Genomic DNA, 53,723 nt, shown 5'->3' on the forward strand with positions numbered 1-53,723 from the left:
CGCACCATCGCCGAAGTCGGCGTCGACGCCCTGCTGATGCGGCTGCCCGATGTGGAGCTCAGCGTCGACGAGGAGGAGCTGTCCTTCACCGAGTCCATCGCGTCACGCCATCTCGTGGCGCTGCCCGTCCACTTCACGCCCCGGCCGCAGCAGGACGTGACGCAACGGCCCAGTCATGACAACGACGCGCCCCGGCAGCGGGACTGGCACATCGGCGGGGCCCGGCCGATGACGGTGACGGTCGCCGAGCCGGAGCCGGCCACGCCGCGCGTCGCGCCGCCCGTACCGGTGCCGCCGCCCCCGCCGGTGACCGGAACCGCCCCGCCGGGGAGCGCGTGGCAGCGCGTCCTGCGCTGGTGGCGCGGCTACTGACCGGCCGCCCACTCTTCCGGCGAGGTCCAGGCGGCGAGGCTCCGGCCGCTGGTGAACCGGTGCTCCAGGCCCGTGATCGGGTCAGTGAACTCCAGTGTCCGTGCGAGGAGTTGCAGCGGGCGCCGGAAGTCACCGGCCGGGACCGGGCCGGTCACCACGGGGTACAGCGGATCGCCGAGGATCGGCACCCCGAGAGCGTTCATGTGGACGCGCAGCTGGTGGGTCTGCCCGGTGCGGGGCACCAGCCGGTACCGGCCCAGACCGTCGGCGCGGTGGGCGGTGAGTTCGACGCGGGTCACCGCGTTCGGTTCGCCCGCGACCTCCTCGGCGGTGAGCACCCCGCGTTCCTTCACGATCCTGCTGCGCACGGTCCGGGGCACTTCCAGTGCCGGGTCGTACGGGGCGACGGCCTCGTACTCCTTGTGCACCCGCCGGTCGCGGAAGAGCGTCTGGTAGGCGCCGCGTTCCGCGGGCCGCACCGTGAACAGCACCAGGCCCGCGGTGAGCCGGTCGAGGCGGTGCGCGGCGCCCAGCTCCGGGACGCCCAGCTCACGGCGGAGCCGGGCGAGCGCGGTCTGGGCGACATGGCTGCCGCGCGGGGTGGTGGCCAGGAAGTGGGGCTTGTCGGCGACGACGATGTGCTCGTCCCGGTGGACGACCTCCAGCGGGAACGGCACCGGCACCTCGTCGGGCAGCTCCCGGTGGAACCAGAGGAACATCCCGGGCACGTACGGCGTCCCGGCCGGTACGGGACGCCCGTCCGCACCGACGATCAGCCCCGCGGCGAACATCCCGTCGACCATGCCGGGACCGGCCGTCAGCCGCTGCACCAGGTGCTCCCTCACGGTGGCCCACTCCTCCCCGGCGGGCAGCCGCACCCGCACGGGGTCCACCCCGTCACGCTGCGGCAGCGGAGAGGGCGGCACCGACCGTCTGCGTCTCACACCGGCCAAGCCTACGGCCGCCCGGCGACCACTTGGCCGCGGCCCGGGCACGGCCGCGGTCACCGGGCCGGGGCGCCGCTGCTGCCCGTGCCCGTGCAGCGGCGCACGGTCCACTGGGGCCCGGGGGGAGGATCTGGATACGGCGCGGACGGCCGGCGTGCGCAGCGGTGCCTCGGCAGGGAGGCCCGTGGGCGTGCGGACCCGTGCGCCGGTGGGCCCGGTCTGCACCGGCGGCGGGTTTCGGTGCGCCTGGCTGTCGGAGCGGCGCCCAGCGGGTCTCGGCCCGCTACCCGAGCGCCGGTCTTCCGCCGGGCAGGATCGGGGGGCAGCGCCCGTGCCGCCGGACCCTCGACGGGTCCGGCCGCGGCGGCCGTGCCGGGGGCCCGCGGGGGCGGTTCGACGCCCGGACACGGTCCCCGGCCCGAGGCGGGGTGCATGAAGGCCCGGGTCCGCCAGTGCCCGGGGCCCACCGTCACTCAGCCGCCCGGCTCCTCGGGGTGTACCGCCCGGGTCAGTTCCGCCTCGATCTCGAGGAGCGGCCGGCCCTCGGCCCGGGCGTAGTCGGTCACCGCGACGCGGACGTCGCGGGCGAGGTCGCGCCACGCCCGCCAGGCCGTCTCCCAGGTCGCGCGCTGGTGTGCGCTCCACCGGGCGCGAGTGCGCGGGTCGTAGGCCTCCCGCAGTTGCCGTACCCGGTCGTGTGCCTCGTCCGCCGCGCGCTGCTTGGCCACGAGTTCGTCGAAGGTGTGTGCCACGCGCCCGGATCCTGGGCCAGCGGCCCGCCCCCGCCCGGTCGCCACGCCGCCCGGAGCCGGGCGGCGCGGCGCGGTTCACCCGGCCGGAGGGTCAGGCGGAGGCCCGGGCGCTTTCCTGCTCCGCCTCGATCCGTGCGTTCCAGTCCCGCTTGGAGGCCTGCCAGCCGTCCTCGTTGTGACCGAGCCGCCAGTACCCGGAGATCGAGAGGTCCTCGCGCGCGATCCCCCGCTCCACCCGCAGCAGCCCGCGCAGCTCCTTCACGAAGTGCGCCTCACCGTGCACGAAGGCGTGCACCCGGCCCTCGGGGAAGTCGAGGCCGCGCACCGCCTCCACCAGAGCCTCGCCGACCCGGCGGCCGCCGCGGTGCAGCCACCGCACCTCCACCTCGGAGTCGATCTTCTGCTCCTCCTGCGGACCGGAGACCTCCACGAAGGCGTAGGCCCTGGCCCCGCGCGGCAGCGCCTCCAGGGAGCGGGCGATCGCGGGCAGCGCGCTCTCGTCACCGGCGAGGAGATGCCAGTCGGCGGCCGGATCCGGGGCGTAGGCTCCGCCCGGGCCGAGGAACCGTACGAGCTCGCCCGGCCGGACGGCCGTCGCCCAGGGGCCGGCCAGTCCCGTGTCCCCGTGGACGACGAAGTCCAGGGTGATCTCCCGGTGCTCGGCGTCCCACTGGCGCACGGTGTAGGTGCGGGTCACCGGCCACTGGTCGCGCGGGAACTCCTCGCGGATGCGCTCGAGGTCGAAGGGCTCCGGGTAGGTCACCCCCGCGGGCGGGAAGAGCAGCTTGACGTAGTGATCGGTGCAGGTGTCCGCCACGAGGCCGGCGAGGCCCTCACCGCCGAGCACCACGCGCTGCATGTGCGGGGTCAGCCGCTCGGTGCGGATCACCTCGGCGGTGTGCGGGGTGCGCGCCGCGCGTACCGGTCGCTCTGCCATGAGGTGCCTCCCAGCTTTCACGGTTAGGGTTACCTAAGTTAGCACCTTGATCCGGTCGATGGGCCGTCCCGCGGCGTCGGCCCTCAGGACGACAGCGTCGTCAGGAGCCGCTCCAGCGAGCCGCCCAGCCCCCAGCGGGCGGCCAGCGACTCCACTCCGGCCGGGTCGCGCGGCGTGCGCGGCAGCGTCGTGCCGACGTCCGGCAGCGGGACGTCGTCCGCGACCCGGACGACCTTGGGAGCGACCGCGAGATACGGCCGCGCCGCGTCCAGGCGCCCCCGCTGCGTCGGTGTGAGCTTGGCCCGCGGGTCGTCCACGGCCGCCAGGATCCCGGCCAGGTCGCCGAAATGGGCCAGCAGTTTGGCCGCCGTCTTCTCCCCGACGCCCGGCACGCCCGGCAGTCCGTCGCTCGGATCACCGCGCAGCAGCGCCAGGTCCGCGTACCCCTTGCCGTCCACCCCATACTTCTCGCGCAGCGTCGCCTCGTCGGTGACCTGGAGGGTGCCCACGCCCTTCAGCGGATACAGCACCCGCACCCCGCGCGCGTCGTCCACCAGCTGGTACAGATCACGGTCGCCGGTGACGATGTCGACCGGCCCGGCGGCCCGGGCGGTGAACGTGCCGATCACGTCGTCCGCCTCGTACCCCGCGACGCCCACCCGCGCGATGCCGACCGCGTCGAGCACCGCCTCGATGACCGGCACCTGCGGCGACAGCGTGTCGGGCACCTCTTCCTCGTCCGGGCCCTGTGCGCGCTCCTCGGCGACCCGGTGCGCCTTGTAGGAGGGGATCAGCTCCACCCGCCACTGCGGACGCCAGTCGGCGTCCATGCAGGCCACCAGGTGGTCGGGATGGTGGTCCCTCACCAGGCGGTCGATGAAGTCGAGCAGCCCGCGCACGGCGTTCACCGGCGAGCCGTCCGGAGCCCGGACGGACTCCGGGACGCCGAAGAAGGCGCGGAAGTACAGGGAAGCGGTGTCGAGAAGCATCAGTCGTCCGGTCACGTCCCGCATCATGCCGCACGGCACCGACACTGCCCGGCAGAAGACGTCCTGCCGCGTAGTGCGCAACGGGTTGCGTCCTGCGCTCCATGTGTGAGGCGGCGCACGGAAGCGTTTGTCCCGGACCAAAGCGGGGAGGCGCGGGCCCGGAGCGATGTCGGTGACAGATTCAACTGTTGTGGGCCGCATGAGCCGCCCGCCGGACATCGCTCCTGTCCTTTGCCGTCGAGACAAGAGGTACGCGTGTCATCCAGGCTTGAGGCCGAGCATCTGTTCAAGGTGTTCGGCAGACGACCGGACCAGGCGGTCGAACGACTGCGCCAGAAGAAGGCCGACCGGGAGGAGTTGCGCGCCGACGGCGTCACCGCGGCCGTCATCGACGCCTCGTTCACGGTGGAGCCGGGCGAGATCTTCGTCGTCATGGGCCTGTCCGGCTCGGGCAAGTCCACCCTGCTGCGGATGCTGAACGGTCTGCTGGAGCCGACCGCCGGGCACGTGCGCTTCGACGGTCAGGACCTGACCGCGCTGCCGGACCGGGAACTGCGCCAGGTCCGCTCCAGGAAGATCAGCATGGTCTTCCAGCACTTCGCGCTGTTCCCGCACCGCAGTGTCCGCGACAACGCTGCCTACGGTCTTGAAGTGCAGGGCGTGCCCCGCGCCGAGCGCGAACGCCGCGCCGACGAGGCGCTCGCCCTGTGTGGCCTGGCCGGCTGGGAGAAGTCGTGGCCCGACGAGCTGTCCGGCGGCATGCAGCAGCGCGTGGGCCTGGCCCGCGCCCTCGCCACCGACGCCGACCTGCTGCTGATGGACGAGTCCTTCAGCGCCCTCGACCCGCTGATCCGCCGCGACATGCAGGACCAGCTGATCGAACTGCAGAAGAAGCTGAAGAAGACGATCGTCTTCATCACCCACGACCTCAACGAGGCCATGCGCCTGGGCGACCGGATCGCGGTGATGCGTGACGGCCGCATCGTGCAGATCGGCACCGCGCAGGACATCCTGATCCGCCCCGCCAACGACTACGTCGCCTCCTTCACCCAGGACGTCGACCGCTCCCGCGTGCTCACCGCCGGGGCCGTGATGGAGCGCGAGGTGCGGGGGGACGAGGCCGACTGCGGCTGCGAGACCGCCGCGCCCGACACACCGTTCACCGACCTGTGCGCGATCAGCGCGCGCGTCCCCCACCCCGTGGCGGTGCTCGACGGGGACAACGCGCTCGTCGGCGTCGTGCCCCGGCAGCGCCTCGTCGGATTCCTCGGCGACGAGGAGTCCGACCCGGGCGTCTGCGACACCCCGCGGGACAAGGGCGGCGAGAAGGTGATGGCCCGTGCCTAGGATTCCGCTCGGCGACTGGGTCAACAGCACCGTCGACTGGCTGCTCGACAACGTCACCTGGCTGTTCGACTTCTTCAAGGCCGTCTTCACCGGCGCCTACGACGGGGTCAACGCCGTCCTCCAGGCGCCCGAACCGCTGATCCTCTGCGGCATCTTCGCGCTGATCGCCTTCTGGCTGCGCGGCACCTTCGCCGGTGTCCTCACCTTCGTGGGCTTCGCCTTCCTCGACTCCATGGAGCTGTGGGAGGACTCGATGGTGACGCTGGCCCTGGTCGTCGTCGCCACCGTCATCGCCCTGGTCATCTCGGTGCCGGTGGGCATCTGGGCCGCCCGCTCCGACCGGGTCAGCGCCTTCGTCCGGCCGATCCTCGACTTCATGCAGACGCTGCCGGCGATGATCTACCTCATCCCGGCGATCCTGTTCTTCGGGACCGGCCCCGCCCCGGGCATCGTCGCCACCCTGATCTTCGCACTCGCCCCGGGCGTGCGCATGACCGAGCTGGGCATCCGCCAGGTCGACAAGGAACTGGTCGAGGCCGCCGAGGCGTTCGGCACCACACCCCGCAACACCCTGATGCGCGTCCAGCTCCCGCTGGCACTGCCCACGGTGATGGCGGGCGTCAACCAGGTCATCATGCTCGGCCTGTCCATGGCGGCCATCGCCGGCATGGTCGGCACCGGCGGCCTCGGCGGCGCCGTCATCGAGGCCATCGGCCAGCTGAACATCGGCCTGGGCGCCGAGTCCGGTCTCGCCATCGTCATCCTGGCGATCTACCTGGACCGCATGACCAGCGCCCTGGGCACCCACGTCTCCCCGCTCGGCCGGCGCGCCGCGGCCAAGGCCCGGGCCGCGCAGGGACTGAAGATCTGGTCCTACCGGCCCCGTCCGCAGGTCGCCGTGATCGGCATCGTCGTCCTCGCCCTGGTCGCCGGCGGCATGGGCCTGTTCGGCGGCGGCGCCGGCTCCGCCGGGACCACCGCCGACGACAAGAACGTCGGCGACGGCAAGAAGATCAGCATCGGCTACATCCCCTGGGACGAGGGCGTCGCGTCCACCTTCCTGTGGAAGGAGATCCTCGAGCAGCGCGGCTTCGAGGTCGAGGCCAAGCAGCTCGACGCCGGGCCGCTCTACACCGCGCTCGCCCAGGGTGACGTCGACTTCCAGACCGATGCCTGGCTGCCCACCACGCACGCGGAGTACTGGAAGAAGTACGGCAAGCAGCTCGAAGACCTCGGCACCTGGTACGAGGAGACGACGCTGGAGCTGTCCGTCCCGGCGTACATGGAGGACATCGACTCGCTGGAGGACCTGAAGGGCAAGGCCTCCGCCTTCGGCGGGAAGATCACCGGCATCGAGTCCAGCGCCGGCATGATGGGCCTGCTGAAGAGCAAGGTCCTGGGCGACTACGGCCTGGACAAGGAGTACAAGGTCGTCGACAGCTCCACCCCGGCGATGCTGGCCGAGCTCAAGCGCGCCTACAGCAAGAAGGAACCGGTCGTCGTCACGCTCTGGTCGCCGCACTGGGCGTACAGCGACTACGACCTGAAGAAGCTGAAGGACCCCAAGGGCTCCTGGGGCGAGGGCGACGCCGTGCACCTGGTGTCCCGCAAGGGCTTCGCCGGTGAGAACCCGGTCGTCGGCCAGTGGCTGAAGGACTTCTCGATGACCGAGAAGGAACTCACCGGCCTGGAGGCCGAGATCAACAAGGCCGGCAAGGGCCGGCAGCAGGACGCGGTCCGCGCCTGGCTCAAGGAGAACCCCGGCGTCGTCGACAAGCTGGCTCCGGTCGGCTCCGGCTCCGGCGACACCCCCGCCGAGGCGAAGCGGACCCTGGACGTGGCGTGGTTCCCCTGGGAGGAGGACGTCGCCATCACCTACCTGTGGAAGAACGTCCTGGAACGGCGCGGCTACAAGCTGAACCTGAAGCAGATGGAGGTCGGCCCGGTCTACACCGGCCTCGCCTCCGGGGACCTCGACCTCAACTTCGACGCCTGGCTCCCGCACTCGCAGAAGAACTTCTACGAGCCGAACAAGGACAGGCTCACCGACCTCGGCACGTGGTACGAACCGGTCTCCCTGGAGATCTCCGTCCCCTCCTACGTCAAGGACGTCAAGTCCCTGGCGGACCTCAAGGGGAAGTCCGACCTGTTCGACGGACGGATCGTCGGCATCGAACCGGGCACCGGCCAGATGGACATCCTGAAGAACAAGGTCCTGCCGGCCTACGGCCTGGACAAGGAGTACGAGGTCGTCGACGGCTCCTCGCCGGCGATGCTGGCCGAGCTCAAGCGGGCCTACGCCAAGAAGGAGCCCGTCGCGGTCACCCTCTGGTCGCCGCACTGGTCGTACAGCGAGTACGAGCTGACCAAGCTCGAGGACCCGAAGCGCGCCTGGGGCGAGAGCAACACCATCCACACCATCGCGAGCAAGAAGTTCCCCGAGCAGTACCCCCTGCTCACGCAGTGGATCAAGGGCTTCACGATGAGCGAGGACGAGCTCGGCACCCTGGAGAAGGAGATCAAGGACCGAGGCCAGGGCAAGGAGGAGGAAGCCGTCGCAGCCTGGCTCGAGGAGCACCCGGACATCGTGGGGCGGATGACCCCGCAGTAGGCGACCGCGCCGCGGGAAACCGTTCCCGCGGCCGCCCGCCGTCCCGGCCGCGCCGTCAGGGGCGGGCCCGGACCCGCACCTGACGGCGCGGCCGGGCCCGCCCCTCCGGCATGTCCGGACCCTGCCGCACCCACGGTAGGAATCCGGCCAACCGCGGAGAGTGATGTCCTCCCCGAACCTTTCGGACCCTCCTGGTGACCTTCCGCCGGGCCCGGGTGACAATGGCGGGAACACCGCCTTTTTCGTCCACGCGGGGGACCGAGGGGGCCGCCGGGTGGCTGGCGCGAACTGTGAGGTCGGCACCGGCCGCGCGGGACGGCGACGCGACAGGCGCCTGAAACGGTTTGCCGAACATGCGTAGGGTGCAGACAACTCAACGGCAGGAGTGCGCCGCGACGGTGGCGCACGGGGTGCGGGACGATCGGCGAGGAGGGAGCCGGAGCGATGGGCGACCACAAAGAACAGCCTCTGCGGGTGGGCGCGGCCGTACGGCGCCGCCGCCGCACCCTTGAGCTCACCCTCGCCGTCGTGGCCGAGCGCAGCGGCCTGTCGGTCCCGTTCCTGAGCCAGATCGAGAACGAGCGGGCCCGTCCCAGCCAGAGCTCCCTGGAGAAGGTCGCCGACGCCCTGCGCACCACCGCGGTGGAACTCCTCGCCGCCGCCGACCCGGCCTGCAGCGTGGACGTCGTCCGCGCCGAGGGCGCCGCCCCGTGGGTGGAGCCCCGGGTGCGTTCCCTGGTGCGCGGTCACCATCAGATGCACGCCTCGGAGTTCACCGGCGACCACGACGCGGGCCGTGAACTGCAGTACCGCAACGACCAGTTGATGTACGTGGCCGACGGCGCCGTCGAGATCGAGGCGGAGGGCCGCGCCTACCGCCTCGGCCGGGGCGACACCCTGTACCTGACCGGAGGCGTCCGGCACCGCTGGCGGGCCACGGTCCCGGAGACCCGGCTGCTGGTCGTCGCGGTCGCCGAGGACATCGAGGCGCTGCGGGACAAGCCGCAGCGGTGAGCCGTCCCCGGGTCGTCTCCCTGGTCCCCTCGCTCACGGAGGCGGTGGCGCACTCCGCCCCCGGCTGCCTGGTCGGCGCCACCGACTGGTGCACACACCCGGCCGGACTGGACGTCGTACGCGTCGGCGGCACGAAGAACCCGCAGGTGGACCGGATCGCCGCCCTCGCCCCCGACCTGGTGATCGCCAACGAGGAGGAGAACCGCGAGCCCGACCTGGCGGCCCTGCGGGCGGCCGGCCTCGACGTGCTGGTGACGGAGGTGCGGACGCTGCCGGGGGCCTTCGGCGAGCTGGACCGGGTGCTCACCGCGTGCGGGGTCACGGCACGCCCCCGGTGGCTCGACGAGGCCGAGACCGCCTGGGACGCCCTGCCCCCGCCCCGCACGCACCTGACGGCGGTCGTGCCGATCTGGCGGCGCCCCTGGATGGTGCTGGGCCGGGACACCTTCGCCGGTGACCTGCTCGCCCGGCTGGGCGTCCGCCACGTCCACGCCACCCACCCCGAGCGCTACCCGCGCATCCCGCTCGACGAACTGCGCGCCGTACGGCCGGACCTCGTCGTGCTCCCGGACGAGCCGTACCGCTTCACCGCCGACGACGGCCCCGAGGCCTTCCCCCAACTGCGCTGCGCGCTGGTCGGCGGCCGGCACCTCACCTGGTACGGACCGTCGCTGGCCGAGGCGCCGACCGCACTGGCCAAGGCCCTGAAAGCGGCGCACAGCCCATAAGCTGGTCTTATGAGCGGCACGCAGGACCACACCGACGATCGCCACCGGAGCGCCGGGTCCCTGGCCCACCGGGTACCGGACCTCGGGGGTCTGGAGCTGCTGCTGGCGGTGGCGCGGCTGGGCAGCCTGGGCGGCGCGGCGCGGGAGCTGGGCATCACCCAGCCCGCGGCGAGCAGCCGCGTGCGGTCCATGGAACGGCAGCTCGGGGTGGCCCTGGTCGACCGCTCGCCGAGAGGATCACGGCTGACCGGAGCGGGGACGCTGGTCACCGACTGGGCGCGGCGGATCGTCGAGGCGGCGGAGGCGTTCGACGCGGGCGCGCAGGCGCTGCGGGACCGCCGGGACTCACGGCTGCGGGTGGCCGCCAGCATGACGATCGCCGAGTACCTGCTGCCGGGGTGGCTGCTCGCGCTGCGCGCGGAGCGGCCGGACACGGCGGTGTCGCTGCTCGCGGGGAACTCGGCGGCGGTCGCGGAGCGGCTGGTGTCGGGGGAGGCGGACATCGGGTTCGTGGAAGGGCTGACCGTGCCGGCGGGGCTGGACTCCGCGGTGATCGCCCACGACCGCCTGATCGTGGTCACGGCGCCGTCGCACGCGTGGGCCCGCAGGCGGCGGCCGCTGGCCGCGGAGGAACTCGCGGCGACCCCGCTGATCCTGCGGGAGGAGGGGTCGGGGACGCGGCAGGTGCTGGACGCGGCGCTGGGCCGGCTGGCGCGACCGTTGCTCGAGGTGTCCTCGACGACCGCGGTGAAGGCGGCGGTGGTGGGCGGGGCGGGTCCGGCGGTGCTGAGTGAGCTGGCGGTGGGGGAGGAGCTGGCGATGCGGCGGCTGGTGCGGATTCCGGTGGACGGGGCGGCGCTGGCCCGCGATCTGCGCGCGGTGTGGCGGGCAGGACACCTGCCCGCAGGACCGGCACGGGATCTGTTGTCGCTGACGCGGGGGTGAGGGCGCTCACGGGATGACCTCGCGTCCACCCCTCACCGGCCGGGGGAGGCACGACCGCCTGCCCCGGCGAGGACGGGGGAGGCGGCGGCCGGCCGCGGTCACGGCGTCGCCGCGGCGATCAGGGCTCGCACCACGCGGAGGTCCTCGGCCATCTCGGGGTGCCATTGGACGCCCAGGGTCCAGGGACCGGTGGCGAGCTCGACGGCCTCGATCGTGCCGTCCTCCGCGTGGGCCGAGGGAACCAGGTTCCGGCCCAGGCGGTCGACCGCCTGGTGGTGGTAGGCCGGTACGTCGGTCTGCTCCGGGACGGCTTCGGCGTAGCGCGTGCCCGGGACCGGCTTGACCGGATGCCGGCCGAAGGCGCCCGGAACCCCCGCGTGCCCCTCGATGTGCTGGACGAGCGTGCCGCCGAGGGCCACGTTCAGCACCTGCATGCCCCGGCAGATGCCCAGCAGCGGGACGCCCCGCTCCAGCGCGGCCGCGATCAGGGCCAGTTCCCAGGCGTCCCGCGCCCGGTCGGGCGGCCCGGTGCGCGGATCGGGCGCGGCGCCGTAGTGCACGGGTTCCACGTCAGGGCCGCCCGCGACCACCAGGCCGTCGAGCCGCGCCACCGTGTCCGCCGCCCGCTCCGGCACGTCCGGCGGCAGCATCGCGGCCAGTCCGCCCGCCCGCTGCACCAGCCGCGGATAGCCGGTCGGCAGCAGCGCGGCGTCGAGCTGCCATCCTCCCCAGCGCACACCGGGCTCCGCGTACGTGCTGATGCCGATGAGTGGTCCGGCCGCCATGCGGGTCACCTTTCCTCGATCCGATCCCGGGACAACTCCGCCTCGGCGGCCGCCAGCGCCGCGAACTCCTCCTCCGGCGCCTTCGCCACCAGGTGCCTGCGGCTGTACAGGCCGAAGTACGCCAGCGCCACGATGTACACCGCCAGCGCGATGAAGGCGGCCGTCACATCCACCAGGAACGTCGCCACCAGCGCCGCGCACGCCAGCACCAGGGCCACCGACGAGGTCAGCACACCGCCCGGCGTCCGGTACGGCCGCGGCAGCTCCGGCTCCCGGCGGCGCAGCACGATGTGGGACAGCGACATCAGCGCGTACGAGATCGTCGCGCCGAAGACGGCGATGTTCAGCATGCGGGCCCCGTTGCCCGTCCCGGCGGCCAGCGCGAAGCCGATCGCACCCGGTACCAGCAGACCGAGGTACGGCGCCCGGCGGCTGCTGGTGAGGGAGAGGAACCTCGGCAGGTAGCCCGCGCGGGACAGCGCGAACAGCTGGCGCGAACCGGCGTAGATCAGCGAGAAGAACGACGCGACCAGCCCCGCGAGGCCCGCGTAGTTCACGATCCGGCTCAGCACCGTCGCCTCGCCGTCCGGCTGGAGCGCCTCCACCAGCGGATTGCCAGCGTCCTGGACGGCCGCCGAGCCCCGCGCCCCGGCCGCCGCGACGAAGGTCACCACGGCCAGCACCACCAGGATGCCCATCGACCAGCGGATCGCCTTCGGCAGCGTACGGGCCGGTTCCCTGGTCTCCTCGGCGGCCAGCGGCACGCCCTCCACGCCCAGGAAGAACCACATGCCGAACGGGAACGCCGCCCAGATGCCCAGCAGTCCCATCGGCAGCCACGAACTCGCCCCGAACGCCGAGGAGTCCACCGGGATGTCGTCGAGGGACGAGGCGTCGAACCCGGGCAGCGCGGCCAGCGCGAAGACCACCAGCGCCGCCACCGCGATGCCCGTGACGACGAAGCTGAACCGCAGCGCCTCGCCCACGCCCCACAGGTGGATGCCGGTGAAGACGACGAAGCACGCCAGGTACACCGGCCAGCCGGACTCCAGGCCGAACAGCCCCAGCGACTCGACGTAGTCGCCGATGAAGATGGAGATCGCGGCGGGGGCGAGGACGTACTCGATGAGGATCGCGGTCCCGGTGAGGAACCCGCCCCACGGGCCGAGCGCCCGGCGGGCGAAGCCGTAGCCGCCGCCCGCCGTGGGCAGGACGGACGACAGCTCGGCGAGGGCGAAGACCATGCAGGCGTACATGGCGCCCATCAGCACCATGGCGATCGCCAGGCCGCCGAAACCGCCCTCGGCCAGGCCGAAGTTCCAGCCCGAGTAGTCGCCGGACACGACGTAGGCGACGCCGAGGCCGGTCAGCAGCAGCCAGCCGGCGCTGCCGCGGCGCAGCCTCCTGCGCTCGAGGTAGTCGTCCGCCTCACCGGCGGTCTCACGGGACGATGACGGAAGGCTCACGGTGCGGCTCCCCAGGGGCGACGGCGAGGAAGGCGGGCCAATGGAACACATCCAGACGCGGGTCAATGGAGCACATCCAGACCTTTGTGGGCCCATACCTTCGTGGCGCGACCACCGTGAGCGCAACCCCCCTGCGTCAAGCCGGGGTGGACCCTCCGCGTCGGGTCACGCCCTCACCCCAGGAACCCCCGCAGCAGCGCGGCCGTCCCCGCGCAGTGCTCGCGCATCACCTCGCGCGCCGCGTCCGCGTCCCCCTCCAGCACCGCCTCCACCAGCGCCGCGTGCTGCCGCTGGGAGTGCTCCAGGTTGCGCACCAGCAGCGGGATGCAGTCCAGCAGGTTGTTGACCGTGGCCCGGACGGCCGCGTACTGCGCGGTCAGCGTCGGTGAGCCGCTCAGCTCCGCCAGCGTGAGGTGGAACAGCGTGTCGAGGCGCCGGTAGTCGGCCGGCGGAGCCTCCTGCGTGCCGGCCAGTGCCTCGCGCAGCCGCTCCGCCCGCCCGTCCGCCGGCCCGTGCGCCGCGCACAGGCCCGCCGCGCCCACCTCCAGCACCTCCCGGAAGCGCAGCACGTCCTCGATGTCCACCCCGGCGGTCCGCCGCCTCAGCTCCTCCCCGCCCGTGTCCGTGGGGCGGGGCAGCACGAACGTGCCGCCGTACCGGCCGCGCCGCGACTCCACCAGGCCCTGCTCCTGGAGCACCTTCAGCACCTCACGCAGCGTCACCCGGCTGATCCCCAGCCGCTCCGCCAGCTCACGCTCGGCCGGCAGCCGCTCCCCGCCCGCCACCAGGCCCAGCCGCACCACCTGGAGGATCTGCTCCAGCGCCTCCTCGAAACCGTTGCCCGCGCGGACCTGCCGCAACACCGGCGCCAACCGGTCCCCGACCGCGCCGACCGCATCCCTGGACATCCCGCCGCGCCCCCTTCCCAAGCAATGGTCCCCAGCAATACCTTATGGCTCCCGGCTCGACCGCAGAAGCCCGAGGAGGCCCTCCGTGGCAGACCGCACAGCCCCGCTCGCCGTCGAGGAGCTGCGCGCCCTCGTCGCCGCCGGTGAGATCGACACCGTCGTGCTGGCCTTCCCCGACATGCAGGGGCGGCTCCAGGGCAAGCGCTTCGCCGCGCGCTTCTTCCTCGACGAGGTGCTCCGGCACGGCAGCGAGGGCTGCACCTACCTGCTCGCCGTCGACGCCGAGATGAACACCGTCGACGGCTACGCCATGTCCTCCTGGGAGAGCGGCTACGGCGACTTCGCCATGTACCCCGACCTCGACACCCTGCGCCGGGTGCCCTGGCACGAGGGCACCGCCCTGGTCGTCGCCGACCTCGCCTGGGCCGACGGCTCCCCGGTCGCCGCCGCCCCCCGGCAGATACTGCGCCGCCAGCTGGACCGTCTCGCCGCCCTCGGCCACACCGCCCAGGTCGGCACCGAGCTGGAGTTCATCGTCTTCAAGGACACCTACGAACAGGCCTGGGACGCCGGCTACCGCGGGCTGACCCCCGCCAACCGGTACAACGTCGACTACTCGGTGCTCGGCACCGGCCGCGTCGAGCCCCTGCTGCGCCGCATCCGCAGTGAGATGGCCGCCGCCGGACTCGCCGTCGAGTCCGCCAAGGGCGAGTGCAACCCCGGCCAGCACGAGATCGTCTTCCGCTACGACGAGGCCCTGGTCACCTGCGACCAGCACGCCGTCTACAAGACCGGCGCCAAGGAGATCGCCGCCCAGGAGGGCGTCTCGATCACCTTCATGGCCAAGTACGACGAGCGCGAGGGCAACTCCTGCCACATCCACCTCTCCCTCGCCGACGCCGCGGGCGACAGCGCCATGCCGGGCTCCGCCGAGGAACCGGACTCCATGTCCGCGGTGATGCGCCACTTCCTCGCCGGACAGCTCGCCGCGCTCCGCGAGTTCTCCCTTCTCTACGCCCCGCACATCAACTCCTACAAACGCTTCCAGCCCGGCTCCTTCGCCCCCACCGCCGTCGCCTGGGGCCGCGACAACCGCACCTGCGCCCTGCGCGTGGTGGGCCACGGCCGCTCCCTGCGCTTCGAGAACCGGCTGCCCGGCGGCGACGTCAACCCGCACCTCGCCGTGGCCGGCATGGTCGCCGCCGGCCTGTACGGCATCGAGCAGGAACTGGAACTGCCCGAACCCTGCGCGGGCAACGCCTACACGGCCGGCTTCGAGCACGTCCCCACCACCCTGCGCGAGGCCGCCGAACTGTGGGAGACCAGCGCGATCGCGAAGGCGGCCTTCGGCGAGGAGGTCGTCGCGCACTACCGCAACATGGCGCGCGTCGAGACGGACGCCTTCGACGCCGCGGTCACCGACTGGGAGCTGCGCCGCTCCTTCGAACGCATGTGAGGCCCTCCGTGACCGACCATCCCACCGAGCTCCAGGTGAGCAACCCCGCGACCGAGGAGGTGTTCGCCACCGTCCCGGCCACCGGCCCCGCCGGCGTCGACGCCGCCGTCGTACGCGCCGCCCGCGCGCAGACCGCCTGGGCCGCCCTCGCACCCGGCGACCGGGCCCGCCTGCTGCGCCGGTTCGCCGCCACCGTCGACGAGCACCTCGAGGAGCTGGCCCGCCTGGAGGTCCGCGAGGCCGGCCACACCCTCGGCAACGCCCGCTGGGAGGCGGGCAACGTCCGCGACCTGCTCGACTACGCGGCCGGGGGAGTGGAACGCCTGACCGGCCGCCAGATCCCCGTCCCGGGCGGGGTGGACGTCACCTTCCTCGAACCCCTCGGCGTCGTCGGCGTCATCGCCCCCTGGAACTTCCCGATGCCCATCGCGGCCTGGGGCACCGCACCCGCCCTCGCCGCGGGCAACGCGGTGCTCCTCAAACCCGCCGAGACCACCCCCCTCACCGCCCTGCGCCTGGCCGAACTCGCCCTGACGGCCGGCCTGCCCGAGGGCCTCTTCCAGGTGCTCCCCGGCCACGGTCCCGTCACCGGGAACGCCCTCGTCGAACACCCCGGCGTCGCCAAGATCGTGTTCACCGGGTCGACGGCCGTCGGCAAACGGGTGTGGACCAGGGGCGCGGACCGCCTCAAGCGCGTCACCCTCGAACTCGGCGGCAAGAGCCCCAACATCGTCTTCGCCGACGCCGACCTGGAGGCCGCCGCGGCCGCCACCCCCATGTCCTTCCTCGACAACGCCGGACAGGACTGCTGCGCCCGCACCCGCATCCTCGTCGAGCGCTCCGTCCACGACCGGTTCCTGGACCTGCTCGCGCCCGCGATCGAGGCGGTCCGGGTGGGCGACCCGGCCGACGAGACCGTGGACATGGGCCCGCTGATCTCCCGCGCCCAGCTGGACCGCGTCCGCTCCTACGGCACCGACGCCCTCGACGGCATCCGCGGCAAGGCCCCCGAAGGCCCCGGCCACTGGTTCCCGCCGACCGTCCTCACCGGCGTCGCCCCCCACGCCCGCGTCGCCGTCGAGGAGGTCTTCGGTCCCGTCGCCGTCGTCCTCCCCTTCGACGACGAGGCCGGCGCCGTACGCCTGGCCAACGCCACCGAGTACGGCCTCTCCGGCTCCCTGTGGACCCGCGACGTCGGCCGTGCCCTGCGCGTCAGCCGAGCGGTCCGCGCCGGGAACCTGTCCGTCAACTCCCACTCCAGCGTCCGCTACTGCACCCCCTTCGGAGGCTTCAAGCAGTCCGGTGTCGGCCGCGAGCTCGGCCCGGACGCGCTGACCGCCTTCACCGAGACCAAGAACGTCTTCATCAGCACGGAGGCCTGAGCGCACATGAGCGAAGAGAACATCTGCCGCCGCCTGACCGGCCGCACCGCCGTGGTCACCGGAGCCGGCAGCGGCATCGGTCTCGCCACGGCCCGCCGGCTCGCCTCCGAGGGCGCCCACCTCGTCTGCGGCGACGTGGACGAGGCCCGCGGGAAGGCCGCCGCGGAGGAGACCGGCGGCATCTTCGTCGACGTCGACGTCACCGACCCCGAGCAGGTCGAGGGCCTCTTCCGGACGGCGTACGACACCTACGGCAGCGTCGACATCGCCTTCAACAACGCCGGCATCTCCCCGCCCGACGACGACTCCATCCTGGAGACCGGCCTCGACGCCTGGAAGCGCGTCCAGGAGGTCAACCTCACCTCCGTCTACCTGTGCTGCAAGGCCGCCATCCCCTACATGCGGCGCCAGGGCAAGGGCTCCATCATCAACACCGCCTCCTTCGTGGCCCGGATGGGCGCGGCCACCTCGCAGATCTCGTACACCGCCTCCAAGGGCGGCGTCCTCGCCATGTCCCGCGAACTCGGCGTGCAGTTTGCCCGCGAGGGCATCCGCGTCAACGCCCTGTGCCCCGGACCGGTCAACACCCCGCTGCTGCGCGAGCTGTTCGCCAAGGACCCCGAGCGCGCGGCCCGCCGCCTCGTCCACATCCCGGTCGGCCGGTTCGCCGAGGCCGAGGAGATCGCCGCCGCCGTCGCCTTCCTGGCCAGCGACGACTCCTCCTTCGTCAACGCCACCGACTTCCTGGTGGACGGCGGAATCTCGGGGGCGTACGTCACGCCCCTCCAGTGAGAGCCCTACAGTGCCGGGATGAGCATGACGCCCCCGCCCGGCTGGTACCGCGATCCGCACGCCCCGCACCTGGAGCGCTGGTGGGACGGCACGGCCTGGACGGAGCACCGGCGTACGCCCGGGGCTCCCGCCGCGCCGCCGGCCCCGTCCGCGGGTGACACGGCCGGTACCGGCCGTGCGAAGGCGGTCGCCCTGACCACCGCGGCGGCCGTGCTCGTCGCCGCGATCGTCACCGGCGCGGTGGTCCTCGGCGGCGACGACGGCGACCCGGAGACGCGCACCGGCCCGGCCACCGGCACCCCGACCGGCCGGCCCTCCCCGTCACCGTCCACGCCGGAGCCGCCCACCGACGACCCGACCGTCGTCGAGGACGAACTCAACGGCGTCACCTTCCCGCTCCTCGACGGCTGGGTCCGGCCCCGGCACGTCGCCGACGAGGACGTCGTCATGACCACCGACGGCACCTACGACTGCCCCGGCGAGGGCTCCGTCTGCCGCCACGGCCTCGTCATCTCCCGCACCGTCACCGAACGGGACACGGCCTCGCCGGAGGCACTCGCGAAGGAGGACATCTCCGAGGCGGCCGACGCCGCCTTCCACGAGGACAGCCTCGGCCAGCGCCCGTACGGAGGACTGGAGTCCCACGAGGTCGTGAAGTCCGGCCCGGTCGCGGTGGCGGGCCGCGCCGGATACCTGGTGCGCTGGCGCGTCACCACCGCCGAGGGCCCCGGCGGCTACGTGCAGTCGATGGTGTTCCCCTCCAGCGCCGGCACCGAGGCACCGGTCCTCGTCCGGTACGCCTTCGACGCGGGGGAGGACGGCCCGCCCCTGGCCGACATGGACCGCATCACCAAGGGCATCCGCCCGGTCACCGACCGGACCACCGGGGGAGGGGTCGGCAGCAGCCTCGGCCCGCCGGGCTGAACCGTCACAGGAACGTGTGCCCCTCACCCCGGTAGGTCGGCACCGTCGCCGTCACCGCGTCACCCTCCACCAGGTGGAGCGCGTCGAACCGCTCGCACAGCTCCCCCGCCTTGGCGTGCCGGAACCACACCCGGTCCCCGATCAGCAGATCGTCCGCGGGAGAGCCCAGCAGCGGGGTCTGCACCTCGCCGGCCCCCTCCTGCGGGTCGTACCGCAGCCCTTCGGGCAGATACGGCACCGGCAGCCGGTCGGCGCCGGGAGCGCCGGACGCCGGATAGCCCCCGCCGAGCACCGTCACCACGCCGACGCCCGGCCGCCGCACGACGGGCAGCGCGAAGAGCGCCGCCGGACGCCCGCTGAACGACGTGTAGTTGTCGAACAATCGCGGCACGTACAGCCCCGAACCGGCCGCGATCTCCGTGACCGCGTCCTCCGCGGCGGTGTGCTGCACACTGCCCGTGCCGCCGCCGTTGACGAACTGCAGGTCCGGTACGACCTCCCGCACCGCCCGCACCACCGCCGCACGCCGCTCGGTGAGCTCCCGGCGCGCGGCGGACTGCATCAGCCGCACCGCGCGGGACCGCAGCGGCCGCCCGGCCACCGCGTCGCCCACCCCGGCCACATGACCCTCGTACGCCATGATCCCCACCACCCTGAACCCGGGCCGCCGGGACACCGCGCGCGCGAGCTCGGCGACCTCGGCGGGGGAGTGCAGCGGGGAACGCCGGGCGCCGACCCGCACCCGCCCGCCGAACAGCCTGAGCGCCGTGTCCAGTTCCAGGCACACCCGCACGACCTCGTCGCCACCCGAGCGGGAGGCGTCGATCAGGTCCAGCTGCGCCGGATCGTCGACCATGACCGTCACGGCGGCGGCGAGCTTGGGATCGGCGGCCAGCTCCGCGTAGCCGGCCCGGTCGGCGGACGGATAGGCGAGGAGGACGTCGTCGAAACCGGAGCGGGCCAGCCACAGGGACTCGGCGAGCGTGAACGACATGACGCCCGCGAAACCGTCCCGGGCCAGCACCCGTTCCAGCAGCGCACGGCAGCGTACGGACTTGCTGGCGACCCGGACCGGTTTGCCCCCGGCCCTGCGGACCAGGTCGTCCGCGTTGGCGTCGAAGGCGTCCAGGTCCACGATCGCGTAAGGGGCTTCGAGCGGGGCGGTGGCCCTGTCGTAACGGGCCCGGTCAGCGGCGCGCGCAGTCATGACCGCAGCCTGCCAGACAGGATTACCGCAGGGTAGGGGGACGTTCCGGGCAGATGCCGCGGGCCTGCGGACTGGTTCCCGTCCGACGCGGATCACGCCGTAGAGTGACGCGCACGCACGGCGGATCGGGGCCGGCCCGGCAGTCCGGGCGGGATGACGCGCCGTCCGTGCGGGTATCTGTGCCCGGGGCGAGTCCGTGCCGGGCCCCTGGCAGCGACAACGCCGGCCCGCGCAGGCAGGAACGGCCCGGGCACGAGGAAACGGGGGGTGCATGAGCACGGAAGCGCGCCGCGCCTCCCTTCCCCCGCGCCCCTCCGTCCCCCCGCGCCCCTCCGTCCCGCCGGCCCCGCAGGGCAGGACCTCCGGCGGCCCGGGAGCCTTCGACACCCGCCGGCCGGGCCACGACGCCGGCACACCCACCGAGGTACCGGCGCACACCCCCCTGGGCGGCGCCGCCGCCCCGGGCGAGCGGGCCCGCACCGGGCCGACGCCCCCGCCGTCCGCCGGCACCGAACCGGCCGGACGTGACGGCGCCACCCCCGCGACCGCTCCCCGCCGGGCCCCGAGAGGGCCCGAAAACACCCGCGCCATGGGAAGCCCGTCGGCCGCCACCGGCCCCGACGGGCGTGGTGCGGCCGCCGGTCCCCCCGGGAGGCCGCCGCGCGGCACGGGACACGGCGGCACCGAGCCGTCGCGGCCGTCGGCAGGCGGCACCTGGCCGGGTGCGCCCGGCGGTACGGGTGGTGCGGCCGACGCCTCCGCCGGCGATGCGTCAGGTACCGCTCCCCAGGGGCGCCGTGGGGGCGTGAGCGCGGCCCCCGCGGACGGTGATGGCCGTACCGGTGATGCGGCCGCCGGTCGCCGGGGAGCCGCCTCCGACGTGTCCCGGGCGGGCGCGCGGGGCTTCGGGGCCGGTGCGCCGGACCCCGGAGGGCCTCCGCCGCCGCGTGCCTCCGCCCGGTTCCCCGACGCCCCGCCGACCGTGGGCCAAGGCCTGCGCTCCCCGGACGCCCCGCCGACCGTGGGCCAAGACCTGCGCTCCCCGGACGCCCCGCCCGCCGTGCCGCCGCAACCCGCCCACCGGCCCGCCGCACGAGGGGCCGCCGCTCCCGCGGAGACCGCGTCCGAGACGACCACCCGCCTGCGTCCCGTCCCCGCTCACCCCACGGACCGGCAGGGCCCGACGCCGCCCGGCCCCCGCACGGACCACGGCGGGCATCGCCGTGCCGGAACGGCCGCCGGTACCGGCGAGCCCCGCCCCGGCGGCGCCCCCGATCCCGCGCTGTCCTGGAGCGCGCCCATGGCGCCGGGGGGTGTACCCGGGCCAGGACGGACCACCGTCGTGTCGTTCGGGGAGCCGGAGGGATACGACGACAACGCGCGGCCACGGCCGCTCGGACGTCGCAGCCGGTCGCAGATCGTGGCCGCGGCGGCCTGCCTCGTCCTCGGCACGGGGCTCATCGGCGGTGCCGTCACCGGCAGTTGGCTCGCGGACGGCTCCGAGGGGCCCGCCGCCCGGCACGGCTTCACCGCCGCCGGCGCCCTGTGGCACAACGTGCCCGTCGACCAGCTGTTCCCGCCCACCCTCCAGGGCAAGGGCGCGGGCCCCGGCAACGCCGACCGCTCCTGGACGCGCATCGCCGTGGCCCCCGACAGCGGCTGCAAGGGCGCCTTCGACCCCCTGCTGCGCAAGGTCCTCGACCCCGTCGGCTGCGCACGCCTGCTGCGCGCCACCTACACCGATGCCACCCAGAGCCATGTCACCACCGTCGGCCTGCTGTTCACGGATGCCGACGCCGCCGCCATGAGCGCCCTCGCCCGCCGCTTCGACACCGAACGCCTGGACCGCCGTACCGACCTGATGCCCCTGCCGTACGCGGCCGAGGGCACCGCCGCCGAGGGCTTCGGCCCCGGACAGCGCGCCTCCTGGGCGATCTCCGTCCTCACCGACGCCCCCGTCGTCGTCTACGCCGTCACCGGCTGGGCCGACGGCCGTACCGTCGACCCCCCGCAACCCGCCCGGGACGCCATGGAGTCCGGCACCGGCACCGGCCCCGCCCGGGCAGGCCTGGGCCACGAGGCACAGGGGCTCGCCGACCGCATCGAGCGGGCCCTGCGCAAAAAGGCGGGCACCGCGACGGAGCAGCCGTCATGAGCCCTCTCACCGGCAGACGCCCCGCGGCGGCCCTCGGCGCCCTCCTCGCCGCGGCGCTCGTCCTCCTGCCCGCCACCCCCGCGCACGCCGACGGCATCCGCGTCCGGCAGTGGAGCCTGGAGGCCATGCACACCGAGGAGGCGTGGCAGACCACCAAGGGGGCGGGCGTCACCGTCGCCGTCCTGGACACCGGCGTCGAGGCCGACCATCCCGACCTCGACGGCAACGTGCTCCCCGGCAAGGACCTCGTCGGCTTCGGAGCGCGTGAGGGCGACCGCGCCTGGGCCCGCCACGGCACCGCCATGGCCGGCATCATCGCCGGTCACGGCCACGGCCCCGGCAACGCCGAGGGCGTCATGGGCATCGCGCCCGAGGCGAAGATCCTCCCCGTCCGGGTGATCCTGGAGGACGGCGACCCCTCCCGCGCCAAGGCCCGCAGTACCCGCGGCAACGCCCTCGCCGAGGGCATCCGCTGGGCCGCCGACAACGGCGCCGACATCATCAACCTCTCCCTCGGCGACGACTCCGCCTCCGCCCACCCCGAACCCGGCGAGGACGAGGCCATCCAGTACGCCCTGCGCAAGGGCGTGGTCGTGGTCGCCTCCGCCGGGAACGGCGGCGAGAAGGGCGACCGCGTCTCCTACCCGGCCGCCTACCCCGGCGTCATCGCCGTGACCGCCGTCGACCGCTACGGCACCCGCGCCCCGTTCTCCACCCGCCGCTGGTACGCGACGGTCAGTGCCCCCGGCGTCGACGTGATCATCGCCGACCCCGACCACAAGTACTACGAGGGCTGGGGCACCAGTGCCGCCGCCGCGTTCGTCTCCGGCGCCGTCGCCCTGGTCGAGGCGGCCCACCCGGGCCTGACCCCGGCCCAGATCAAGCGGCTCCTGGAGGACACCGCCCGCAACGCCCCCGACGGCGGCCGCGACGACTCCCGGGGCTTCGGCTTCGTCGACCCGGCCGCCGCGATCAGGGCCGCGGCCCGTCTGGAGCCGGACGGCCTGAGATCGGCCGCCTACGGCGAGAAGTACTTCGGGCCCGGCCCGGACACCGGCGAGCCCGACGACGGCACCGCCGACTGGGCCGCCCCCCTCGCAGGCGGAGCCGGCGGCGTCCTGCTGGTCGCCACGGTCGTCCTGTGGCGCGGCCGCCGAGCGGAGCAACGGGAGTCGTAGCGGCCGGGAGGCCCGGTCGGCGGGGGGTCGGGACGATGCCGGGGGGTGCGCGGCGCGCGGGCGCTGCCGCCTACCGCGTCAGGACCGCCCGTACCGCTTCCTCCACTCGGGCCACACCCCGCTCCTTCGTCGCGTTGCCGTCGGACAGCGCCGCCACCAGGTATGCGCGCCCGCCGGCCGTGACGCGGCCGACGCTGTTCACGACCCACAGGCCCGTCGCGCGGCAGCCAGCCGTTCTTCACGCCCCACCCGGTGCCGTCGTCCGCCACCGACGGCACGCCCCACGCCTGCTCCGGGACGACCCGCCCCATCAGGTCCCGCACATACGCCCGTGAGGCCCCGCCCAGCACCGAGTCCGCGCCGAACACCTGCCGCTGCAGCGCCATCCGGTCCACGGCCGTGGTGCGGGTCAGGCCCCACAGCGGGCCGGCCGCCGACACCCGCGCCCCGTCCGCCACCGCTGTCTCCCTCCACCGGACCCGACGCCCAGGACCGACCCCGCAGCCGCGTCCGAGCCCGTCACGGCTGCCCGATAGGCTCGGTGTCCGTGGCGAACAAGAACATCCCCGACTCCCCGTTCCGCGACGACGACGGCAGCGCCGACCCCCGGCTGAGCGCCGCCCTCGCCGCCTGGGCCGAGGACGGCAACGCCGTCGGCCCCGTCCTCGAGGCGCTCAAGGGCGCGCGGCTCCTCGTGCCCGTCGTCGCCGTGCTCGGCGAGGTCGAGGAGGACGGGAACGGGCTGCGGCGCGAGAAGACCAGCGACATGGCCGTACCCACCCTCAAGGCGGGCGGCCGCACCGCACTGCCCGCCTTCACGTCCACCGAGTCGCTCGCCCGCTGGGACCCGGCGGCCCGCCCCGTCGCCGTACCGCTGCACCAGGCCCTGCAGGCCGCCGCGCACGAGAAGGCGGATACCCTCCTCCTGGACATGTCCGGCCCGGTGACCTTTGAACTGACCGGCCCCGCGCTGCTCGCCCTCGCCGAGGGCCGCACCAGCACCGATCCGCTCGCCGACCCGGCCGTCGTCGAAGCCGTACGGACCGCCGTGGCCGCGGAACCCGCGGTGCTGCGCGCCCACCTCGGTCCGGGGCAGGCCGACGGCACGCTCGCCCTGGTCCTCGACCCGGCCGCCCCCGTCGCCGAGGCGGCCCGAGCCGTCGCCCGGCGGCTCGCCGCCGACGAAACACTGAGGGCCCGCCTGGTGCGCGGCCTCGACCTGGCAGTCCTGCCGGCCGAGGCGACGCCGCCGGGCGAGCCCTTGTACGTACGTCCCTGAGACGCCCCCCGGACGCCCTGGGCGTGCTAGCCGTAGACCGCGCCCGTGTACTTCTCGCCCGGCCCCTTGCCCGGCTCGTCCGCCACCAGCGAGGCCTCGCGGAAGGCCAGCTGGAGCGACTTCAGGCCGTCACGCAGGGGGGCCGCGTGGAAGGAGCTGATCTCGGTCGCCGAGGCGTCCAGCAGGCCGGCGAGCGCGTGCACCAGCTTGCGCGCCTCGTCCAGGTCCTTGTACTTGTCGCCCTCCTCGGTCAGACCGAGCTTCACGGCGGCGGCGCTCATCAGGTTGACGGCGACCGTCACGATCACCTCGACCGCCGGGACCTCGGCGATGTCGCGGGCCATGGCGTCGAAGTCGGGGTTGCCGGAGGTCTCGGGGCTGTCCGAGGGGGAGGTGTCACTCATGCCCCACACGATAGGCGCAGACGCGTGCCCCCTTGACAGCAGGAGGCACGGGACACGTGGTTAGCGCACGCCTTCCGGAACTGCTAACCTTGTGTAACGACCGGTCGGACCCGTATGCCTCGCGGCTCGCGAGTCCGGCCCACAAGTGGAGGCTCCGAACTCCCACCTGTCGCCCCCGGGGCGGCGGGTCACCGGTCAGGCGGTCCCGCCCCCGAGGCGGGGGTCCGCCCGATGACGCGCCCCGCGGTCCCCGTGGCGGTGTTCCGGTAGTTCCAGGAGCCCCGCCCGTGATCGTCCGGGGCGTTTTGCTTGCTCCGGCGCGGTCAGGTCCCAACGAACACAGACGTTACGCGGCTGTCCGCCAGACCGTCGCGTGGTGCTACCGAGGAGGATCCATCAGCGCCGAGCCCCGCATCAACGACCGGATTCGCGTTCCCGAGGTGCGACTTGTCGGTCCCAGCGGCGAGCAGGTCGGGATTGTTCCGCTTGCCAAGGCCCTGGAGCTTGCGCAGGAGTACGACCTCGACCTCGTCGAGGTCGCGGCGAACGCCCGTCCGCCCGTGTGCAAGCTCATGGACTACGGGAAGTTCAAGTACGAGTCGGCCATGAAGGCCCGTGAGGCGCGCAAGAACCAGGCGCACACGGTCATCAAGGAGATGAAGCTCCGGCCGAAGATCGACCCGCACGACTACGACACCAAGAAGGGTCACGTCGTCCGGTTCCTCAAGCAGGGCGACAAGGTCAAGATCACGATCATGTTCCGTGGTCGCGAGCAGTCCCGGCCGGAGCTCGGCTACCGACTGCTGCAGCGCCTCGCGGAGGACGTGGCCGACCTCGGGTTCGTGGAGTCGAACCCGAAGCAGGACGGCCGCAACATGATCATGGTCCTCGGTCCGCACAAGAAGAAGACCGAGGCGATGGCCGAGGCCCGCCAGGCGCAGGAAGCCCGCAAGGCGGACGCGAAGGCCAACCCCGGCAAGTCGCAGAACGCCGCGGAGACCGAGGCGGAGACCGAGGCCGCCCCGGCGGCCGAGGAGCCTGCCGACGCGTGACTCCCCGGGGCGCGAGCCCCAGGAAGCAACCGATACAAGTACGACGCTCCACCCGTGCCCGGTTTTCGTGACCGGGCACCGGAGCGCCACCGACGAGGAGAGAACGGCGCTATGCCGAAGAACAAGTCGCACAGCGGTGCCAGCAAGCGCTTCAAGATCACCGGCTCCGGCAAGGTGCTCCGCGAGCGCGCCGGCAAGCGCCACCTGCTCGAGCACAAGTCGTCCCGCGTGACGCGTCGCCTCACCGGCAACGCCGAGATGGCCCCGGGCGACGCCGCGAAGATCAAGAAGCTTCTCGGCAAGTGAGGTCGGGCGTTCAGCGCCTGATCCACCGACACCGGGACCCAATCGTTTCCGGGCCGTGTGGCGACCACCACGGCCCCGCTACAAGGAGTTAAACAAGTGGCACGCGTCAAGCGGGCAGTCAACGCCCACAAGAAGCGCCGGGCGATCCTCGAGCAGGCCTCCGGCTACCGCGGTCAGCGTTCGCGCCTGTACCGCAAGGCCAAGGAGCAGGTCACCCACTCGCTGGTCTACAACTACAACGACCGCAAGAAGCGCAAGGGTGACTTCCGCCAGCTGTGGATCCAGCGCATCAACGCCGCTGCCCGCGCCAACGGCATCACGTACAACCGCTTCATCCAGGGTCTGAAGGCCGCGAACGTCGAGGTCGACCGCAAGATCCTGGCCGAGCTGGCCGTCAACGACGCGACCGCCTTCGCGGCGCTCGTCGAGGTCGCGCAGAAGGCGCTGCCGGCGGACGTGAACGCGCCCAAGGCGGCGTGAGCACGGCGTTGGCTTGAAGCCGACGTGAGTTTTTATCAGGACCCGCAGGCTCTGGGGCTTGCGGGTCCTGTTGTTGCCGTCCGTCGGCCAGATGTTCGGCCGCGGGCCCGTTGTGGCTGGTCGCGCAGTTCCCCGCGCCCCTGGGGAGCCGCACGTGCCGCGTGTCGAGAGCGCTCCCGAAGGTGAAGAAGATGGCCCCCGTCAGCCCCGAGCCGATCTCCCCCCGGTCCCCCCGCGTCGCCGCCGCCCGGCGGCTCGCCAGGCGGAACTTCCGGGGCAAGGAGCGGCTGTTCCTCGCCGAGGGGCCGCAGGCCGTGCGGGAGGCCGCCGCGCACCGGGGCGCGGACGGCGCCCCGCTCGTCGAACTGTTCGCCACCGTCGAGGCGGCCGAGCGCTACGCCGACATCATCGGCGCGGCCCGCGATGCCGGGGCCCGGGTGCACCTCGCCTCCGAGGACGTCATCGCCGACATCTCCACCACCGTCACCCCGCAGGGACTCGTCGGAGTGTGCCGCTTCCTGGACACGCCGTTCCAGGAGATCCTCGCCGCCCGGCCCCGCCTCGTCGCCGTCCTCGCACACGTGCGCGACCCCGGCAACGCCGGCACCGTGCTGCGCTGCGCCGACGCCGCGGGAGCCGAGGCCGTCGTCCTCACCGACGCCTCAGTGGACCTGTACAACCCCAAAGCGGTGCGCGCCTCCGTCGGCTCCCTCTTCCATCTGCCCGTCGCCGTCGGCGTCCCCGTCGAACAGGCCGTGACCGGCCTGCGGGACGCGGGGGTACGGCTGCTGGCGGCCGACGGAGCCGGAGACCGGGACCTCGACGACGAGCTCGACAAGGGCACCATGGGCGGCCCGACCGCCTGGGTCTTCGGCAACGAGGCCTGGGGCCTGCCCGAGGAGACCCGCGCCCTCACCGACGCCGTCGTACGCGTCCCCATCCACGGAAAAGCCGAAAGTCTGAACCTCGCCACCGCCGCCGCCGTATGTCTCTACGCGTCGGCACGTGCACAGCGCGCCGTCGGAGGGTGCCGCTCCGTCACCGACAGCTAGTAGGCTGACCAGCTCGGGGACCCTCCCCCAAGCTCTCGGCCGGTCCCGAGCACGGGGCGCCCCGAGGAAGTTCCGAGAGGTGGGGTACGGGGATGAGCGTCGGCACGAGCAGCGCACCGGGAGCACAGCGGGTCGCGCGCCCGCCCGCGCCCCGGCCCGGTGACCTCGCCGAACTCGGCATCGACCCCGACCAGCTGCCCGACGGACTCGTCGTCGCCGACGAGCACGGCCGGGTGATCTGCTTCAACGCGACCGCCGCCCGCATCACGGCCGTCCCCGCGGAACAGGCCCTCGGACAGCCCTTGGAGACCGCGCTGCCGTTAGAGGACCTGGAGGGCCGCCGCTGGTGGCAGCTCACCGACCCCTACGGCGGCCTCGCCATCCGGGTGCGCCAGCCCGAACGCAACCTCCTGCTCCCCGGCGGCCGAGAGGTCCTCGTCTCCGCCCGTTACGTCCGCACCCGGCCCACCGGCCCCGTCCGCCGCGTCGTCGTCACCCTGCGCGACACCGAGGCCCGGCGCCGCACCGAGCGCAGCCACGCCGAGCTGATCGCCACCGTCGCCCACGAACTGCGCTCCCCGCTCACCTCCGTCAAGGGCTTCACCGCCACCCTGCTCGCCAAGTGGGAGCGGTTCACCGACGACCAGAAGCGGCTGATGCTGGAGACCGTCGACGCCGACGCCGACCGCGTCACCCGGCTCATCGCCGAGCTGCTCGACATATCCCGCATCGACTCCGGGCGCCTGGAGGTGCGCCGCCAGCCCGTCGACATCGGCGCCGCCGTCGGACGCCACATCCAGGCCCACGTGGCCGCCGGCCGGCCGGCCGACCGGTTCCTGCTGCGGGTGCAGCACCCGCTGCCCGACCTGTGGGCCGACCCCGACAAGGTCGACCAGGTGCTGAGCAACCTGCTGGAAAACGCGGTGCGCCACGGCGAGGGAACTGTCACCATCGACATCACGCCCTCGGCGTCCCCCCGCGAACGGGAGGAGGCCGGCACGTCGGTCACGGTGAGCGACGAGGGGCCCGGCATTCCGGAGGAGTCCATGAACCGCGTCTTCACCCGCTTCTGGCGGGGCAGCAAGCGCGGCGGTACGGGCCTCGGGCTGTACATCGTCAAGGGGATCGTCGAAGCGCACGGCGGCACCATCACGGTCGGACGCGCCCCCGGCGGCGGCGCCCAGTTCCGATTTACGCTGCCCGTGGCGGCACCGGCGTACCTCACCTGAGACGTCGGACGGCCCCCACGGGCGCATTCGCATTCCCTCACCCCGTTAGACTCGGCCTTTGGCGCCTTTGCGTCCCGAGGACGAAAGACCGGACGAACCACACGCGGGATTCGTCCACGAGTCGATGACGGGGACCATCAGCCTGGGGGCACCTCCCAGCGACAGCTGGGGGACAACGGAAGCACGGGAAGAGATGTCGGCACCGAATAAGTCGTACGACCCAGTCGAGGTCGAGGCGTTGAAACCGGAAGAGATCGAGCGCATGCGGGACGAGGCGCTCGCCGCCTTCGCCGCCGCGGGCTCCCTCGACGCGCTCCAGGAGGCCAAGGTCGCCCACACCGGCGGCACCTCCCCGCTGGCGCTGGCCAACCGCGAGATCGGCGCGCTGCCGCCGCACGCGAAGGCCGACGCCGGCAAGCGCGTCGGCCAGGCGCGCGGTGCCGTCAACAGGGGACTCGCCGCCCGCCAGGCCGAGCTCGAGGCCGAGCGCGACGCGCGCGTCCTGGTCGAGGAGGCCGTGGATGTCAGCCTGCCCCACGACCGCGTACCGGCCGGCGCCCGGCACCCGCTCACCACGCTCTCCGAGCGCATCGAGGACGTCTTCGTGGCCATGGGCTACGAGGTCGCCGAGGGCCCCGAGGTCGAGACCGAGTGGTTCAACTTCGACGCCCTGAACATCGGCCCGGACCACCCGGCCCGCGGCGAGGCCGACACCTTCTTCGTCGAGGGACCGCAGGGCGGCACCGAGTCCGGCGTCGTGCTGCGCACCCACACCTCGCCCGTGCAGGTCCGCTCCCTCCTCGACCGTGAGCTGCCGGTCTACGTGATCTGCCCCGGCCGCGTGTACCGCACCGACGAGCTGGACGCCACGCACACCCCCGTCTTCCACCAGGTCGAGCTGCTCGCCGTGGACGAGGGCCTGACCATGGCGGACCTCAAGGGCACCCTGGACCACATGGTCCAGTCGCTGTTCGGCGCCGAGATGAAGACCCGGCTGCGGCCGAACTTCTTCCCCTTCACCGAGCCGAGCGCCGAGATGGACATGCTCTGCTACGTCTGCAAGGGCGCGTCCGTCGGCAACCCCGACCGGCCCTGCCGCACCTGCTCCAGCGAGGGCTGGATCGAGCTCGGCGGCTGCGGCATGGTCAACCCGCGGGTGCTCACCGCCTGCGGCGTCGACCCCGAGAAGTACAGCGGCTTCGCCTTCGGGTTCGGCATCGAGCGGATGCTGATGTTCCGCCACAACGTCGAGGACATGCGAGACATGGTCGAGGGTGACGTCCGGTTCACCCGGCCGTTCGGGATGGAGATCTGATGCGGATCCCGCTTTCTTGGCTGCGGGAGTACGTCGACCTGCCGGCGACGGAGACCGGCCGTGACGTACAGGCCAAGCTCATTTCGGCCGGACTCGAGGTCGAGACCGTCGAGCACCTCGGCGCCGACCTCAAGGGTCCCCTCGTCGTCGGCCAGGTGCTGACCATCGAGGAGCTGGAGGGCTTCAAGAAGCCGATCCGCTTCTGCACCGTCGACGTCGGGCAGGCCAACGGCACCGGTGAGCCCCAGGAGATCGTCTGCGGCGCCCGCAACTTCGCCGTCGGCGACAAGGTCGTCGTGGTCCTCCCCGGTGCCACGCTTCCCGGCGGCTTCTCGATCAGCGCCCGCAAGACGTACGGCAAGACGTCCCACGGCATGATCTGCTCCAGCGACGAGCTGGGCATGGGCGACGACGGCACCCACGGCATCATCGTGCTGCCGCCGGAGACCGAGGTCGGCAAGGACGCCGTCGAACTGCTCGAACTGGTCGACGAGGTCCTGGACATCGCCGTCACCGCCAACCGCGGCGACTGCCTGTCCATCCGCGGCGTCGCCCGCGAGACCGCCATCGCCTACGGCCTGCCGCTGCGCGACCCGGCCCTCCTCGACGTGCCGGGGCCGAACGCCTTCGGCTACCCGGTGAAGGTGTCCGACCCGGCCGGCTGCGACCGCTTCACCGCCCGCACGGTGACCGGCCTCAGCCCCGAGGCGCGCTCCCCGATCTGGCTGAAGCGGCGGCTGCAGAAGGTCGGCATGCGCCCGATCTCCCTCGCCGTCGACGTCACCAACTACGTGATGATGGAGCTCGGCCAGCCGCTGCACGCCTACGACCGGAACCTGGTCCAGGGCACCATCGGCGTACGCCGCGCCGAGGAGGGCGAGAAGATCGTCACCCTCGACGGCGTCGAGCGGACGCTGCACGCCGAGGACCTCGTCATCACCGACGACCGCGGCCCCATCGGTCTCGCCGGCGTGATGGGCGGGGCGGACACGGAGATCGCGGACCACGACGACCTCGAGAAGTCGACCGGCGACGTGGTCATCGAGGCCGCCCACTTCGACCAGGTGTCCATCGCGCGCACCGCCCGCCGCCACAAGCTGTCCTCCGAGGCGTCCCGCCGCTTCGAGCGCGGCGTGGACCCGCAGGCCGCCGCCGCTGCCGCCCAGCGCACCGTCGACCTGCTGGTGCTGCTCGCCGGCGGCACCGCCGAGGCGGGCGTCACCGAGGTCGTCGCCCCGGGCGCGCCGCGCACCATCACCACCGCGGCCGACCACCCCGACAGGGTCGCGGGGGTGACCTACGGCCGGGAGACCGTCGTACGCCGCCTCCAGGAGGTCGGCTGCGATGTGTACGGGCAGGACGATCTGGTCGTCACCGTCCCGTCCTGGCGGCCCGACCTCACCGACGCCAACGACCTGGCCGAGGAGGTCATCCGGCTGGAGGGCTACGAGAACCTGCCCTCCACGCTGCCCAGGCCGCCCGCCGGCCGTGGCCTGACCGACCGCCAGCGGCTGCACCGCCGCGTCGGCCGCGCGCTCGCCGGGGCCGGTTACGTCGAGGCGCCTAACTACCCGTTCGTCAGCGAGCAGGTCTTCGACCAGCTCAGCCTGGAGGCCGACGACCCGGCCCGCCGTGTCGTCAAGCTCGTCAACCCGCTCAGCGACGAGGAGCCCGCGCTGCGGACCACGCTGCTGCCGGGTCTGCTCGGAGCGCTGCGCCGCAACGACGGCCGGGGCTCGCACGACCTCGCGCTGTTCGAGACCGGCCTCGTCTTCCAGCCGGGCGACGAGCGGAGGACCGCCGCGAACCTGTCCGTCGACCGCCGTCCCAGCGAGGACGACATCGCCGCGCTGAACGCCGCGCTGCCCGACCAGCCCCGGCATGTCGCCGTCGTACTGGCCGGCGCCCGCGAGCAGGCCGGCTGGTGGGGCAGGGGCCGGCCGGCCGACTGGGCCGACGCGGTCGAGGCCGCCCGGACCGTCGCCCGCGAGGCCGGTGCCGAACTGGGCATCCGCAAGGGCCAGTACGGGCCCTGGCACCCGGGCCGCTGCGCCGAGCTGACCGTCACCGTCGACGGCACCGAGCGCGTCATCGGCCACGCCGGTGAGCTGCATCCCCGCGTGGTGAAGACCCTGGGCCTGCCCGCGCGCAGCTGCGCGATGGAGCTGGACCTGGACACCCTGGAGCGGGTCGGCGCGGGCACCCCGCAGGCACCGGGCATCTCCACCTTCCCGGTCGCCACGCAGGACGTCGCGCTGGTCGTCGACGCGTTCGTGCCCGCCGCGGACGTCGAGGCAGCCCTGCGCGAGGGCGCCGGCCCGCTGCTGGAGTCCCTCCGCCTGTTCGACGTGTACGAGAACGCCGAGCAGCTGGGCGAAGGCCGCAAGTCGCTGGCGTACGCGCTGCGCTTCCGCGCGAGTGACCGCACGCTGACCGTCGACGAGGCGTCGGCGGCCCGCGAGGCGGCGGTGGCGGTCGCGGCCGACCGCACCGGAGCGGTCCTGCGGGGCTGATTCCCGCCAGGTCATCGGCTGTGGGGGGCGTGCGCGTGGGCGCACGCCCCCCACAACTATGTGAGCCCACCGGTCACCTCACTCGTTCGAGTGACTATCTCAGGTGATGCGTCGGGATCAGGCCATGTGGTCGACAGAATCGGACCGGCCTCTCGGGGCCGGTCTGCGCTGTCCGGGCCTATATGGGGGGCCATTCGGCATGATCCGCTTCAAGCCCGGGGCTTCCCGCTGGGCGCCACCCCGGTTCCTCTCACGGGCGTTCACCCTGTCGGTGCCCGTGGCCTGGGGAGCCACCGCGGTCGCCTACCGGATGACCTGCCCCCTCGCCCGGGACGACGCCCTCGGCGCCCGTCTGGTGAGCAGCGCCGTGCTGTGCACGGTCGTCACCGGCCTCGTGATGCACGCCCGCGGCGGACTGCTGCGCGAACTGCGGCGGACCCGCTCGGCAGCGGAGGCCGCCCAGAGCGTGCTGCTGCGGCCGCCGCCGCCGCGGGTCGACGGGCTGGCCGTCGCCGCGGTCCACCTGTCCGCCGACCGGGAGGCCCGGCTCGGTGGCGACCTGTACGAGGTGATCGCCACCGAGCACGGTGTACGGGCGGTCATCGGTGACGTCCGGGGGCACGGGACCGGTGCCGTACGGACCGCGGCCGCCGTCCTCGGCAGCTTTCGCGAGGCGGCCCACGACGAGGCCGGACTGGACGGTGTGCTGCGCCGGCTGGAGCGGGCGATGGCCCGGCACCTGCGGGAGCGGGCCACCGTGGAGTCCGATCCGGCGGCGGCGGAGGAGTTCGTCACCGTCCTGCTGATGGAGATCCTGCCGGACGGCGAGGTGCGTGCGCTGAACTGCGGACATCCCTGGCCGTACCGCCTGACCGGGGCCCGCGCCGAACTGCTCGCCCCCACTGATCCGCTGCCACCGCTCGGCCCGTTCCCGCTGCCCGCCGAACTGACCGCCGCGGCCTGCGGACACCTGCTGCCCGGCGAGGCGCTCGTCCTGCACACGGACGGAGTGGAAGAGGCCCGCGACAGCGAGGGCCGCTTCTTCCCGCTCCAGGACGTCCTCACCGACGTCGCGCACACCCGTCCCGCACCCCAGTCGGTCCTGCGCACGGTGCTCACCGCCCTGCTCCGGCACTCGGCCGACCCGCCGAAGGACGACGTGGCCCTGCTGGTCCTCAGGAACGAGCGCCACATCCGCCGCCCCGCCCCGGACCTCCCCGAGAAGGCGCGCCTGCGCGGCCGGTGAGGGACCGCGGAGCCCCGGGGGCCGGCGGGCCGTCCGCCCCGCCACGGAGTGTCGGGCAGGCAGCCGGGCGGACGGCGAGGATACGGACCGCCGCACTGTACGAGGGGGAGCCGGCGGTCCGGCCGGCCTCTTTCGAGGCAATCCAGTCAACCGGCCGGACACACTCCGCGACAGCGCGCGCACACCGCGGATACGGGCGCTCGCTTCACACCCCGTGTGAACGGCCGGCCACTAGTCTGTCCGCACCGAGCCAACGGGGGCCCGCATGCAGCCCAACACCCTGCTCGACGCGATCCTGGACGAGGCCGGCATCTCCCACGCCGGCCTGGCCGCCCACGTCAACCAGGCCGGACGGACGCGCGGCCTGTCCCTGAGGTACGAGCACACCGCCGTCGCGCGGTGGCTGAAGGGCCAACGGCCCCGGGGCCAGGTGCCCGACCTGATCTGCGAGGTGCTCTCCGCCCGGCTGCGACGCCCGGTCACCCTCGACGACGTCGGCCTGGGCGTCCCCGGCGGACCGGCGGCCCCGCAGCACGGCTCGCTCTCCGGGTTCGTCGAGCGGGCCACCGCGCTGTGGCGCTCCGACCAGCAGCGCCGTCCGCACCTGCGCGACGCGCCCGCCGTCACCGGAACGCCCGCCGTGATGCCCGTGTGGGAGTGGGAGAACCCGCCCGAGGACGTCGACGTCTCCCGTGGCGGCCGGCACCGGGTCACCCCGGCCGATCTCGACCTGCTGCGCGCCGCCCGCGCCCACTACGAGCAGCTGTACCGCAAGGCGGGCGGCGTGGCGACCCGCGCCCGGATCGTGGGGTTCCTCAACAATGAGGCCGCCCCGCTGCTGCGCGGCGGCTACACCGACGCCACCGGCCGCCGGCTGCACCGGGCCACCGGCGGCCTGGTCGCGATCGCCGGCATCTGCGCGTACGACTCCGACGCGCACGGCCTCGCCCAGCGCTACTTCCACCAGGCGCTCCGGCTGGCGAAGGCCAGCGGGGACCGGGGGCTCGGCGCCTACGTCATCGCACTGCTCGTCAACCAGTCGCTGTTCATGCGGGAGCACCGCCAGGCCGTCGCCTTCGCCGAGGCCGCGCTGCGTGCCGCAGGCACCCGCATCACCCCGGCCCTCGCCTCCGACCTGCACGCGATGCAGGCCAAGGCGTACGCACACCTGGGGGACGGCACGAGCGCGCTGGCCTGCATCCGGCGGGCGGAGCGGTCCGCCGGACGCATCCGGCCCGGAGACGAACCCGACGAGACCGGCTACGTCCAGCCCGGCCTGGTCAACGTCCAGGTGGCGGAGGCGCTGTTGAGCCTCGGTGAGCTGTCGGCGGCCGGGGAGCACGCCGCGGCCGCCGTGGACACCCCCTCGCACGACCGGGGCCGGGTGCACCGGCTGGCCATGCTGAGCACCGTCGAGCTGCGCCAGGGCAATGCCGACAGGGCGGTGGCGATCGCGGTGCGGATGGCGGAACAGGCCCGGGGGATGGAGTCGCAGCGGTTGCGCGACAGGCTCCGCTCGGTGCGCGAGTACCTCGTGCGCAGCGGTTGCGCCGGCACCGCCGAGGCGGCCGAGCTCATCGACGGGGCCCTGCGCGTGCCGCTCTGACCCTCCGGCCGGTCCGGGTACCGGCTTGGGAGAGCGGTGACCGGGGCGGAGGACCGATGCTGCGATATTGCCACTCACTCGTCGGAAGGTGGCAGAACCGTGCAATGGACGAAACAGAACGAACAGTCTGTGTACGCAAACCGCTGGTTCAGCGTCAATCTCGCGGATGTCGAACTCCCGGACGGCCGGCACCTCGACCACTTCCTCCTACGGCTGCGCCCCGTCGCCGTCGCCACGGTGGTGAACCGGGCCAACGAGGTCCTGCTGCTGTGGCGGCACCGCTTCATCACCGACAGCTGGGGCTGGGAACTCGCGGCCGGAGTGGTCGAGGACGGCGAGGACGTCGCCGGGGCCGCGGCGCGGGAACTGGTGGAGGAGACCGGCTGGCGGCCGGGCCCGCTGCACCACCTCATGAGCGTGGAGCCGTCCAACGGCCTCACCGACGCCCGGCACCACGTCTACTGGGCCGACGAGGGCGAGTACGTCGGCCACCCGGTGGACGACTTCGAGTCGGACCGCCGCGCATGGGTGTCCCTCAAACTCGTCCCCGACATGGTCGCCCGGGGAGAGGTCCCGGCCGCCACCATGGCCGCCGCGTTACTCCTGCTCCACCACCTCAGGCTCGGCCAGGACGGCCGGCCCTGACGCGCGGGGGCCCGGCACCGCGAGCCGTCGCGGTGCCGGGCCCCTCGGCGCTATCCCCGGCCTCAGTCGTAGCTGTAGAAGCCCGAGCCGCTCTTACGGCCCAGCCGGCCCGCGTCGACCATGCGCTGGAGCAGCGGGGGAGCGGCGTACAGCGGCTCCTTGTACTCCTCGTACATCGAGTACGCGACCGACGCCACCGTGTCCAGACCGATCAGGTCGGACAGCTTCAGCGGGCCCATCGGGTGGGCGCAGCCCATCTCCATGCCGTTGTCGATGTCCTCACGGCTGGCGATGCCCGACTCGAACATCCGGATCGCGGAGAGCAGGTAGGGGATCAGCAGCGCGTTCACCACGAAGCCGGAGCGGTCCTGGGCGCGGATCGCGTGCTTGCCCAGCACCTTCTCGGTGAAGACCTGGGCGCGGCTCAGCGTGCCCTCGGACGTGGTGAGCGCCGGGATCAGCTCGACCAGCTTCTGCACCGGGGCCGGGTTGAAGAAGTGGATGCCGATGACGTGGTCCGGCCGCGAGGTGGCGACCGCCAGCTTCACCAGCGGGATGGAGGAGGTGTTGGAGGCCAGGATCGCGTCAGGCCGGGTCACGACCTGGTCCAGCACCTGGAAGATCTCGGTCTTGACCTGCTCGTTCTCGACCACGGCCTCGATCACGAGGTCACGGTCGGCGAACTCGCCGAGGTCGGTGGTGAAGCTCAGCCGGGCCTGGGTGGCCTCGAGCTCCTCCGCGCTGATCTTGCCGCGTTCGGCCGCCTTCGACAGGGAGCTGAACAGCCGGGTACGGCCGATCTCCAGGGCTTCGCCGGTGGTCTCGGCGACCTTCACGTCCAGTCCGGCGCGGGCGCACACCTCGGCGATACCCGCGCCCATCTGACCGCAGCCCACCACTCCGACGCGTTCGATGTCGGTCACATCGTCCCTTTCGCTTCTGCTTACGGCTGTGGCAGGGTGCCGGGTCCCGGGTCCTGCTCCGTTCGTGCACGTTACTCCGAAGTATCGATGATCGATCGCGCGGGTGGTGCATCCTGGGCGGGGGACCGTGCCTGACCAGCAGGTCCGACGACGCATGAGGGGGCACGATGGGGCGGGTGTCACGCAGGGGCTTCGCGGCGCTGGCGCTGACCGGAGTGGCGGCCGTGCCCCGGGCGTCCGCCGCACCGCGGCGGACACCGGGTGCGGCCGGGGGCGGGGGCGCGACGGCCGGTGAGATGCGCGGCATGTGGGTGGCCACCGTGACCAACCGGGACTGGCCGTCCCGGCCTGGCCTGAGCGCCGCCCGGCAGCGCGCCGAACTGACCGCCCACCTCGACGCGGCCGTGCGCGCCCGGCTCAACACGGTGATCTTCCAGGTGCGGCCCACGGCCGACGCCCTGTGGCCCTCGCCCCACGAGCCCTGGTCGCAGTACCTCACCGGCACCCAGGGCCAGGACCCCGGCTGGGACCCGCTCGGCACGGCGGTCGAGGAGGCCCACGCCCGCGGGCTTCGGCTGCACGCCTGGTTCAACCCCTACCGCGTGGCCATGCACGCCGACCCAGCCCGGCTGGCCGCCTCGCACCCGGCCCGCCGCAACCCCGGCTGGGTGGTCGCGTACGGCGGCAGGCTCTACTACGACCCGGGGCTCCCCGAGGTCCGCGCGTTCGTGCGGGAGGCCATGCTCGACGCGGTGCGCCGTTATCCCGTCGACGCGGTCCACTTCGACGACTACTTCTACCCGTACCCGGTGGCCGGCCAGACCTTCGACGACGACCGCGCCTACGACACCCACGGCGGCGCCTTCCCGGACCGCGCGGCCTGGCGGCGGGACAACGTGGACCGGCTGGTGCGGGAGACGGCCGCCGGGATCAGGACGATCCGGCCCGGCACCCGCTTCGGCATCAGCCCGTTCGGCGTGTGGCGCAACGCGGAGACGGACGAGCGGGGCTCCGGCACCCGCGCGGGTGTGCAGACGTACGACGACCTGCACGCGGACACGCGCACCTGGGCCCGCGAGAACTGGATCGACTACATCTGCCCCCAGCTGTACTGGCACATCGGCTTCGCCCCCGCCGACTACGCCGAGCTGATCCGCTGGTGGTCCGGCGTCGTCGAGGGCTCCGGGACCCGGCTGTACGCGGGGGAGGCGCTCTACAAAGCGGGCGACCCCGCGCAGCCCGCGGCCTGGCAGGACCCGGCCGAGCTGTCCCGCCACCTCACGCTGGCGCGCGAGCACCCGCAGGTGGGCGGGCACGTCTTCTTCGCCGCGCGTGAGGTGACGGCCGACCGGAACGGGGCGATGGCACGGGTGGTCGCCGACCACTACCACAAGCCGGCGAACCCCCCGCGCTGATCTACCGCTGCCGTGTCGTGGTCCGGTGCCGGATCTCGGTGTCGGGGCCGGGTGAGCACACGCCTTCGTGTCCGTCCTCGAAGCGGACGCGGTAGGGCGGGGTGCCCCCCTCGCCCATCACTTCGACGATCTCACCGACCTTGTCGTGCTGGCCGACCACCCTGCCGTGCTGGACAAGCTGGTCACCCGTGGTTGCGCGCATCGGGGCCTCCTCTCAACCGCGTGCCCGCTGGGTGACGGCGATGCAGACCAGCACCGCCGCGGCCGTCAGCGGGGCGGCCACCGTCAGGTGCTCGTTCAGCAACAGCACCGACCACACCAGTGTGAGCAGCGGCTGGGCGAGCTGCAACTGGCTGGCCTTGGGGATGCCGATGGCGGCCATGCCGCGGTACCAGACGATCAGCCCGAGGAACTGCGAACCCGCCGCCACCCACAGCAGACCGGTCACGCTGTGCGCGGTCAGCCGCACCGGTTCGGCGCTCAGCGCGAACGCCGCGGCGGGCAGGGTGAGCGGCAGGCACATGACCAGCGCCCAGCCGATCACCTGCCAGCCCGGCATCACCCGGGCCAGCCTGCCGCCCTCGGTGTATCCGGCCGCGCACACCAGCAGCGCCGCGAACAGGTACAGGTCGGCCGTGGTCAGCGCGCCGCCGCTCTGCTGCACGGTGAAGGCCAGCACGGCGACCGCTCCGGCGAGGGCCGCCGTCCAGAAGGTGCGCGAGGGACGGGAGCCGACCCGCAGGGCGGACAGCAGGGCCGTGGTCAGGGGGAGCAGTCCCACCACGACGGCCGCGTGCGCGGTCGTGGAGGTCCGCAGCGCCAGGGTCGTCAGCAGCGGGAAGCCGAGCACCACCCCGCCGCCCACCACGGCCAGTCCCGTCCAGTGCCGGCGCTCCGGCAGGGGAACGCGCAGCGCGAGCAGACAGCCGCCCGCGATCAGCGCCGCGAGCACACTGCGCACGGCCACCAGCGACCACGGCCCGAAGCCTTCGAGACCCCAGGCCGTGGCCGGGAAGGTGAGGGAGAAGGCGACGACGCCGAGGGCGGCCTGCAGGGTGCCGACTCCGCGGCCGTCCTGGACGGGCACTGCTATCGACGGCGGTGCGGTAGCGCTACTCTGTGCTCTCATGCATGAGCGTAGCAGCGTCGGTGAACTGGCGGAACGGCTGCGGAGGGAGCTCGACCGCTACTCTCCGGGCGGAAAGCTCCCTTCCAGTCGAGCCCTGGTGGAGCAGTACCGGGTGAGCCCCGTGACCGTCTCCCGGGCGCTGGCGGTGCTCGCCGCCGAGGGCCTGGTGGTCACCCGGCCCGGCTCCGGCGCCTTCCGCGCCCAGCACCGCGCACCGGCCGCCCCCACGGGCGACACGTCCTGGCAGGAGGTCGCCCTCAGCGCCGACGGCGCCGCCGACCTCGTGCCCCGCTCGGTGGACGCCTCCGGTGTGCTGGTCTCGCTGGCCGCGCCGCCGCCCGGGGTGATCGAGTTCAACGGCGGCTACCTCCACCCCTCCCTGCAGCCGGAACGGGCCATGGCGGCGGCACTGTCCCGCGCCGGACGCCGGCCGGGCGCCTGGGGACGGCCGCCCATGGAAGGGCTGGCGGAGCTGCGCGAGTGGTTCGCCCGGAGCATCGGCGGACCGGTCACGGCGGCCGGGGTGCTGGTCACGGCGGGCGGACAGTCCGCGCTGACCACCGCCCTGCGCGCGCTCGCCCCGCCCGGCGCCCCCGTGCTCGTCGAGTCGCCCACCTACCCCGGCATGCTCGCCATCGCCCGCGCCGCCGGCCTGCGCCCGGTCCCCGTCCCGGTGGACGCGGACGGCGTACGGCCCACTCTGCTCGCCGACGCGTTCCGGGCGACCGGCGCCCGGGTCTTCGTCTGTCAGCCGCTGTTCCAGAACCCCACCGGCGCGGTGCTCGCCCCCGAGCGGCGCGGCGAGGTGCTGCGCATCGCCCGCGAGGCGGGCGCGTTCGTCGTCGAGGACGACTTCGTCCGGCGGCTGGTGCACGAGGATGCGGGGCCACTGCCCCGGCCGCTCGCCGCCGACGATCCCGACGGGGTGGTGGTGCACGTCTGCTCGCTCACCAAGGCCACCTCGCCCAGCTTCCGGGTGAGCGCCCTGGCCGCGCACGGCCCGGTGCTGGAGCGGCTGCGGGCGATCCAGGTCGTCGACACCTTCTTCGTGCCCCGCCCGCTCCAGGAGGCGACGCTGGAGCTCGTCGGCTCGCCCGCCTGGCCGCGCCACCTGCGCGCGGTCTCCGCCGAACTGCGGGCCCGCCGCGACGCCATGACCACCGCGCTCCGCCTGCGGCTGCCCGGACTCGTCCTGCCGCACGTCCCGTCCGGCGGCTACCACCTGTGGCTGCGGCTGCCCGAGGGCACCGCGGAACCCGCCCTGACCGCCGCCGCCCTGCGGGCGGGCGTCGCCGTCACACCGGGCCGCCCCTACTTCGCTGCCGAACCCCCGGCCGGACACCTCCGCCTGAGCTTCGCCGCGGTGGCCGGCGCGGGTGAGATCGCGGAAGGGGTGCGGCGCCTGCGCACCGCCTGCGACGACCTGCCGGGATAAGGGTTCGACGATGTCCGCCCCGCCTGACACCATCCCGCCATGACCGACATCGCACGCCTGCCCGAGGGCTACGAGATCTCCACCGACCCCGCCAGGATCGACGCGGCCCGTGTGCACGGGTGGCTGTCGACCGACGCCTACTGGGCCATGGGCCGCTCCCGGGAGAAGCAGGACGCGGCGATCGCCGGCTCCCTCAACTTCGGCGTCCACGACACCGCCTCGGCGGAGCAGGTGGCGTACGCGCGGGTCGTCACCGACCGGGCGACCTTCGCCTGGCTGTGCGACGTGTACGTCGACCCCTCGGTGCGGGGCAAGGGCATCGGCACCGCCCTGGTCGCGGCCGTACGGGAGGAGCTGCGGTCCTACGGCGTGAAGCGCGCCATGCTGGCCACCCATGACGCGCACGGCGTCTACGCCAAGCTGGGGTTCCGCCCGCTGGAGCGGCCCGACCACTGGATGCTGCTCCACTTCGCGTGAGGGGACGGGCCCGCCCGGTCCGCCCCGCACCCCACCGCTGAGTGAGGGAAGGGGCACGCACGGTGACGGCGGGCCGGCACCCCTTGACCGGCCGACTCCGGCGACTGACGATCGCGGCATGGCACTTCGGGTCACGTTCGTCGCCGCCGCGGGGAGCTTCTCGGTGCTCGCCGAGCGCTTCGAGGACGTCCGGCCGCTGGACCAGGCCGGATGGAACGAGGTGGAACGGGCCGCGCCCGAGCTGCTGCCGCTCGCGGCGGCCGATCTGCGCTACTGCTCCCCGGCCCCGCGCAGCCGCGCCACCGGGGAGGGGCTGGGGTACGCGCCGCTGGTGCAGCTCGCCCTGCGCGACTGCGACATGGGCCGCTGGCGGGGGCTGACCCTGGGCGAGGCGATGGCCCGGGAACCGGGAGCCGTGGACGCCTGGCTCGCCGACCCGTGGGCCACGCCGTACGGCGGGGAGTCGCTGCCGGCCTTCATCGGCCGGGTGGGCGGCTGGCTCGACACCCGGCCGGCCGACGACGACTGCACGGTCGTCGCCGTGGCCGAACCCTCCGTGATCCGGGCGGCCCTGGTGTACGTGCTCAAGGCGCCGCCCGCGACGTACTGGAGCATCGACGTGCGCTCGCTGTCCACGATCAGCGTGGCCGGCCGGGCGGGCCGCTGGAGCCTGCGCCTGGAAGGGACCCGCACTCAGCCGACGCGCGCGTAAAAGGTGCTGAGCTCGAGGTCCTTGGCGGGACCGCGCACCCGCCAGACCGTCCGCCAGTGGTCCGCGTCGCGCACGGTGAACTCGCCCCGGTAGAGATCCGCCGCGCAGGGGTGATCGGCGACGTACCGGCCGGTGGCGAGGTCAAGGTCGTGGAACGGGCGTCCGTCGGCGAACCGCACGTCCGCCGTACCCCCCGGGCCCGGCAGGAAGCGCAGGGTCCGGGCGGCGGGCCGGGTGACACCCCGCCAGGTGAACTCGCCGGTCTCCTCGTGGAGCAGGCCGCCGCCCTCCAGCGGGCCGAGAACGACCGCCCCCGTGAAGTGCCCCTCGTCGCCGCTCGCCAGGTCCCGCACGGTCCGCTCCGCCCGCCAGCGACCGGCGAGGTAGGTCAGTGCGTCGGGTACCGGCCAGAACTCGCCCATCGCCCCCCGTTCCCGCGTGGCCCGCGCCGTCACGCGACCCACGGACGTGCTCCTGTCACCGCCCTATCTTGCCGCTCGAAGTACTGACCGATGACCGACATACCGAGCGGCTCGTCTCCCGTGTCCCCCACTCCCGCGAGAGTCGCGGAGGACTTACGTCACGCACCGCCCGGAACCGTGCACGACTCGCACTCGGTACGGCAATCGACCTCGGCGGCGCGAGGGCCGCCCCACGGGCCCGCGTGACCCCCCCGGCCGCCGACGCGGACGGGGTGAACACGCGGACGGGCACCCCGGTGGCATCCGCGTTCCGGGGCGTGGCGAGCACGTTCGGCTGCACCTCCCCGGCGAACTCGGTGACGTCCCCGAGGATCGGGCAGAGGTGGCTAGGACGGGGCGAGGACGCAGAACTCGTGGCCCTCGGGATCGGCCAGGCACGTCCACGGGACGTCACCCTGGCCGACGTCGAGGTCGGTGGCGCCGAGGGCCCGCAGCCGGGCCACCTCCGCCGCCTTGTCGTCGCCGGGGTACGGCAGCAGATCCAGATGGACCCGGTCCGGCACGGTCCTCACGCCGGGGGTGCGGAGGAACTCCAGATACGGCCCGGTGCCGCCAGCCGAGCGCATCGAGGCATGACCGTCGGCCACCTCGTGCACGGTCCAGTCCAGCGCCTCACCCCAGAACGCGGCCATGGCCCGCGAATCCGCGCAGTCGACCACCACGGCGGCGACCGGCCCGGTGTCCCGGTATGACTCCCTGGGCTCCAGCACGCAGAACTCGTTCCCCTCCGGGTCGGCGAGGACCGTCCACGGCACCGCGCCCTGGCCCACGTGGGCGGGCGTCGCGCCGAGGCCCCTCAGCCGCCCGACCAGTTCCGTCTGATGGGCCGCGGAGGTCGTGGCGAGATCGAGGTGCACCCGGTTCTTCGCCGCGGACCCGGGTTCCGGGACGGGAACGACGTCGATGCCGAGGACGACCGGATCCGGCCAGACCAGGCCGCCGGGGGGCCCGACATAGGTGGTCCTGCCGGCGCTGTAGGCGGTCCAGCCGAGCGCCTCCGCCCAGAAACGGCCGATCGCCGGGGCGTCGAGAGCCTTGATGTTCACCATGACCGGTCGCAGCGCCATGCCGCTGATCATACGGCCGCTGGCGTTGCATAAACGTGCGATGAAACGTATAGTCATGCCATCGAGGAGGAGGGTTTCCCATGGCGGTACGTGCGGCGGTGGCCGGAGCGAGCGGATACGCGGGCGGTGAGCTGCTGCGTCTGCTCCTGACGCACCCCGGGATCGAGATCGGCGCCCTGACCGGGAGCTCCAACGCCGGCCGGCGGCTCGGCGCGCTCCAGCCGCATCTGCTGCCGCTCGCCGACCGCGTCCTGGAGCCGACCACCCCCGAGGTGCTCGACGGGCACGACGTCGTGTTCCTCGCGCTGCCGCACGGGCAGTCCGCCGCCGTCGCCGAGCGGCTCGGCGACGACGTGCTCGTGATCGACATGGGCGCCGACTTCCGGCTGAAGGACGCCGCCGACTGGGAACGGTTCTACGGCTCCCCGCACGCCGGCACCTGGCCCTACGGCCTGCCCGAACTGCCGGGTGCCCGCGCCGCGCTGGAGGGGGCCAAGCGCATCGCGGTGCCCGGTTGCTACCCGACCGCCGTCTCCCTGGCCCTCGTCCCGGCCTATGCGGCCGGACTCGCCGAGGCCGAGGCGGTGATCGTCGCCGCCTCCGGCACCTCAGGCGCGGGCAAGGCGGCCAAGCCGCATCTGCTGGGCAGCGAGGTCATGGGATCGATGTCGCCCTACGGCGTCGGCGGCACCCACCGGCACACCCCCGAGATGATCCAGAACCTCAGCGCGGCGGCGGGGGAGCGGGTCTCCGTCTCCTTCACGCCGACCCTCGCGCCCATGCCCCGCGGCATCCTCGCCACGTGCAGTGCCAAGGCCAGGCCCGGGGTCACCGCCGAAGCCGTCCGCGCCGCCTACCAGAAGGCGTTCGCCGACGAGCCCTTCGTCCGTCTGCTCCCCGAGGGCCAGTGGCCCGCCACGGCCTCCGTCTTCGGCTCCAACGCCGTGCAGATCCAGGTCGCGCACGACGAGGCGGCGGGGCGGATCATCGTGATCAGCGCCATCGACAACCTGACCAAGGGCACCGCCGGCGGTGCCGTCCAGAGCATGAACATCGCCCTGGGTCTCGACGAGACCACGGGACTGACGACGATCGGAGTTGCGCCGTGAGTGTGACGGCAGCACAGGGATTCACGGCGGCGGGCATCGCCGCCGGGATCAAGGAGAACGGCAACCCCGACCTGGCCCTCGTGGTCAACAACGGCCCCCGCCGCGCCGCCGCCGGCGTCTTCACCGCCAACCGCGTGAAGGCGGCACCCGTGCTCTGGTCCGAGCAGGTGCTCAAGAGCGGCCGGCTGTCCGCCGTCGTCCTCAACTCGGGCGGCGCCAACGCCTGCACCGGACCGAAGGGCTTCCAGGACACCCACGCCACCGCCGAGAAGGCCGCCGAGGTGCTCGGCACCGGCGCCGGCGAGATCGCCGTCTGCTCCACCGGGCTCATCGGCGTCCTGCTCCCCATGGACAAGCTGCTCCCCGGCGTCGAGACCGCCGCCGCCCAGCTCTCCGAGCACGGCGGTGAGAAGGCCGCCATCGCCATCAAGACCACCGACAGCGTCCACAAGACGTCCGTCGTGACCCAGGACGGATGGACCGTCGGCGGCATGGCCAAGGGCGCCGGCATGCTCGCCCCCGGCCTCGCCACCATGCTGGTCGTCCTCACCACCGACGCCGACCTCGGCTCCGACGTGCTCGACAAGGCCCTGCGCGACGCCACCCGGGTCACCTTCGACCGGGTCGACTCCGACGGCTGCATGTCCACCAACGACACCGTGCTGCTGCTCGCCTCCGGCGCCTCCGGGATCACCCCCGGCCACGAGCAGTTCGCCGAAGCCGTACGGGCCGTCTGCGACGACCTCGGCCGGCAGCTCATCCGCGACGCCGAGGGCGCCAGCAAGGACATCAAGGTCGAGGTGGTGGGCGCCGCGAGTGAGGACGACGCCGTCGAGGTGGGCCGCTCCATCGCCCGCAACAACCTCCTCAAGTGCGCCCTCCACGGTGAGGACCCCAACTGGGGCCGCGTGCTCTCCGCGATCGGCACCACGAAGGCCGTCTTCGAGCCCGACGAACTGAACGTCGCCATCAACGGCGTCTGGGTCTGCAAGAACGGCGGCGTCGGCGAGGACCGCGACCAGGTCGACATGCGCTACCGCGAGGTGCACATCGTCGCCGACCTCGCCGCCGGTGACGCCACCGCCACCATCTGGACCAACGACCTCACCGCCGACTACGTCCACGAGAACAGCGCGTACAGCTCATGAGCACGACGAGGAAGCACACCGCGCTGCCCAAGGCGCAGATCCTCATCGAGGCGCTGCCCTGGCTGACCCGGCACCACGGCAAGACCGTCGTCATCAAGTTCGGCGGCAACGCCATGGTCGACGAGGACCTGAAGGCCGCCTTCGCCCAGGACGTCGTCTTCCTCAGGCACGCCGGCCTCAAGCCGGTCGTCGTCCACGGCGGCGGCCCGCAGATCAGCCGGGCCCTCGAAACCCACGGCATCGTCAGCGAGTTCAAGGCCGGCCTGCGCGTCACCACCGAGGACGCCATGGACGTCGTACGCATGGTGCTCGCCGGACAGGTGCAGCGGGAGCTCGTCGGGCTGCTCAACCGGCACGGACCGCTCGCCGTCGGCCTCACCGGCGAGGACGCGCACACCCTCACCGCCACCAAGCACCAGCCCCGGATCGACGGAGAGCTGATCGACATCGGCCGGGTCGGCGAGATCACCGAGATCGACACGGGCGCGATCGAGGCACTGCTCGCCGACGGCCGCATCCCGGTCGTCTCCTCCATCGCCCGCTCCCAGGACGATCACCATGTCTACAACGTCAATGCTGATACGGCGGCTGCGGCACTCGCTGCTGCACTGGGCGCCGAAACCCTCATGGTCCTCACGGACGTCGAGGGACTCTACGAGGACTGGCCGCACAGCGACGAGGTGATCAGCCGTCTCACCGCGTCCCAGCTCGAGAAGCTCCTGCCGGAGCTGTCCTCGGGCATGGTGCCGAAGATGGAGGGCTGCCTGCACGCCGTGCGCAACGGAGTCACCACCGCCCGCGTCATCGACGGCCGGGTCCAGCACTCGATCCTGCTGGAGATCTTCACGGACGAGGGCATCGGCACCATGGTCGTGCCCGACGAACAGGGGGAGTCGTGAGCAACGCGGAACTGACCGCGCGGTGGCAGGGCGCGCTGATGGACAACTACGGCACCCCGCGCCTGCCGCTGGTACGCGGCGAGGGCGCCCGGGTGTGGGACGCCGACGGCAAGGAGTACGCCGACCTCGTGGGCGGCATCGCGGTCAACGCGCTCGGCCACGCCCACCCGGCGGTCGTCGAGGCCGTGAGCCGCCAGATCGCCTCCCTCGGCCACGTCTCCAACCTGTTCGTCGCCGAGCCCCCCGTCGCGCTCGCCGAACGGCTCGTCCAGCTCTTCGGCCGCGAGGGCAAGGTCTACTTCTGCAACTCCGGCGCCGAGGCCAACGAGGCCGCCTTCAAGATCGGCCGGCTGACCGGGCGGACCCACATGGTCGCCACCGACGGCGGCTTCCACGGCCGCACGATGGGCGCCCTCGCGCTCACCGGCCAGCCCGGGAAGCGGGAGCCGTTCCTGCCGCTGCCCGGGGACGTCACCCACGTCCCGTACGGCGACGCGCAGGCGCTGGCGGCCGCGGTCACCGACGACACGGCACTGGTGATCATCGAACCGGTGCAGGGCGAGAACGGGGTCGTCGTGCCCCCGCCCGGATACCTGAAGGCGGCCCGCGCGATCACGGCGGCCACGGGCGCGCTGCTCGTCCTGGACGAGGTGCAGACCGGGGTCGGCCGGACCGGGAACTGGTTCGAGTACCAGGCGCACGACGGTGTACTGCCGGACGTCGTCACGCTGGCGAAGGGGCTCGGCGGCGGACTGCCGCTCGGCGCCACCGTCGCCTTCGGCCGCGCGGCCGAGCTGTTGCGGCCCGGCCAGCACGGGACGACCTTCGGCGGCAACCCCGTCGCCTGCGCCGCCGGACTCGCCGTTCTCGACACCATCGAGAGCGAGGGACTGCTGGAGAACGTCAAGCGGCAGGGCGAGAGACTCCGCGGCGGAATCGAGGCGTCCGGCCACGCCCTGGTCGACCACGTCCGGGGCGCGGGCCTCCTGCTGGGTATCGTGCTCACCGAGCCGCTCGCACCCCGGGTGCAACAGGCGGCTCAGGACGCCGGGTTCCTCGTGAACGCGCCGGCCCCCGATGTCGTTCGGCTCATGCCGCCGCTGACCCTCGGGGACGACGCGGTGGACGCCTTCCTCGGGGCGCTGCCCGGCATCCTGGACGAGGCCGGTACGGCGGCGGGTGGGGAAGGACGATCCGGAGAATGAGACGACGATGAGCCAGGAGCAGGACCAGTCGGACCAGGGCCAGCAGGCCGGCCCCGCCGTGCCGCAGACGCGCACCGCACGTCACCGCCGGATCGTGGACATCCTCAACCGGCAGCCGGTGCGCTCGCAGAGCCAGCTGGCGAAGCTGCTCGCCGACGACGGGCTGAGCGTCACCCAGGCGACGCTCTCCCGGGACCTGGACGAGCTGAACGCGGTGAAGATCCGCAACACCGACGGCGACCTGATCTACGCGGTGCCGAGCGAGGGCGGCTTCCGCACGCCCCGCGCGCCGCTGGGCGGCTCCGCCAAGGAGGAGCGGATGCGGCGGCTGTCGCAGGAGCTGCTGATCTCCGCGGAGGCGTCCGCGAACCTCGTCGTGCTGCGCACCCCGCCGGGGGCGGCGCAGTTCCTCGCCTCGGCGATCGACCAGGCGGAACTGCACGACATCCTCGGCACCATCGCCGGCGACGACACGTTGCTGCTGATCAGCAGGGAGGCGACGGGAGGGCAGGCCCTGGCGGACCACTTGCTGCGCCTGGCGCAGAACGGTCACTGAGCGCTCCGCGGGGGGTGGGGGGCCGGGTGCGGTGACCGCGGGCCGGGGCCGGTCGCGCAGTTCCCCGCGCCCCGGAGGGGCCGGCAGTACCGCAGGCCGGGTGGTTCCCCCTCGCCCGAGGCGCCGCTCAGCCCAGCCACCCCGCCAGTCCTCCGGTGCAGCGCACCTCGTCACCCGCGGTGATCAGCAGCCCCTCGACCCCCGGCAGCGACTCCAGCCACCGCAGGCCCTCCCGCGACCCCATCGCGAACGCGGCCGTCGCCCAGCAGTCCGCCCACGTCAGCCGCGGCGCCACCACGGTCACCGCCACCAGATCGGTCACCGCCGACCGTCCCGTACGCGGGTCGACGATGTGATCCCCCCGCTCGGCGGTACCGGACGTCGCCACGGCCACCGCGTCCGCACCGGCCGCGGAGACCACGGCGGCGAGCCCGCCCGGCCGCAGCGGGTCCGACACCCCCACACGCCAGGGCCGTCCCGCCCCCGGCGCACCCAGCAGCTGCACGTCCCCGCCGCCGTTGACGCTCACCCCCGACGCCCCCGCGGCGGCGAGCCGCCGCGCGGCCCGCTCGGTGGCCCACCCCTTGACGATCCCGGTCGGGTCCAGCCGCCCCCGGTAGCGCGGGCTGAACCAGCCCTCGCTCACCCGCTCCGCCTCCGCCGCCAGCTCCAGCACCTCGGCGACCTCGGGGTCGCACTCCCCGACGCCCAGCTCCCCGCGCGCCAGCCGGGAGATCTGGCTGTCGTCGCGGTAGGTGCTGAACACCTCGTCGACCCGGCGCAGCCCGGCGACCGCCTCCCGCACCGCCTCCCGCACCGCGTCCGGTCGCCCGCCGCGGACGTCGAGGGAGAAGACGGTCCCCATCGTCTCCTCCACATGGCGTACCGCGGCGGGAGCCTCGGCCGGTTCGGCCACCGTGTCAGCCACCGGCCTTGTCCAGTGCCGACTGGAGGGACTGTTTGTACCCGGCGCTGGTGTACGTGGCGCCCGACACCGCGTCGATCTCCGCGCTGCCGGCCGCCACCGCGGCCTGGTTGAGCTTCGGCACGGCGCCGGAGTTGATCTGGTCGCTCTGGCCGCCCTTGGGCGTCCGCACCGCCTCGGCCTCGGTGATCTTCCCGCCGCTGACGGTGATCCGGACCTGCACCGGCCCGTACTGCGTCTGTGCCGCGTCCCCGGTGACGGTCCGCGCCTGGGCCTCACCGGTGTCACCGGCCTCACCGGCGTCACCGCCGGCACCCGCATCACCGCCGCCGCCCGAGCCCCCGGCCGCCCGCGCCTTGTCCAGCGCCGACTGCAGGGACTTGGTGTACCCGGCGCTGGTGTACGTGGCCCCCGACACCGCGTCGATCTCCGCCCCCTGCGACGTGACGGTCGCCCGGTTGAGCCTCGGTACGGAACGGGAGGTGACCTGGTCGCTCTGGCCGCCCTTGGGCGCCTGCACCGCCTCCGCCTTGGTGATCTTCCCGCCGCTCACCGTCAGCCGTACCTGCACCGCCCCGTACTGGGTGCTCACCGCGTCGCCGGTGACCGTGCCGTCGCCGATGGGCTGCGCACCGCCCTGCGGGGACTGGGCCGCCGCGGGCGGGGCCGCACCGCCCGCCGCCTGGGCCGCGCCCGGATCGGACGCCGGCTTCAGCGACAGCAGCAGCACGATCCCGGACACGGTGGCGGCGGTCGCGAGCACGGCGCGCCGGACGGGGTGACTCTTCCTCATCGCTTCTCAAGCTCCTGACGGGTGTGGATGACCCGGGTCGATGGCCCGTCGCTCACATCTCGAACGACTCGTGATGGATACGGCGGGCGGGGACCCCGGCGCCGCGCAGTGCTTCGTACACCGACTGTGCGAAACCGGGCGGCCCGCACATGAAGACGTCGTGGCGGTCGACGTCGGGGATCTTCCGCCGCAGGCTTTCCGCCGAGATGTCCGGACGTTCCCCGTCGGGGCTGTTCACCGCGTACATCAGCCGCGCGCCCCGCTCGTCGGCGATCTTGGCCAGCTCGCCCCAGAGCGCCAGGTCCTGCGTGCTGTTGGCCCGGTAGAGCAGTGTGATGTCGCCGGCGGCGCCGGGCAGCGTCTCGAACAGCGCCCGCATCGGCGTGATGCCCACCCCGCCCGCCACCAGCAGTACCTTGCCCCTGCTTCGGCGCTGCGCGGTGAGTGCCCCGTACGGGCCCTCCGCCCACACCCGCGTGCCGGGTTCCAGCTCACGCAGCCGGGAGGTGTGGTCGCCGATGGCCTTCACCGTGATCCGCAGCATGTCGGGGCGGGGCGCCGCCGACAGCGAGTACGGGTGGGAGCTGAACCGCATCCCGGGCGCCAGGAACCGCCAGCGGAAGAACTGCCCCGCCTCCGCGCCCATCCGGTGCAGCCTGCGCCCGCCGATCAGCACGGACACGATGCCCGGCGTCTCCTCGATGACCGCCGCGACCCGCATCCGGTGCCGCAGGTTGAGCCGCACCGGGGTGATGATCCGGTACCACAGCACCAGCACGGTCACCACGCCGTACAGCCCGTACCAGAAGGTCTTCGCGGCCGGCTCCACGGCGAACTCGTTGCCGGTGGTGATCTGGTGCCAGAACGTCAGGAACACCGCCGCGTACGTCAGCAGGTGCACGTGGTACCAGCCGTCGTACGGCAGCCTGCGCCGGACCGGGCCGATGGAGAGGAAGGCGATCACGAACAGCAGGCCGGTGCCGATCGCGGCCTTGCCCATGTCCGGCAGCGTGTTGATGGACGTGATCGTCTGCTGCACGATGTCGCCGAGACTCCTGCCGGCCTGGCGGGCGTACCCCCACATGATGAGGAAGACGTGCGCGACGACCAGGCTGACGGTGTACCGGCCGCTCATCGCGTGCCAGCGGGCGACCCGGTCCGACCCCACCCGGCGTTCCAGGGCGGGCACCCGCGCCATCTGCAGCACCACCAGGGCCATCAGGTAGCCGCCGAGGAGACCGGTGATCCGGCCGGCGGCGATGATCTTCCCGGTGGTGTCGGCGATGGACGGCGTATTGGCCCACCACAGCCACAGCACGGCCACCGCGCCCGCGCCCACGGCGAGCAGCAGGGGCACGGCGGGGGAGCGGCGGGGACGGATGCGGCGCATCGTCTGTCGGCGGGCGGCACGGCCGCCGGCGAGCGTGGTGGTCACGGTTCCTCCGTGGGGACTTGACCCTTGGCCCACACATACGTGCCGTCACGCGCCGGCGTTCAGCGGAGATCCGCGTTCAGTACCGGGTGATCGCGGTGGGCCCGCCCGTCGTGCCGATCGCGAGGTGCGGTGCCCGCCCGGGATCGGCCCAGCGCAGGATCTTCCGCATCGCGTCCCCGGGCACGGACACGCATCCCGCGGTCGCCCCGCGCCCGTTGACGTGCAGGAAGATCCCGGCGCCCCGCCCGCGCACCGGACTGCGGTAGTTGAAGTCGACGACGAGGGCGTGGGCGTACTGCGCCCGGTAGGTGATCAGGTGCTCCGCGTGGGAGGCGCGGCAGTCTGCCGCCCGGGGCTCCGTCCAGCGGTTGTAGGAGCGCGAGTCGTTGTCCTGGCACCACCAGGAGTCCTGGCGCACGGGCCGGTAGGCGTACGCCGTCCCGCTCGGCGCCGCCTCGATGCCGAAGGCGTACGGCAGGCCGTAGATGCCCGTCGGCGTGGTGTTCGTCCCCTGCCGCCGGGCGGTGCCTTCGGCCAGGCCCCGCGCGCCGAAGCGGGCGGGCGCGGAACCGGCCGCGACCCATCGGCCGCCCCTGCGGTCCCACCAGGTGAGCGTTCCGGTGGTGGAACCGGTGCCCGGCGCCACCGCGGTGATCAACTGGGTGCCGCCCCCGGTGTCCGCCATCCGTTCGGGCAGCGGCGACGACGGCAGCCCGCCGGTGCCGGGGGCGAGCAGCGACAGGGAGAGCAGGACGGCGGCGGAGGCGGCACCCGTGAGCATGGCTCAGACGGTAGACGGGGGCAGCGGCAACGGCAGCCCGGGCAGTCCGTCCAGGCTGGTCGCTATGTGCTCCTTCTTGGTGAAGTAGGCGTCGAGCGAGGCGTCGTCCTCGCGTGCGAACCGCTTCTCGTGCAGGTCCCGTTCGCTCTCGTACGCCATGAAGGGCACCGCGTAGCCGCAGGTGTCGCGGATCAGCTCGGCCGTCACGACGACGACGGCACGCAGTCCGTGGAGGGTGTGGTCGATGCCGGGGAAGCGGGCGAGCAGGCCGGGGAAGCGCGGGTCGTCCCGGAAGACGGGCTCGCCCCGGCCGTGTACGCGCACGATGTTCGGCGGCCCCTGGAAGGCGCACCACATCAGGGTGATCCTGCCGTTCTCCCGCAGGTGGGCGATGGTCTCGGCGTTGGACCCTGCGAAGTCGAGGTAGGCCACGGTGCGCTCGTCGAGGACCGCGAAGGACCCCTTGAGCCCTTTGGGCGAGAGGTTGACCGTGCCGTCGGCGGACAGGGGCGCGGTGGCGGTGAAGAAGACCGGCTGCTCCTCGATGAAGGTGCGGAGGCGGCCGTCTATGCGCTCATGAGTCTTTCCCATGTCGGACCATTATGGGCGCAGATCTTTCGACTGTCTAAGGAAATTCCGTGGCCGCCCCGGCCGGCGCTTGTTCGGGGCGGCCACAGTGCCTGTCACCTCACTTGGTGAGCGTGCAGGCAGCCAGGGAGTCGAGGCCGGCGGGGCGTTCGGCGGTGCGGCCGATGGCGGTGGCGATGCGGTTGATGGCGGCGAAGCGCTTGTCCTCCAGGGGGCCGAGGATGGCGTTCTGGACGAAGTCGGGTCCGCCCTGTCCGACGGTGTCGACGAGGCGCTTGTCGGCTTCGGCGATCTGCTGGTCGAGGTCGCCGAGGGTGCGGTCGACCTCGGCCTGCGCGGAGGCCGGGACCGCCGGGAGCCGCGGGGCGACGTCGGGGCAGGAGATCTGCCCGGCGCCGGTGTTCCCCGCCTGCCCGGTGTCCTCCCCACCGCCCCCGCCCGTTTCCTGCCCGGTCTCCCCGGCGGGCGGCGTCGTGGCCTGCTCGCCGCCGGTGCCCTGCCCGTCGGTGGCCCCGCCCTGCGCGCCGAGCGTGCAGGCAGCCAGGGAGTCGAGGCCGGCGGGGCGTTCGGCGGTGCGGCCGATGGCGGTGGCGATGCGGTTGATGGCGGCGAAGCGCTTGTC

At 73.3% G+C, this 53,723-nt stretch carries 52 protein-coding genes and 1 pseudogene (1 of these 53 only partly in view); 32 read left to right on the plus strand and 21 right to left on the minus strand.

All coding sequences use genetic code 11. The annotated features are described in order from the left end of the window. On the plus strand, positions 1–372 hold the end of the coding sequence (locus ACZ6A9_RS22640) for a cytochrome P450 (RefSeq protein ID WP_468988049.1). It extends 1,137 nt beyond the left edge of the window; 372 of the gene's 1,509 nt are visible here — the last part of the coding sequence; its start codon lies beyond the left edge, outside the window; it ends in the stop codon at positions 370–372. Here ACZ6A9_RS22640 and ACZ6A9_RS22645 read toward each other — a convergent pair. The 4 genes from ACZ6A9_RS22645 to ACZ6A9_RS22660 all read right to left on the minus strand — a co-directional run bounded on the left by ACZ6A9_RS22645 (position 366) and on the right by ACZ6A9_RS22660 (position 3,997). Further along, entirely contained in the window at positions 366–1,316 is a 951-nt protein-coding gene (locus ACZ6A9_RS22645) for an RluA family pseudouridine synthase (protein ID WP_468988051.1), read from the minus strand. The genes ACZ6A9_RS22640 and ACZ6A9_RS22645 overlap by 7 nt on opposite strands. A 476-nt stretch (positions 1,317–1,792) precedes the next feature. Next, the gene (locus ACZ6A9_RS22650) at positions 1,793–2,071 is read right to left on the minus strand and encodes a hypothetical protein (protein ID WP_468988053.1); all 279 of its coding nucleotides are present in this window, start codon (positions 2,069–2,071) and stop codon (positions 1,793–1,795) included. A 91-nt stretch (positions 2,072–2,162) separates the two neighbouring features. Then, a complete protein-coding gene (locus ACZ6A9_RS22655; RefSeq protein ID WP_468988056.1) occupies positions 2,163–3,008 on the minus strand; it encodes a siderophore-interacting protein in 846 nt (281 codons plus the stop codon). A gap of 83 nt (positions 3,009–3,091) precedes the next feature. After that, a complete protein-coding gene (locus tag ACZ6A9_RS22660; RefSeq protein WP_468988655.1) occupies positions 3,092–3,997 on the minus strand; it encodes a 5'-3' exonuclease in 906 nt (301 codons plus the stop codon). A gap of 255 nt (positions 3,998–4,252) precedes the next feature. On the opposite strand from ACZ6A9_RS22660, the gene ACZ6A9_RS22665 reads away from it, so the two are divergent. The 5 genes from ACZ6A9_RS22665 to ACZ6A9_RS22685 all read left to right on the plus strand — a co-directional run bounded on the left by ACZ6A9_RS22665 (position 4,253) and on the right by ACZ6A9_RS22685 (position 10,642). Then, a complete protein-coding gene (locus tag ACZ6A9_RS22665; protein ID WP_468988060.1) occupies positions 4,253–5,344 on the plus strand; it encodes a quaternary amine ABC transporter ATP-binding protein in 1,092 nt (363 codons plus the stop codon). Next, positions 5,337–7,955 (plus strand): ABC transporter permease/substrate binding protein, encoded by a 2,619-nt coding sequence (locus ACZ6A9_RS22670; protein ID WP_468988062.1) that lies wholly within the window; start codon positions 5,337–5,339, stop codon positions 7,953–7,955. Before ACZ6A9_RS22665 ends, ACZ6A9_RS22670 begins: the two co-directional genes overlap by 8 nt. 444 nt (positions 7,956–8,399) lie before the next feature. Beyond that, entirely contained in the window at positions 8,400–8,969 is a 570-nt protein-coding gene (locus ACZ6A9_RS22675; protein ID WP_468988064.1) for a helix-turn-helix domain-containing protein, read from the plus strand. Next, positions 8,966–9,697, plus strand: a complete 732-nt coding sequence (locus ACZ6A9_RS22680; RefSeq protein WP_468988066.1) for a helical backbone metal receptor — start codon at positions 8,966–8,968, stop codon at positions 9,695–9,697. Before ACZ6A9_RS22675 ends, ACZ6A9_RS22680 begins: the two co-directional genes overlap by 4 nt. Before the next feature lie 9 nt (positions 9,698–9,706). Next, on the plus strand, positions 9,707–10,642 hold the full coding sequence (locus tag ACZ6A9_RS22685) for a LysR family transcriptional regulator (protein ID WP_468988069.1): 936 nt from the start codon (positions 9,707–9,709) through the stop codon (positions 10,640–10,642). A 98-nt stretch (positions 10,643–10,740) separates the two neighbouring features. Here the strand turns inward: ACZ6A9_RS22685 and ACZ6A9_RS22690 are convergent, their stop codons facing one another. The 3 genes from ACZ6A9_RS22690 to ACZ6A9_RS22700 form a co-directional block, all read right to left on the minus strand. Further along, on the minus strand, positions 10,741–11,427 hold the full coding sequence (locus ACZ6A9_RS22690; protein ID WP_468988074.1) for a gamma-glutamyl-gamma-aminobutyrate hydrolase family protein: 687 nt from the start codon (positions 11,425–11,427) through the stop codon (positions 10,741–10,743). Between the two features lie 5 nt (positions 11,428–11,432). Continuing rightward, positions 11,433–12,944 (minus strand): ethanolamine permease, encoded by a 1,512-nt coding sequence (eat, locus tag ACZ6A9_RS22695; protein WP_468988077.1) that lies wholly within the window; start codon positions 12,942–12,944, stop codon positions 11,433–11,435. Positions 12,945–13,066: 122 nt separating this feature from the next. After that, positions 13,067–13,801: a FadR/GntR family transcriptional regulator gene (locus tag ACZ6A9_RS22700; protein WP_468988080.1), complete on the minus strand. Its 735-nt coding sequence runs from the start codon at positions 13,799–13,801 to the stop codon at positions 13,067–13,069. A gap of 85 nt (positions 13,802–13,886) precedes the next feature. On the opposite strand from ACZ6A9_RS22700, the gene ACZ6A9_RS22705 reads away from it, so the two are divergent. Genes ACZ6A9_RS22705 through ACZ6A9_RS22720 form a run of 4 tightly spaced genes read left to right on the plus strand, consistent with a single transcriptional unit; the run spans position 13,887 to position 18,355 of the window. Continuing rightward, positions 13,887–15,257, plus strand: coding sequence for a glutamine synthetase family protein (locus ACZ6A9_RS22705; protein WP_468988083.1), 1,371 nt, complete (start codon positions 13,887–13,889; stop codon positions 15,255–15,257). An 8-nt stretch (positions 15,258–15,265) separates the two neighbouring features. Then, entirely contained in the window at positions 15,266–16,639 is a 1,374-nt protein-coding gene (locus ACZ6A9_RS22710; protein WP_468988086.1) for an aldehyde dehydrogenase family protein, read from the plus strand. Positions 16,640–16,645: 6 nt separating this feature from the next. After that, positions 16,646–17,431, plus strand: coding sequence for a 3-oxoacyl-ACP reductase (locus ACZ6A9_RS22715; RefSeq protein WP_468988088.1), 786 nt, complete (start codon positions 16,646–16,648; stop codon positions 17,429–17,431). Between the two features lie 24 nt (positions 17,432–17,455). After that, positions 17,456–18,355, plus strand: coding sequence for a DUF2510 domain-containing protein (locus ACZ6A9_RS22720; RefSeq protein WP_468988658.1), 900 nt, complete (start codon positions 17,456–17,458; stop codon positions 18,353–18,355). Between the two features lie 4 nt (positions 18,356–18,359). Here ACZ6A9_RS22720 and ACZ6A9_RS22725 read toward each other — a convergent pair whose 3' ends face one another. Next, complete coding sequence (locus ACZ6A9_RS22725; protein ID WP_468988091.1) at positions 18,360–19,562, minus strand: amino acid deaminase/aldolase; 1,203 nt, start codon at positions 19,560–19,562, stop codon at positions 18,360–18,362. 1,342 nt (positions 19,563–20,904) lie between these two features. Between ACZ6A9_RS22725 and ACZ6A9_RS22730 the strand changes: the two genes are divergently transcribed. Next, positions 20,905–21,717, plus strand: coding sequence for a hypothetical protein (locus ACZ6A9_RS22730; protein WP_468988094.1), 813 nt, complete (start codon positions 20,905–20,907; stop codon positions 21,715–21,717). Beyond that, positions 21,714–22,895, plus strand: coding sequence for a type VII secretion-associated serine protease mycosin (mycP, locus tag ACZ6A9_RS22735; protein WP_468988097.1), 1,182 nt, complete (start codon positions 21,714–21,716; stop codon positions 22,893–22,895). Before ACZ6A9_RS22730 ends, mycP begins: the two co-directional genes overlap by 4 nt. 70 nt (positions 22,896–22,965) lie before the next feature. Here mycP and ACZ6A9_RS22740 read toward each other — a convergent pair whose 3' ends face one another. Then, positions 22,966–23,097: a hypothetical protein gene (locus tag ACZ6A9_RS22740; RefSeq protein WP_468988100.1), complete on the minus strand. Its 132-nt coding sequence runs from the start codon at positions 23,095–23,097 to the stop codon at positions 22,966–22,968. Positions 23,098–23,442: 345 nt separating this feature from the next. On the opposite strand from ACZ6A9_RS22740, the gene ACZ6A9_RS22745 reads away from it, so the two are divergent. Next, the gene (locus ACZ6A9_RS22745) at positions 23,443–24,174 is read left to right on the plus strand and encodes an SseB family protein (RefSeq protein ID WP_468988103.1); all 732 of its coding nucleotides are present in this window, start codon (positions 23,443–23,445) and stop codon (positions 24,172–24,174) included. 26 nt (positions 24,175–24,200) lie between these two features. Here ACZ6A9_RS22745 and ACZ6A9_RS22750 read toward each other — a convergent pair whose 3' ends face one another. Then, entirely contained in the window at positions 24,201–24,578 is a 378-nt protein-coding gene (locus ACZ6A9_RS22750) for a DUF1844 domain-containing protein (protein ID WP_468988106.1), read from the minus strand. A 395-nt stretch (positions 24,579–24,973) separates the two neighbouring features. Here ACZ6A9_RS22750 and infC point away from each other — a divergent pair, with 395 nt between their 5' ends. From infC to ACZ6A9_RS22800, 10 genes are all read left to right on the plus strand, one after another. Further along, positions 24,974–25,630: a translation initiation factor IF-3 gene (infC, locus tag ACZ6A9_RS22755; protein WP_468988660.1), complete on the plus strand. Its 657-nt coding sequence runs from the start codon at positions 24,974–24,976 to the stop codon at positions 25,628–25,630. A gap of 111 nt (positions 25,631–25,741) precedes the next feature. Next, on the plus strand, positions 25,742–25,936 hold the full coding sequence (gene rpmI, locus ACZ6A9_RS22760; RefSeq protein WP_003977225.1) for a 50S ribosomal protein L35: 195 nt from the start codon (positions 25,742–25,744) through the stop codon (positions 25,934–25,936). A gap of 96 nt (positions 25,937–26,032) precedes the next feature. Beyond that, positions 26,033–26,416, plus strand: coding sequence for a 50S ribosomal protein L20 (gene rplT / locus ACZ6A9_RS22765; RefSeq protein WP_004933571.1), 384 nt, complete (start codon positions 26,033–26,035; stop codon positions 26,414–26,416). Between the two features lie 191 nt (positions 26,417–26,607). Beyond that, complete coding sequence (locus ACZ6A9_RS22770; protein ID WP_468988111.1) at positions 26,608–27,468, plus strand: TrmH family RNA methyltransferase; 861 nt, start codon at positions 26,608–26,610, stop codon at positions 27,466–27,468. A gap of 92 nt (positions 27,469–27,560) precedes the next feature. After that, positions 27,561–28,697 (plus strand): sensor histidine kinase, encoded by a 1,137-nt coding sequence (locus ACZ6A9_RS22775; protein WP_468988114.1) that lies wholly within the window; start codon positions 27,561–27,563, stop codon positions 28,695–28,697. 193 nt (positions 28,698–28,890) lie between these two features. Then, a complete protein-coding gene (gene pheS, locus ACZ6A9_RS22780; RefSeq protein ID WP_468988118.1) occupies positions 28,891–30,012 on the plus strand; it encodes a phenylalanine--tRNA ligase subunit alpha in 1,122 nt (373 codons plus the stop codon). Beyond that, positions 30,012–32,525, plus strand: a complete 2,514-nt coding sequence (pheT, locus tag ACZ6A9_RS22785; protein WP_468988122.1) for a phenylalanine--tRNA ligase subunit beta — start codon at positions 30,012–30,014, stop codon at positions 32,523–32,525. Before pheS ends, pheT begins: the two co-directional genes overlap by 1 nt. Positions 32,526–32,724: 199 nt before the next feature. Then, a complete protein-coding gene (locus ACZ6A9_RS22790; protein WP_468988125.1) occupies positions 32,725–33,771 on the plus strand; it encodes a PP2C family protein-serine/threonine phosphatase in 1,047 nt (348 codons plus the stop codon). Between the two features lie 265 nt (positions 33,772–34,036). After that, positions 34,037–35,377 carry a transcriptional regulator gene (locus ACZ6A9_RS22795; RefSeq protein ID WP_468988129.1) on the plus strand — a complete coding sequence of 447 codons (1,341 nt, stop codon included), beginning with the start codon at positions 34,037–34,039 and terminating at the stop codon, positions 35,375–35,377. A 99-nt stretch (positions 35,378–35,476) separates the two neighbouring features. Then, positions 35,477–36,022, plus strand: a complete 546-nt coding sequence (locus ACZ6A9_RS22800; RefSeq protein WP_468988132.1) for an NUDIX hydrolase — start codon at positions 35,477–35,479, stop codon at positions 36,020–36,022. 62 nt (positions 36,023–36,084) lie between these two features. Here ACZ6A9_RS22800 and ACZ6A9_RS22805 read toward each other — a convergent pair whose 3' ends face one another. Then, positions 36,085–36,945, minus strand: a complete 861-nt coding sequence (locus tag ACZ6A9_RS22805; protein WP_468988135.1) for a 3-hydroxybutyryl-CoA dehydrogenase — start codon at positions 36,943–36,945, stop codon at positions 36,085–36,087. Between the two features lie 167 nt (positions 36,946–37,112). On the opposite strand from ACZ6A9_RS22805, the gene ACZ6A9_RS22810 reads away from it, so the two are divergent. After that, complete coding sequence (locus ACZ6A9_RS22810; protein ID WP_468988138.1) at positions 37,113–38,360, plus strand: glycoside hydrolase family 10-like protein; 1,248 nt, start codon at positions 37,113–37,115, stop codon at positions 38,358–38,360. Position 38,361: 1 nt separating this feature from the next. Here the strand turns inward: ACZ6A9_RS22810 and ACZ6A9_RS22815 are convergent, their stop codons facing one another. Continuing rightward, the gene (locus ACZ6A9_RS22815; protein WP_468988141.1) at positions 38,362–38,562 is read right to left on the minus strand and encodes a DUF1918 domain-containing protein; all 201 of its coding nucleotides are present in this window, start codon (positions 38,560–38,562) and stop codon (positions 38,362–38,364) included. Between the two features lie 12 nt (positions 38,563–38,574). After that, positions 38,575–39,489: a DMT family transporter gene (locus ACZ6A9_RS22820; RefSeq protein ID WP_468988144.1), complete on the minus strand. Its 915-nt coding sequence runs from the start codon at positions 39,487–39,489 to the stop codon at positions 38,575–38,577. Here ACZ6A9_RS22820 and ACZ6A9_RS22825 point away from each other — a divergent pair. The 3 genes from ACZ6A9_RS22825 (at position 39,488) to ACZ6A9_RS22835 (ending at position 42,113) form a co-directional block, all read left to right on the plus strand. Continuing rightward, positions 39,488–40,924 (plus strand): aminotransferase-like domain-containing protein, encoded by a 1,437-nt coding sequence (locus ACZ6A9_RS22825; protein WP_468988146.1) that lies wholly within the window; start codon positions 39,488–39,490, stop codon positions 40,922–40,924. The genes ACZ6A9_RS22820 and ACZ6A9_RS22825 overlap by 2 nt on opposite strands. Positions 40,925–40,963: 39 nt before the next feature. After that, on the plus strand, positions 40,964–41,401 hold the full coding sequence (locus tag ACZ6A9_RS22830; protein ID WP_468988149.1) for a GNAT family N-acetyltransferase: 438 nt from the start codon (positions 40,964–40,966) through the stop codon (positions 41,399–41,401). A 118-nt stretch (positions 41,402–41,519) separates the two neighbouring features. Then, on the plus strand, positions 41,520–42,113 hold the full coding sequence (locus tag ACZ6A9_RS22835; RefSeq protein ID WP_468988151.1) for a histidine phosphatase family protein: 594 nt from the start codon (positions 41,520–41,522) through the stop codon (positions 42,111–42,113). Here the strand turns inward: ACZ6A9_RS22835 and ACZ6A9_RS22840 are convergent. Next, positions 42,095–42,535 (minus strand): DUF6314 family protein, encoded by a 441-nt coding sequence (locus ACZ6A9_RS22840; RefSeq protein WP_468988663.1) that lies wholly within the window; start codon positions 42,533–42,535, stop codon positions 42,095–42,097. The genes ACZ6A9_RS22835 and ACZ6A9_RS22840 overlap by 19 nt on opposite strands. A 386-nt stretch (positions 42,536–42,921) precedes the next feature. After that, positions 42,922–43,662: a VOC family protein gene (locus ACZ6A9_RS22845; protein ID WP_468988155.1), complete on the minus strand. Its 741-nt coding sequence runs from the start codon at positions 43,660–43,662 to the stop codon at positions 42,922–42,924. Between the two features lie 80 nt (positions 43,663–43,742). On the opposite strand from ACZ6A9_RS22845, the gene argC reads away from it, so the two are divergent. The 5 genes from argC to ACZ6A9_RS22870 are packed head-to-tail and all read left to right on the plus strand — an operon-like array spanning position 43,743 to position 48,579. Then, positions 43,743–44,771 (plus strand): N-acetyl-gamma-glutamyl-phosphate reductase, encoded by a 1,029-nt coding sequence (gene argC, locus ACZ6A9_RS22850; protein WP_468988158.1) that lies wholly within the window; start codon positions 43,743–43,745, stop codon positions 44,769–44,771. Next, the gene (argJ, locus tag ACZ6A9_RS22855) at positions 44,768–45,919 is read left to right on the plus strand and encodes a bifunctional glutamate N-acetyltransferase/amino-acid acetyltransferase ArgJ (RefSeq protein ID WP_468988161.1); all 1,152 of its coding nucleotides are present in this window, start codon (positions 44,768–44,770) and stop codon (positions 45,917–45,919) included. The genes argC and argJ overlap by 4 nt, the downstream gene beginning before the upstream one ends. Then, entirely contained in the window at positions 45,916–46,818 is a 903-nt protein-coding gene (argB, locus tag ACZ6A9_RS22860) for an acetylglutamate kinase (RefSeq protein ID WP_468988164.1), read from the plus strand. Before argJ ends, argB begins: the two co-directional genes overlap by 4 nt. Continuing rightward, a complete protein-coding gene (locus ACZ6A9_RS22865; protein ID WP_468988166.1) occupies positions 46,815–48,023 on the plus strand; it encodes an acetylornithine transaminase in 1,209 nt (402 codons plus the stop codon). Before argB ends, ACZ6A9_RS22865 begins: the two co-directional genes overlap by 4 nt. Positions 48,024–48,030: 7 nt before the next feature. Continuing rightward, a complete protein-coding gene (locus ACZ6A9_RS22870; protein ID WP_468988168.1) occupies positions 48,031–48,579 on the plus strand; it encodes an arginine repressor in 549 nt (182 codons plus the stop codon). Positions 48,580–48,706: 127 nt separating this feature from the next. Here ACZ6A9_RS22870 and ACZ6A9_RS22875 read toward each other — a convergent pair whose 3' ends face one another. From ACZ6A9_RS22875 to ACZ6A9_RS22900, 6 genes and pseudogenes are all read right to left on the minus strand, one after another. After that, positions 48,707–49,444 (minus strand): FAD:protein FMN transferase, encoded by a 738-nt coding sequence (locus ACZ6A9_RS22875; protein ID WP_468988665.1) that lies wholly within the window; start codon positions 49,442–49,444, stop codon positions 48,707–48,709. Between the two features lie 55 nt (positions 49,445–49,499). Continuing rightward, positions 49,500–50,297: an FMN-binding protein gene (locus tag ACZ6A9_RS22880; protein ID WP_468988172.1), complete on the minus strand. Its 798-nt coding sequence runs from the start codon at positions 50,295–50,297 to the stop codon at positions 49,500–49,502. Between the two features lie 52 nt (positions 50,298–50,349). Beyond that, entirely contained in the window at positions 50,350–51,732 is a 1,383-nt protein-coding gene (locus ACZ6A9_RS22885; RefSeq protein ID WP_468988175.1) for a ferredoxin reductase family protein, read from the minus strand. Positions 51,733–51,808: 76 nt separating this feature from the next. Further along, positions 51,809–52,513, minus strand: coding sequence for a L,D-transpeptidase family protein (locus ACZ6A9_RS22890; protein WP_468988177.1), 705 nt, complete (start codon positions 52,511–52,513; stop codon positions 51,809–51,811). A gap of 3 nt (positions 52,514–52,516) precedes the next feature. Beyond that, the gene (locus tag ACZ6A9_RS22895; RefSeq protein WP_468988179.1) at positions 52,517–53,104 is read right to left on the minus strand and encodes a pyridoxamine 5'-phosphate oxidase family protein; all 588 of its coding nucleotides are present in this window, start codon (positions 53,102–53,104) and stop codon (positions 52,517–52,519) included. A gap of 97 nt (positions 53,105–53,201) precedes the next feature. Next, positions 53,202–53,723 (minus strand): annotated as a pseudogene (locus tag ACZ6A9_RS22900) (hypothetical protein); the annotation flags it as partial.

It is taken from the genome of Streptomyces sp. NPDC041124 (assembly GCF_055592385.1).

Excerpts from the sequence above, each read along its gene's own strand:
- ACZ6A9_RS22655 (WP_468988056.1), bottom strand. The coding sequence starts at position 3,008 with ATGGCAGAGCGACCGGTACGCGCGGCGCGCACCCCGCACACCGCCGAG.
- ACZ6A9_RS22660 (WP_468988655.1), bottom strand. The coding sequence starts at position 3,997 with ATGCTTCTCGACACCGCTTCCCTGTACTTCCGCGCCTTCTTCGGCGTC.
- ACZ6A9_RS22675 (WP_468988064.1), top strand. The coding sequence starts at position 8,400 with ATGGGCGACCACAAAGAACAGCCTCTGCGGGTGGGCGCGGCCGTACGG.
- ACZ6A9_RS22685 (WP_468988069.1), top strand. The coding sequence starts at position 9,707 with ATGAGCGGCACGCAGGACCACACCGACGATCGCCACCGGAGCGCCGGG.
- ACZ6A9_RS22690 (WP_468988074.1), bottom strand. The coding sequence starts at position 11,427 with ATGGCGGCCGGACCACTCATCGGCATCAGCACGTACGCGGAGCCCGGT.
- eat (WP_468988077.1), bottom strand. The coding sequence starts at position 12,944 with ATGTGTTCCATTGGCCCGCCTTCCTCGCCGTCGCCCCTGGGGAGCCGC.
- ACZ6A9_RS22700 (WP_468988080.1), bottom strand. The coding sequence starts at position 13,801 with ATGTCCAGGGATGCGGTCGGCGCGGTCGGGGACCGGTTGGCGCCGGTG.
- ACZ6A9_RS22715 (WP_468988088.1), top strand. The coding sequence starts at position 16,646 with ATGAGCGAAGAGAACATCTGCCGCCGCCTGACCGGCCGCACCGCCGTG.
- ACZ6A9_RS22720 (WP_468988658.1), top strand. The coding sequence starts at position 17,456 with ATGACGCCCCCGCCCGGCTGGTACCGCGATCCGCACGCCCCGCACCTG.
- ACZ6A9_RS22725 (WP_468988091.1), bottom strand. The coding sequence starts at position 19,562 with ATGACTGCGCGCGCCGCTGACCGGGCCCGTTACGACAGGGCCACCGCC.
- mycP (WP_468988097.1), top strand. The coding sequence starts at position 21,714 with ATGAGCCCTCTCACCGGCAGACGCCCCGCGGCGGCCCTCGGCGCCCTC.
- ACZ6A9_RS22750 (WP_468988106.1), bottom strand. The coding sequence starts at position 24,578 with ATGAGTGACACCTCCCCCTCGGACAGCCCCGAGACCTCCGGCAACCCC.
- rpmI (WP_003977225.1), top strand. The coding sequence starts at position 25,742 with ATGCCGAAGAACAAGTCGCACAGCGGTGCCAGCAAGCGCTTCAAGATC.
- ACZ6A9_RS22770 (WP_468988111.1), top strand. The coding sequence starts at position 26,608 with ATGGCCCCCGTCAGCCCCGAGCCGATCTCCCCCCGGTCCCCCCGCGTC.
- ACZ6A9_RS22775 (WP_468988114.1), top strand. The coding sequence starts at position 27,561 with ATGAGCGTCGGCACGAGCAGCGCACCGGGAGCACAGCGGGTCGCGCGC.
- pheS (WP_468988118.1), top strand. The coding sequence starts at position 28,891 with ATGTCGGCACCGAATAAGTCGTACGACCCAGTCGAGGTCGAGGCGTTG.
- pheT (WP_468988122.1), top strand. The coding sequence starts at position 30,012 with ATGCGGATCCCGCTTTCTTGGCTGCGGGAGTACGTCGACCTGCCGGCG.
- ACZ6A9_RS22790 (WP_468988125.1), top strand. The coding sequence starts at position 32,725 with ATGATCCGCTTCAAGCCCGGGGCTTCCCGCTGGGCGCCACCCCGGTTC.
- ACZ6A9_RS22795 (WP_468988129.1), top strand. The coding sequence starts at position 34,037 with ATGCAGCCCAACACCCTGCTCGACGCGATCCTGGACGAGGCCGGCATC.
- ACZ6A9_RS22810 (WP_468988138.1), top strand. The coding sequence starts at position 37,113 with ATGGGGCGGGTGTCACGCAGGGGCTTCGCGGCGCTGGCGCTGACCGGA.
- ACZ6A9_RS22815 (WP_468988141.1), bottom strand. The coding sequence starts at position 38,562 with ATGCGCGCAACCACGGGTGACCAGCTTGTCCAGCACGGCAGGGTGGTC.
- ACZ6A9_RS22825 (WP_468988146.1), top strand. The coding sequence starts at position 39,488 with ATGCATGAGCGTAGCAGCGTCGGTGAACTGGCGGAACGGCTGCGGAGG.
- ACZ6A9_RS22820 (WP_468988144.1), bottom strand. The coding sequence starts at position 39,489 with ATGAGAGCACAGAGTAGCGCTACCGCACCGCCGTCGATAGCAGTGCCC.
- ACZ6A9_RS22830 (WP_468988149.1), top strand. The coding sequence starts at position 40,964 with ATGACCGACATCGCACGCCTGCCCGAGGGCTACGAGATCTCCACCGAC.
- ACZ6A9_RS22835 (WP_468988151.1), top strand. The coding sequence starts at position 41,520 with ATGGCACTTCGGGTCACGTTCGTCGCCGCCGCGGGGAGCTTCTCGGTG.
- ACZ6A9_RS22840 (WP_468988663.1), bottom strand. The coding sequence starts at position 42,535 with ATGGGCGAGTTCTGGCCGGTACCCGACGCACTGACCTACCTCGCCGGT.
- ACZ6A9_RS22845 (WP_468988155.1), bottom strand. The coding sequence starts at position 43,662 with ATGGCGCTGCGACCGGTCATGGTGAACATCAAGGCTCTCGACGCCCCG.
- argC (WP_468988158.1), top strand. The coding sequence starts at position 43,743 with ATGGCGGTACGTGCGGCGGTGGCCGGAGCGAGCGGATACGCGGGCGGT.
- argB (WP_468988164.1), top strand. The coding sequence starts at position 45,916 with ATGAGCACGACGAGGAAGCACACCGCGCTGCCCAAGGCGCAGATCCTC.
- ACZ6A9_RS22870 (WP_468988168.1), top strand. The coding sequence starts at position 48,031 with ATGAGCCAGGAGCAGGACCAGTCGGACCAGGGCCAGCAGGCCGGCCCC.
- ACZ6A9_RS22875 (WP_468988665.1), bottom strand. The coding sequence starts at position 49,444 with ATGGGGACCGTCTTCTCCCTCGACGTCCGCGGCGGGCGACCGGACGCG.
- ACZ6A9_RS22880 (WP_468988172.1), bottom strand. The coding sequence starts at position 50,297 with ATGAGGAAGAGTCACCCCGTCCGGCGCGCCGTGCTCGCGACCGCCGCC.
- ACZ6A9_RS22890 (WP_468988177.1), bottom strand. The coding sequence starts at position 52,513 with ATGCTCACGGGTGCCGCCTCCGCCGCCGTCCTGCTCTCCCTGTCGCTG.
- ACZ6A9_RS22895 (WP_468988179.1), bottom strand. The coding sequence starts at position 53,104 with ATGGGAAAGACTCATGAGCGCATAGACGGCCGCCTCCGCACCTTCATC.